The sequence below is a fragment of the Desulfobacter sp. genome (genome assembly GCA_028768525.1).
In the GTDB taxonomy this organism is placed as follows: Bacteria; Desulfobacterota; Desulfobacteria; order Desulfobacterales; family Desulfobacteraceae; genus Desulfobacter.
In genome coordinates this window covers 4,488,773-4,546,443 of the sequence record CP054837.1, presented here as the reverse complement: position 1 = coordinate 4,546,443, position 57,671 = coordinate 4,488,773, and the positions used below count along the sequence as shown (strand labels likewise).

At 51.9% G+C, this 57,671-nt stretch carries 49 protein-coding genes (2 of these 49 running past the window's edge); 20 read left to right on the top strand and 29 right to left on the bottom strand.

Going from position 1 to position 57,671, the window contains the following annotated elements:
- Positions 1 to 90, bottom strand: partial view of a SurA N-terminal domain-containing protein gene (locus HUN04_20015; GenBank protein WDP91870.1) — the start only. Its footprint begins 489 nt before the window's first position; the window shows 90 of its 579 coding nt (coding positions 1-90); the start codon lies at positions 88 to 90; its stop codon lies off the left edge, out of view.
- A 440-nt stretch (positions 91 to 530) separates the two neighbouring features.
- Between HUN04_20015 and HUN04_20010 the strand changes: the two genes are divergently transcribed.
- Positions 531 to 3,200 carry an MCP four helix bundle domain-containing protein gene (locus HUN04_20010; GenBank protein ID WDP91869.1) on the top strand — a complete coding sequence of 890 codons (2,670 nt, stop codon included), beginning with the start codon at positions 531 to 533 and terminating at the stop codon, positions 3,198 to 3,200.
- Positions 3,201 to 3,241: 41 nt separating this feature from the next.
- Positions 3,242 to 3,766, top strand: coding sequence for a cache domain-containing protein (locus tag HUN04_20005; GenBank protein WDP91868.1), 525 nt, complete (start codon positions 3,242 to 3,244; stop codon positions 3,764 to 3,766).
- Positions 3,767 to 3,897: 131 nt separating this feature from the next.
- On the opposite strand, the gene acs is transcribed toward HUN04_20005, so the two are convergent.
- The 4 genes from acs to HUN04_19985 all read right to left on the bottom strand — a co-directional run bounded on the left by acs (position 3,898) and on the right by HUN04_19985 (position 10,402).
- The gene (gene acs / locus HUN04_20000; protein WDP91867.1) at positions 3,898 to 5,862 is read right to left on the bottom strand and encodes an acetate--CoA ligase; all 1,965 of its coding nucleotides are present in this window, start codon (positions 5,860 to 5,862) and stop codon (positions 3,898 to 3,900) included.
- Positions 5,863 to 5,936: 74 nt separating this feature from the next.
- Entirely contained in the window at positions 5,937 to 7,217 is a 1,281-nt protein-coding gene (locus tag HUN04_19995; GenBank protein WDP91866.1) for an OFA family MFS transporter, read from the bottom strand.
- Between the two features lie 278 nt (positions 7,218 to 7,495).
- Positions 7,496 to 8,887, bottom strand: a complete 1,392-nt coding sequence (locus tag HUN04_19990; protein WDP91865.1) for a sigma-54-dependent Fis family transcriptional regulator — start codon at positions 8,885 to 8,887, stop codon at positions 7,496 to 7,498.
- Positions 8,888 to 8,926: 39 nt separating this feature from the next.
- Positions 8,927 to 10,402 (bottom strand): cache domain-containing protein, encoded by a 1,476-nt coding sequence (locus tag HUN04_19985; GenBank protein WDP93351.1) that lies wholly within the window; start codon positions 10,400 to 10,402, stop codon positions 8,927 to 8,929.
- Positions 10,403 to 10,612: 210 nt separating this feature from the next.
- Here HUN04_19985 and HUN04_19980 point away from each other — a divergent pair, with 210 nt between their 5' ends.
- Together HUN04_19980 and HUN04_19975 are read left to right on the top strand one after the other, a co-directional pair.
- Positions 10,613 to 11,152 (top strand): hypothetical protein, encoded by a 540-nt coding sequence (locus HUN04_19980; protein ID WDP91864.1) that lies wholly within the window; start codon positions 10,613 to 10,615, stop codon positions 11,150 to 11,152.
- 436 nt (positions 11,153 to 11,588) lie between these two features.
- On the top strand, positions 11,589 to 11,783 hold the full coding sequence (locus HUN04_19975; protein WDP91863.1) for a hypothetical protein: 195 nt from the start codon (positions 11,589 to 11,591) through the stop codon (positions 11,781 to 11,783).
- Between the two features lie 241 nt (positions 11,784 to 12,024).
- On the opposite strand, the gene HUN04_19970 is transcribed toward HUN04_19975, so the two are convergent.
- Both HUN04_19970 and HUN04_19965 read right to left on the bottom strand, forming a co-directional pair.
- Complete coding sequence (locus HUN04_19970) at positions 12,025 to 12,324, bottom strand: hypothetical protein (GenBank protein WDP91862.1); 300 nt, start codon at positions 12,322 to 12,324, stop codon at positions 12,025 to 12,027.
- Positions 12,325 to 12,359: 35 nt separating this feature from the next.
- Entirely contained in the window at positions 12,360 to 12,620 is a 261-nt protein-coding gene (locus tag HUN04_19965) for a hypothetical protein (protein ID WDP91861.1), read from the bottom strand.
- Positions 12,621 to 12,914: 294 nt separating this feature from the next.
- Here HUN04_19965 and HUN04_19960 point away from each other — a divergent pair, with 294 nt between their 5' ends.
- The 3 genes from HUN04_19960 (at position 12,915) to HUN04_19950 (ending at position 16,139) form a co-directional block, all read left to right on the top strand.
- Positions 12,915 to 13,370: a transcriptional regulator gene (locus tag HUN04_19960; GenBank protein WDP91860.1), complete on the top strand. Its 456-nt coding sequence runs from the start codon at positions 12,915 to 12,917 to the stop codon at positions 13,368 to 13,370.
- A gap of 78 nt (positions 13,371 to 13,448) precedes the next feature.
- Entirely contained in the window at positions 13,449 to 13,877 is a 429-nt protein-coding gene (locus HUN04_19955; GenBank protein WDP91859.1) for a MaoC family dehydratase, read from the top strand.
- Positions 13,878 to 13,892: 15 nt separating this feature from the next.
- The gene (locus tag HUN04_19950) at positions 13,893 to 16,139 is read left to right on the top strand and encodes a DUF3141 domain-containing protein (protein WDP91858.1); all 2,247 of its coding nucleotides are present in this window, start codon (positions 13,893 to 13,895) and stop codon (positions 16,137 to 16,139) included.
- Positions 16,140 to 16,212: 73 nt separating this feature from the next.
- Here HUN04_19950 and HUN04_19945 read toward each other — a convergent pair whose 3' ends face one another.
- From HUN04_19945 to HUN04_19930, 4 genes are read right to left on the bottom strand one after another with little or no spacing between them, the layout of a single operon-like run.
- Positions 16,213 to 17,259 (bottom strand): GAF domain-containing protein, encoded by a 1,047-nt coding sequence (locus HUN04_19945; protein ID WDP91857.1) that lies wholly within the window; start codon positions 17,257 to 17,259, stop codon positions 16,213 to 16,215.
- Between the two features lie 15 nt (positions 17,260 to 17,274).
- Positions 17,275 to 18,486: a class III poly(R)-hydroxyalkanoic acid synthase subunit PhaC gene (phaC, locus tag HUN04_19940; protein WDP91856.1), complete on the bottom strand. Its 1,212-nt coding sequence runs from the start codon at positions 18,484 to 18,486 to the stop codon at positions 17,275 to 17,277.
- A gap of 10 nt (positions 18,487 to 18,496) precedes the next feature.
- On the bottom strand, positions 18,497 to 19,420 hold the full coding sequence (locus HUN04_19935) for a hypothetical protein (GenBank protein ID WDP91855.1): 924 nt from the start codon (positions 19,418 to 19,420) through the stop codon (positions 18,497 to 18,499).
- A gap of 39 nt (positions 19,421 to 19,459) precedes the next feature.
- A complete protein-coding gene (locus tag HUN04_19930) occupies positions 19,460 to 19,666 on the bottom strand; it encodes a hypothetical protein (GenBank protein WDP91854.1) in 207 nt (68 codons plus the stop codon).
- Between the two features lie 433 nt (positions 19,667 to 20,099).
- Here HUN04_19930 and HUN04_19925 point away from each other — a divergent pair, with 433 nt between their 5' ends.
- From HUN04_19925 to HUN04_19900, 6 genes are all read left to right on the top strand, one after another.
- Positions 20,100 to 21,212: a PAS domain-containing protein gene (locus tag HUN04_19925; GenBank protein WDP91853.1), complete on the top strand. Its 1,113-nt coding sequence runs from the start codon at positions 20,100 to 20,102 to the stop codon at positions 21,210 to 21,212.
- Positions 21,209 to 21,886: a response regulator transcription factor gene (locus tag HUN04_19920; GenBank protein WDP91852.1), complete on the top strand. Its 678-nt coding sequence runs from the start codon at positions 21,209 to 21,211 to the stop codon at positions 21,884 to 21,886. Before HUN04_19925 ends, HUN04_19920 begins: the two co-directional genes overlap by 4 nt.
- Positions 21,887 to 22,018: 132 nt before the next feature.
- Positions 22,019 to 22,513, top strand: a complete 495-nt coding sequence (locus tag HUN04_19915) for a PilZ domain-containing protein (protein WDP91851.1) — start codon at positions 22,019 to 22,021, stop codon at positions 22,511 to 22,513.
- Between the two features lie 41 nt (positions 22,514 to 22,554).
- Positions 22,555 to 22,764, top strand: coding sequence for a hypothetical protein (locus HUN04_19910; protein ID WDP91850.1), 210 nt, complete (start codon positions 22,555 to 22,557; stop codon positions 22,762 to 22,764).
- Between the two features lie 272 nt (positions 22,765 to 23,036).
- Positions 23,037 to 24,884 carry a metal transporter gene (locus HUN04_19905; GenBank protein WDP91849.1) on the top strand — a complete coding sequence of 616 codons (1,848 nt, stop codon included), beginning with the start codon at positions 23,037 to 23,039 and terminating at the stop codon, positions 24,882 to 24,884.
- A gap of 346 nt (positions 24,885 to 25,230) precedes the next feature.
- Positions 25,231 to 26,910, top strand: a complete 1,680-nt coding sequence (locus HUN04_19900) for a cation:proton antiporter (protein ID WDP91848.1) — start codon at positions 25,231 to 25,233, stop codon at positions 26,908 to 26,910.
- A 50-nt stretch (positions 26,911 to 26,960) separates the two neighbouring features.
- Here the strand turns inward: HUN04_19900 and HUN04_19895 are convergent, their stop codons facing one another.
- The 8 genes from HUN04_19895 to yeiP all read right to left on the bottom strand — a co-directional run bounded on the left by HUN04_19895 (position 26,961) and on the right by yeiP (position 37,366).
- Positions 26,961 to 27,896, bottom strand: coding sequence for a methylenetetrahydrofolate reductase (locus tag HUN04_19895; protein ID WDP91847.1), 936 nt, complete (start codon positions 27,894 to 27,896; stop codon positions 26,961 to 26,963).
- Positions 27,897 to 27,909: 13 nt separating this feature from the next.
- Complete coding sequence (locus tag HUN04_19890; protein WDP91846.1) at positions 27,910 to 28,587, bottom strand: methylenetetrahydrofolate reductase C-terminal domain-containing protein; 678 nt, start codon at positions 28,585 to 28,587, stop codon at positions 27,910 to 27,912.
- 67 nt (positions 28,588 to 28,654) lie between these two features.
- Positions 28,655 to 29,098 carry a hydrogenase iron-sulfur subunit gene (locus tag HUN04_19885; protein ID WDP91845.1) on the bottom strand — a complete coding sequence of 148 codons (444 nt, stop codon included), beginning with the start codon at positions 29,096 to 29,098 and terminating at the stop codon, positions 28,655 to 28,657.
- A complete protein-coding gene (locus tag HUN04_19880; GenBank protein WDP91844.1) occupies positions 29,091 to 33,548 on the bottom strand; it encodes an FAD-dependent oxidoreductase in 4,458 nt (1,485 codons plus the stop codon). Before HUN04_19880 ends, HUN04_19885 begins: the two co-directional genes overlap by 8 nt.
- A 12-nt stretch (positions 33,549 to 33,560) precedes the next feature.
- A complete protein-coding gene (locus tag HUN04_19875; protein ID WDP91843.1) occupies positions 33,561 to 34,862 on the bottom strand; it encodes a (Fe-S)-binding protein in 1,302 nt (433 codons plus the stop codon).
- 169 nt (positions 34,863 to 35,031) lie between these two features.
- Complete coding sequence (locus HUN04_19870) at positions 35,032 to 35,910, bottom strand: methylenetetrahydrofolate reductase (protein WDP91842.1); 879 nt, start codon at positions 35,908 to 35,910, stop codon at positions 35,032 to 35,034.
- A gap of 14 nt (positions 35,911 to 35,924) precedes the next feature.
- Complete coding sequence (locus HUN04_19865; GenBank protein WDP91841.1) at positions 35,925 to 36,497, bottom strand: response regulator; 573 nt, start codon at positions 36,495 to 36,497, stop codon at positions 35,925 to 35,927.
- A gap of 302 nt (positions 36,498 to 36,799) precedes the next feature.
- The gene (gene yeiP, locus HUN04_19860; protein WDP91840.1) at positions 36,800 to 37,366 is read right to left on the bottom strand and encodes an elongation factor P-like protein YeiP; all 567 of its coding nucleotides are present in this window, start codon (positions 37,364 to 37,366) and stop codon (positions 36,800 to 36,802) included.
- A 661-nt stretch (positions 37,367 to 38,027) separates the two neighbouring features.
- Here yeiP and HUN04_19855 point away from each other — a divergent pair.
- The 3 genes from HUN04_19855 (at position 38,028) to HUN04_19845 (ending at position 42,979) form a co-directional block, all read left to right on the top strand.
- The gene (locus HUN04_19855; protein WDP91839.1) at positions 38,028 to 39,746 is read left to right on the top strand and encodes a tetratricopeptide repeat protein; all 1,719 of its coding nucleotides are present in this window, start codon (positions 38,028 to 38,030) and stop codon (positions 39,744 to 39,746) included.
- Positions 39,747 to 40,945: 1,199 nt separating this feature from the next.
- Positions 40,946 to 41,734 carry a hypothetical protein gene (locus HUN04_19850; GenBank protein ID WDP91838.1) on the top strand — a complete coding sequence of 263 codons (789 nt, stop codon included), beginning with the start codon at positions 40,946 to 40,948 and terminating at the stop codon, positions 41,732 to 41,734.
- 609 nt (positions 41,735 to 42,343) lie between these two features.
- A complete protein-coding gene (locus HUN04_19845; GenBank protein ID WDP91837.1) occupies positions 42,344 to 42,979 on the top strand; it encodes a hypothetical protein in 636 nt (211 codons plus the stop codon).
- A 355-nt stretch (positions 42,980 to 43,334) separates the two neighbouring features.
- Here HUN04_19845 and HUN04_19840 read toward each other — a convergent pair whose 3' ends face one another.
- A complete protein-coding gene (locus HUN04_19840) occupies positions 43,335 to 44,987 on the bottom strand; it encodes a long-chain fatty acid--CoA ligase (GenBank protein WDP91836.1) in 1,653 nt (550 codons plus the stop codon).
- A 607-nt stretch (positions 44,988 to 45,594) separates the two neighbouring features.
- On the opposite strand from HUN04_19840, the gene HUN04_19835 reads away from it, so the two are divergent.
- Positions 45,595 to 46,566, top strand: coding sequence for a radical SAM protein (locus tag HUN04_19835; GenBank protein ID WDP91835.1), 972 nt, complete (start codon positions 45,595 to 45,597; stop codon positions 46,564 to 46,566).
- On the opposite strand, the gene HUN04_19830 is transcribed toward HUN04_19835, so the two are convergent.
- Together HUN04_19830 and HUN04_19825 are read right to left on the bottom strand one after the other, a co-directional pair.
- Positions 46,542 to 47,225, bottom strand: a complete 684-nt coding sequence (locus tag HUN04_19830; GenBank protein WDP91834.1) for an L-2-amino-thiazoline-4-carboxylic acid hydrolase — start codon at positions 47,223 to 47,225, stop codon at positions 46,542 to 46,544. The two genes, HUN04_19835 and HUN04_19830, sit on opposite strands and share 25 nt — an antisense overlap.
- A 10-nt stretch (positions 47,226 to 47,235) precedes the next feature.
- A complete protein-coding gene (locus HUN04_19825; GenBank protein ID WDP91833.1) occupies positions 47,236 to 47,907 on the bottom strand; it encodes a flavodoxin family protein in 672 nt (223 codons plus the stop codon).
- Between the two features lie 203 nt (positions 47,908 to 48,110).
- Between HUN04_19825 and HUN04_19820 the strand changes: the two genes are divergently transcribed.
- The gene (locus HUN04_19820) at positions 48,111 to 48,251 is read left to right on the top strand and encodes a hypothetical protein (GenBank protein WDP91832.1); all 141 of its coding nucleotides are present in this window, start codon (positions 48,111 to 48,113) and stop codon (positions 48,249 to 48,251) included.
- Between the two features lie 3 nt (positions 48,252 to 48,254).
- Here the strand turns inward: HUN04_19820 and HUN04_19815 are convergent, their stop codons facing one another.
- Entirely contained in the window at positions 48,255 to 48,890 is a 636-nt protein-coding gene (locus HUN04_19815; protein WDP91831.1) for a flavodoxin family protein, read from the bottom strand.
- Between the two features lie 132 nt (positions 48,891 to 49,022).
- On the opposite strand from HUN04_19815, the gene HUN04_19810 reads away from it, so the two are divergent.
- A complete protein-coding gene (locus tag HUN04_19810; GenBank protein ID WDP91830.1) occupies positions 49,023 to 49,889 on the top strand; it encodes a LysR family transcriptional regulator in 867 nt (288 codons plus the stop codon).
- Between the two features lie 6 nt (positions 49,890 to 49,895).
- Here the strand turns inward: HUN04_19810 and HUN04_19805 are convergent, their stop codons facing one another.
- The 6 genes from HUN04_19805 to HUN04_19780 all read right to left on the bottom strand — a co-directional run bounded on the left by HUN04_19805 (position 49,896) and on the right by HUN04_19780 (position 57,307).
- Positions 49,896 to 52,103 carry a molybdopterin-dependent oxidoreductase gene (locus HUN04_19805; GenBank protein ID WDP91829.1) on the bottom strand — a complete coding sequence of 736 codons (2,208 nt, stop codon included), beginning with the start codon at positions 52,101 to 52,103 and terminating at the stop codon, positions 49,896 to 49,898.
- Positions 52,104 to 52,117: 14 nt separating this feature from the next.
- Positions 52,118 to 53,110, bottom strand: a complete 993-nt coding sequence (locus HUN04_19800) for a methyltransferase domain-containing protein (GenBank protein ID WDP91828.1) — start codon at positions 53,108 to 53,110, stop codon at positions 52,118 to 52,120.
- 71 nt (positions 53,111 to 53,181) lie between these two features.
- Positions 53,182 to 53,880 (bottom strand): 4Fe-4S binding protein, encoded by a 699-nt coding sequence (locus HUN04_19795; GenBank protein WDP91827.1) that lies wholly within the window; start codon positions 53,878 to 53,880, stop codon positions 53,182 to 53,184.
- A gap of 115 nt (positions 53,881 to 53,995) precedes the next feature.
- Positions 53,996 to 54,892 carry a helix-turn-helix domain-containing protein gene (locus HUN04_19790; GenBank protein WDP91826.1) on the bottom strand — a complete coding sequence of 299 codons (897 nt, stop codon included), beginning with the start codon at positions 54,890 to 54,892 and terminating at the stop codon, positions 53,996 to 53,998.
- A 92-nt stretch (positions 54,893 to 54,984) separates the two neighbouring features.
- Complete coding sequence (locus HUN04_19785; protein WDP91825.1) at positions 54,985 to 56,334, bottom strand: D-serine ammonia-lyase; 1,350 nt, start codon at positions 56,332 to 56,334, stop codon at positions 54,985 to 54,987.
- 100 nt (positions 56,335 to 56,434) lie between these two features.
- Complete coding sequence (locus HUN04_19780; GenBank protein ID WDP91824.1) at positions 56,435 to 57,307, bottom strand: tetratricopeptide repeat protein; 873 nt, start codon at positions 57,305 to 57,307, stop codon at positions 56,435 to 56,437.
- Positions 57,308 to 57,567: 260 nt separating this feature from the next.
- Between HUN04_19780 and HUN04_19775 the strand changes: the two genes are divergently transcribed.
- A protein-coding gene (locus HUN04_19775; GenBank protein WDP93350.1) for an outer membrane protein transport protein crosses the window boundary here: on the top strand, positions 57,568 to 57,671 show its start. Its footprint extends 1,138 nt past the window's final position; only the first 104 of its 1,242 coding nucleotides appear in the window; the start codon lies at positions 57,568 to 57,570; the stop codon falls past the right edge of the window.

Below are 57,671 nucleotides of genomic sequence, written 5' to 3'. Positions count from 1 at the left end.
TGTCCCGGGAGAACGATTGCAGGCAAAAAGTCCCGACAGGATCAGGATGATGCAAATCAAACGCCAGCCAAGATTGAAACCTTTCATCATATTTTCCCCATTACAATTTTGTTTTTGTCTGCCTGATTTTTAAAAATATCGCCAGCCTTGTGACGAAACTGGGAAATTAAGCATAGCCCCAGCAAAGGGAAAAATGCAATAAAAAACAAGGACTGCGAATCCGGCAATGATTTACCATTTGAGTTTTAAAATGTTTATTGGTATACTTGCCACCGTATTCATCATGGTCTGTTTCTTAATTTTCTCACTCAGATTCCGGTTCGCCCATTCCCAAAGATCCAAATCCGTTTATCCGTCCTGGGACGAACAATGACGAAATGCTCAACTGCCAGAGGCCATAAAACCATTTAAGGGATTCAGGGGAAGTTTTGTTTGCGGCCTGATCACATGCCCCAGACATGGCTCCGCCCCGGTCCGGCATTACCCGATCTTGAACGAGCTGTTTCAACGGTGCTGCATCCAAAGGAGGAATGATGCTTACTCGGTCCATCACCATCGGCAAAAAAATCGGCATTGGATTCTTTTCCCTGATCATTATTATCACGGTCCTCGGCAGCATGGGCATATGGTGGATGAGTACCACCCGGAAGGCGTCCGAAATCCTGGTCCGGGAATTTGTTCCGGAAATGGCAATCGCATCGGATATCAGGGGGGGAGCCAACAGCCTGATGTATCATATGAGGGGCTTTGTTTTCACGGAGGACCCGGCATATTTTGAATCGTCCCTAAAGGCTTTGGAATTGCTGGACTCAAGTATCCTAAAGGGCGGCCAGCTGATGGAGACCGCTGAAAATCTAACCACCCTAAAGGCCGAGCTTGCCAGAATCGGCCACTCAAAAACAGAATATAAAAAAGCCATGATTTCCATTAAGAAAACCATTTCAGACCTGGCCCGGGAACGAGGCATCCTGGAGAAAAACGCCGGAACCTATATGCAGAATTCCAATGACTTCCTGGAAAGCCAGACCCGGGCATTTAACCGGGATCTGGATGAACGCAGGAAAAAAGTCACCCTGGTCACGGACATGGTCAACCTGGGAAACAGGGTCCATACCCTCTGCTTTAACGCCCAGCTGTCCAATAATATGAAAGAAATGGAATCGGCGGGAAATCTGCTCAAAACCCTGGACGGCCTGGCCCTCCCCCTGCGTGCAATTACCCGCCATCCCGACGACATCAAGCGCATCGATGAAACCCAAAACGCCGCCAAAGAATACCTTCAGGCCATCACGGGATATATGGAAACCAATATGGCGCTGGCAGCGGCGGAACGCAGACTCAAGGCAAATGCCAGGGCCTATATGGGCAACTGCACCCTACTCCTGAAAAGCCGGCGCATGGGCGCAAACGGCGACGGCACCCAGGATACCTCCAAAAAACAAATCACCCAGGTCGCGCAGCTCATGGCATTGGGCAACAACGTACAGGTCATGACCTACAAGGCCATGGCCGACAAAAACACAAACCGGATGCAGGCCGCCGTTAAAAAATTCAAAAACTTTGAAAAAAACCTAGTCAAACTCAAAGAGCTCACCCACACCCAATATGACCTGGACCGAATCATGGAAACCCTGACGGCCGGGAACAATTACATCAAAACCATGGATGCATACCTCGGGGCCTTCCGCAGGCTGGACGACCACCGGCGGGTCATGAAAAATGCGGCAGACCGTTATACGGACCAGTGCCGGGAGTTTCTGGACAGCCAGCAGGAAAGCCTGGCCCGGGATATGCGCAGAAGCCATAAGAAAACCACATTGATGAATCAGATCGCAGCCCTGGGCAAAGAGACCCGGATCCGCTCGTTCAAATCCCAGGCATTGAACCATCCGCCCATCATGAAAGAGGGGCTCTCCCTTTTTGAAAAAATAGACCAGGCATTTGATGATCTGTCGAAGCTGACAAAAGACAAGGCAGACATCTCCCGGCTGGGAGAGATACAAAAGGCCGGGTTGGCCTACCGTGAAAGCCTGTCCCGGTTTCTCAATGACTGGAATTTGCTCCGGCAGCTTGACCGGGACAGGGAAACCCTGGGCCGGAAGGTGATTGCAACTACCAGATCCCTGCAGGAAAATGCCGGGCAAAGCACCCACCGCATTGCCAACGATGCGGCCTCACAATTATCCAGGGCATCGGTGATGATGATGGCCGGCCTGGGAGTTGCCCTGGGCCTGGGGCTTGTTCTTTCCTTTTTCATCTCACGAAACATCATGGGCGGGATGCGGACTGTGGCCGGAGACATGGACCAGGGCGCCGTCCAGGTGGCGTCGGCCTCGGAGCAGATATCCAGCGCCGGCCAGACCATGGCCCATGGGTCGGCCCGCCAGGCCACCGCAATTGAAACCGTATCCGCCACCATGGATAAGATGTCCGACATGACCCGCCGGAATGCCGACCATTCAAGCCAGGCCGACCGACTGATGAAAGATGCCGGTGCCATTGTGGGGTCGGCCGGATCGGCCATGGACGAATTGACCCGGTCCATGGCCCGGATTTCAGAAGCCAGCAGTGACACGGGAAATATTATTTCCACCATTGACGAAATCGCCTTCCAAACCAATCTCCTTGCATTGAATGCCGCCGTGGAAGCCGCCCGGGCCGGCGAAGCGGGCGCGGGGTTTTCCGTGGTGGCAGAAGAGGTCAGGAATCTTGCCATGCGGGCCACGGAAGCGGCAAAAACCACAGCAGACCTCATTCAGGGCACAATAAAGCGGGTGGAACAGGGGAACGGTCTGGTGGAGAAAACCAATGCCGCATTTGCCCAGGTGGCCGAAAGTACCGGCAGGGCAGGCAAACTGGTGGGTGAAATATCGACGGCCTCTTCGGAACAATCTGCGGGCATTGAGCAGATCAACCTCAGCATCGGAGAAATGTCCGGGGTGGTACAGCAGATGGCGGCCAATGCAGAAGAAATGGCCTCGGCCTCGGAGGAACTCAACGCCCAGGCAGAACAGATGAAATCCGGGGTAAAAGACCTGATGCGGATGGTCGGCGCCCGGGGAAACGGGGGACCTGGGGCTGTCCAAAGGCTTGCCGGGCCTCAGAGCCGCGCCATTACGGACAGGCCGCCATCCCCGGATGCCTCCTCCCCGCCGTCCGGAAGCATCGGATGGGAAATATGCGACGGGCAACAGCCTTAATCCCTATAAAACAGTACAACCCAACTCCAAAGGAGGAAACCATGATTAAAAAAACGCTGTTAACTGCGGCCGTCATCTGGCTTGCCGTCCTGCCCCTAACAGGATCCGCCGAAGACCTAACGGCCCAATTGTGTAAAGAAAAAGTCATTGCCGCAGCCAACCTGCTTGGCAAAGAGGGCCGGCAGGCCTTTGACAAAATCAAAGATCCCAAAGGGGACTTCAGGTTTGCCGGCGGCTCCGGCTATGTTTGGATACACAGCCTGGACGGGATCATGCTCATGCACCCCATTTCACCCTCTTTGGACGGAAAGGGCCTGTACAACCTCCAGGATAAAAACGGAGTGTACTTTTTCATGGCCTTCAATGAAATGGTGGAAGAAAACGGGGCCGGGTGGGTCCCCTATTCCTGGCCCAAACCCGGTAAAAAAGCGCCCTCCCCCAAGGTATCCTATGTCAAGCTGGCAGAACACGGAGACGAACAATTCGTGGTGGGGGCGGGGATGTATGACGTTACCCCGGCAGCCATCAAGTCCATGTTTCCCGATGATCCGATATACGAACAATAACCGGACCGAACCGGCCGGTCAGCGGTAACCGCCGGCAGGCAAAAAGGCCGGAAGAAATTATCTTCCGGCCTTTAAAGGTCAGGCCTTAGTATGGATCCAATCATGCCGCGGCCTTGAGGAAAAGGGTCGTTTTATTTGGTGAGTTCCTTGTGGCTGCCGATAATATTGTCCACCACCGAGGGATCGGCCAGGGTGGAGATATCGCCCAGCTGGTCGAATTCATTGGTGGCAATTTTCCGCAGAATCCGGCGCATGATCTTGCCCGACCGGGTCTTGGGCAGGGCCGGAGCGAAATTAATGATATCCGGGGTGGCAATGGGTCCGATCTCCTTGCGCACATGCTGTTTCAGCTCGGCCATGAGTTCATCCGAAGGTGCGGAACTGACATTCAGGGTGACAAAGGCGTAAATCCCCTGCCCCTTGATGTCATGGGGAAAACCGATGACAGCGGCCTCGGCCACTTCTCCGTGGCTGACCAGGGCGGACTCCACTTCCGCGGTGCCCATGCGGTGGCCGGAAACGTTGATGACGTCGTCCACCCGCCCTGTAATCCAGAAGTAGCCGTCTTCATCCCTGCGGCAGCCGTCGCCGGCAAAATAGTAGCCGTCGAACATCTGAAAATAAACCTTTTCAAACCGCTCGTGATTATTGTACACGGTCCGCATCTGGCCGGGCCAGGGCTCTTTCAGGGCCAGGATGCCGTCGCAGGCTCCTTGAAGTTCCCTGCCCTCCTCGTTAAGGAGCACCGGGTTCACCGAAAAGAAGGGAAGTGTGGCAGACCCCGGTTTCTGGTCGATGGCGTAGGGAATTGGCGAAATCATGATGCCGCCGGTTTCCGTCTGCCACCAGGTGTCCACGATGGGGCATTTTTCTTTGCCCACATGCTTGTGGTACCAGCGCCAGGCTTCGGGGTTGATGGGCTCGCCCACGGTCCCCAGGAGACGCAAGGAAGAAAGATCGTATTTTTCCACCCATTCCTCGCCCTGGGCCATCAGTGCCCGGATAGCTGTGGGAGCGGTGTAGAATTGGTTGACCTTCCATTTGTCCACCGTGGCCCAGAACCTGCCCGGATCCGGATAAGTGGGCACCCCTTCGAACATCAGTGAGGTTGCCCCCTGGGAAAGGGGCCCGTAGACAATATAGGAATGGCCGGTCACCCAGCCGATATCCGCTGTACACCAGTAAATGTCGCCGTCATGGTAATCAAAAATATACTTGAAGGTGGTGCCGGTGTAGACCATGTACCCGCCCACGTTGTGCTGGACGCCCTTGGGCGTTCCGGTGGAGCCGGAGGTGTAGAGGATGAACAGGGGATCTTCGGCATCCATCCATTCCACGGGGCAGTCCGGTTTCTGGGCATTTGCCGCCTCATGCCACCACAGATCCCTGTCCGGATACATTTCAATCTCAGAATTGGTCCTGCGCACCACAAAACAGGTTTCAACACGGTGACCCTTATCTTCGCACATGGCCAGGGCCGCATCGGCATTGCCCTTCAGGGGAACTGCCTTGGCCCCTCGCATGACCCCGTCGGTGGTGACCAGAACCTTGCAGAAGGAATCCAGAATCCGGTTGGCCAAGGCCTCGGCGGAAAAACCGCCGAAAACAATGGAATGGATGGCCCCGATCCGGGCGCAGGCCAACATGGTCACGGCCAGTTCCGGGATCATGGGCATGTAAATGGCCACCCGGTCCCCCTTGCCCACCCCCCTTTCCTTCAGGGCATTGGCAAAACAGCAGACCTTTTCATGGAGCTGTTTATAGGTGATCTCCAGATCCTCGCCCACGTTGTTTCCTTCCCAGATCAGGGCGGTCTGGTCGCCCCGGGTGTCCAGGTGGCGGTCCAGGCAGTTATAGGTGATATTGGTTTTGGCGTTTTCAAACCATTTAATGGAGACCGGGCCCTTGGAAAGGCTGTAATTAAAATCCCTGACCTTGTCCCACTTCTTTTCCCAATAGAATTCTTCGGCGATTCTGCCCCAGAAGCCTTCGGGATCGTCAATGGACTCCCGGTACATGGCCTTGTATTCCTCCATGGTTTTAATCCAGGCATTTTCACGGAACTGATCGGGTGCATGGAACTTGAATTCACTCATAAGGGTCTCCTTTCTGGTATTATCAATTGTGATTCATTCAATTTCAGTCGTGACACTCCTGTATTCAATTTCAATTATCTGATTTTTTCAGAGACAGGGACGCCGATAAGGGTTTTCTCGTCTTCCACAGCCGGGGCCGGTGCCTTGGTAACCAGGGCCAGGACAGCCCCTGCCAGAAGCAGGCACGCCGCTAAAATGTATGCCATTCTCGGACTGTTGGTATAGGCCACGATCATCTGGGACACCCGGGGGAAAATAAAACCGCCCACGCCCCAGGCGGAGAAGACCAGGCCGTAGTTGACGCCAAAGTTCTTAAGGCCGAAATAATCTTTGGTGGCCGAGGGAAATAGGGAGAGGTTGCTCCCGTAGTTAAACCCGATGAAGGTGGCTGCCAGCACAAGAAGGACGACCTGGCCGGGGGTAATGAAAAGCAGGGAAAAGATCACTAAGGCCTGGAAAACAAGCATGATAAACAAGGTGTTGGTCCGCCCGATTTTGTCGGACAAGATGCCCGCCACCACACGGCCGGACGCGTTGCCCACGGCCATGAGGGCAACCACCAACCAAGCCAGGGAGCCCATCCCCGCTTTTGCCATACCTGCCACGCCGCCAATGATCATCAGCCCTGCGCCGGAAGCCACGCAAAACATAATCCAGAGTTTATAAAAAGAGGGGGTTTTCATCATTTCGCCCGGGGAAAAATCGATGCCGGCAGGTGCCGCTGCCGAGGCCGCAGACGGCTGGGCATCGGGGTGGACATATCCCTCGGGAGGATTGACCAGAAACTGGGCCAGAACGGAAACCACCAAAAGGAAGGCCACACCGAAAATCATCATGGCCTGGCTCAGGCCGAATCTGCCGATCAGGTAGGTGCCCAGGGGGGCAATATAGACTGAGGCCAGACCGAACCCGGCCACCACGATGCCGGCGATCATGCCGGTTTTGGCCGGTGGAAACCATTTGATTGCCGGCGGCGTGGCCGAGGCATAGCCGAACCCCAGCCCCAGTCCCATGAGGATGCCGAAGCCGATGATCCAGATAACCCATGATGTGGAGAAGGCAATGAGAATCAGTCCGGAACCGGTGAGAAGGCCGCCGAGGACCGCTGTAACCCGGGGACTGGTCCTGTCCTGAACCCGTCCGGCGAATATCATGGCAAAGGCGAAGACCAGGCAACAGACCGCATAGGGATCGTTCAGTGAGGCAAGGCTCCAGTTGAATACCCCGTCGCCGGCCTCAATGGATTCCTTGATGGCCATCTTGAAAATACTCCAGGTGTAAAGAATTCCCAGGGCCAGATTGATTCCCAGCCCGGCAAAAGTGACCCGCCAACCGAGGTTTTTGATTTCTTTCATCTGCCTTCTCCTTTAAAATTTGGTTGCCTGCCTGATTCCCATGAAACAAATGATTCCCATTCAGCAACTATAATAGCAATCAGCGTGCCGGCAGGCTGAAATTCATTCAACCTATTGATTTAAAAGAGAATACACCCAAACAAATAAATATTACAGCCCACCCTGTTTACAACAAAAGTTGTGGAGATGTGAATCTTCCCGAAGGAATGCTGGGAAAAACTAAGGACAAAGAAAAATCTACAAAAAAAGTTGTGGATACAAAAAAAGTTGTAGGGAATCTACTGGTTTTGGCGGAGTTTCTGGAGGCGTTTGGACAGGGCCTGCTGTGAAATTCCCAGAATTTTGGCCGCAGCGGCCTGTTTGCCCCCTGTCTGGGCCATGGCCTTTTCCACCAACTCGGCGGAGGCCTGCTTCAGGGTGGGAAGAGGCAGATCGTCCTGGTCCACGCCCTCCCGGGCTTCCTGACCGGCGGCGGCGACCAGCCCCTTGAACAGGTCTGCGGTGATGGCACCGCTTTCATGCCGGGAGAGGGCATCATGGACCATGGACTTCAATTCCCTGATATTACCCTTAAAGGGATAGGTTTCCATGGTTTCGATGAGGGTCTTGGGGATGTCCGGAATGGGCTTGTCCAGGTCATCGGCGGCCTGGCAGACAAACCGGTCCAAAAGCAGGGGAAGATCCACCAGCCGCTCCCGCAGGGGCGGTATGGTCAGGGTGTGGGTGGAAAGACGGTAGATGAGGTCTTTCCTGAACTTTCCCTCTTTTTCCAGGGCCCAGAGGTCCTGGTTGGTTGAGGCCAGGATACGGGCGTCTGAATGGCGGGTCCGGTCCGATCCCAGCTGCCTGTAATCCCCTTCCTGGAGCAGGCGAAGGAGTTTGACCTGGGAGGTGAGGGCCAGATCCCCGATTTCGTCCAAAAGCAGGGTGCCGCCGGCGGCCTGCTCAATGAGGCCGGGCCGGGCCTTGTCCGCTCCGGTAAAAGCGCCGGGCACATGTCCGAAAAGGGTGTCGGAAAAGACATTGTCGTCCAGCCCCGCCACATTGACCCGGACCATCTGTCCTTTGCGCCCGCTTAAGGTGTGGATGCACTGCCCGATAAGTTCTTTGCCCACCCCGGTTTCCCCGAAAATCATCACGGGCTGGGACGAGGGTGCCACCGCTTCCACATAATGAAAAATGGAGTGCATCTGCCTGTCCTGGGTGATAATCTGACCAAAGGCCCTGGGATTCTTAATCTGGGCGAAAAGATCCTGGTGGAGAGGTTTTTGCGCCGGTTCACCGGCTTCATCCCAGGCCAGGGCCTGCTTGACCACACGAACCAGTTTCTCTTCTTCCACGGGCTTGATGATATAATCCATGGCCCCGATTTTCATGCACCTTACCGCCGTGTCCACCTCAATGGTGCCGGTGAGAACGATGACCGGAATCCGGGGCCAGGTCTTGCGGATGATTTTTAGCAGCCGTCCCCCGTTGATATGGGGCATATTCAGGTCCAGCAGAATAAGGGAGGGAATCTGCCGCTCCATGTGCCGGATCACATCCCTGGAATCGGCAATGGTAATGATATTGTCCAGGCCTGCCATACGCAGGGTGGTATCCACGGCCATGAGTATCTCAGGCTCGTCATCCACGATTAAAATGGGTCGCTCCGGTTTGGGATTATCCATTCAGCATTCTCACCTCCAGGGAATTAAGGTCTATATAAATTATTTCTCCGCACAGGGCAAGAGCATCCTTGCCGTCAGCCCCCTTCCCGGCTCGGATTCAAATTCGAGTATCCCCCCGTGATCGTTGACGATCTTCTCTGAAATGGACAGGCCCAGGCCCGTGCCGCCCTCATCCCGGCGGGTAGTGAAAAAAGGATCCTTCATCTTTTTCAGGTCCGCTCCGGCTACCCCTGGACCGGTGTCCCTGACCTCAACGGCCACAAAGGTGGCGTCCTTATTTATCCGGGTGGAAACCGTAATGGACTGCCCGGCATGCTCCAGGGCCTGGCCCGCATTGACCAGAAGATTGATGACCACCTGCTGGAGCTTCTGGAAATCCCCGAAAACCTTGGGCAGTTCGTCTCCATAGCGGACCTGGAGGTTGGGAGTTATTTTTTTGATCACCGTATGGGTGAGGTCCACGGACTTTGCCACCACCTGGTTGATGTCGATTGCCTCTTTTTCACGGCCGTCCGAGGGCCTTGAGAAATCCTTGAGTTCGGAAATAATCCCCTTGATCCGGCCGGCACCGTCCTGGATGGCCGTGAGCATCATATCCATGCGCCGGCGCAGGTCCGGGTATCCCATATTGCAGACCCTGGCCCCGGGTTCCCCGGCATAGTGCGCATCCAACACCGGGATAAATGCATGGAATGCCTTTTTAAGGTTCGGTGCATTGAGCATGATGGCGGTGGCCGGATTGTTTATCTCATGGGCCACCCCGGCCACGAGGATGCCCAGGGAGGTCATTTTATCGGCCTGGATGAGCTGCTTTTCCCTCAGTCTGGACTGGGCCATGGCCGCCAGCCGCGCCCGCTGCTCCATGGCCCCGGCCCAGATGATGTAGGCGGAGAGCAGCACCACCGCCCCCATGATCATCAGGCAGGTCAGGGTCAGTTTCCGGGTCACCGCTGCGATCTCGGCCCGGACATCCTCCACGTAAATCCCCGTGCCGATCACCCACCCCCAGGGCTCGAACCCTTTTACATAGGAAATCTTGGGCACGATTTTCTCCGAATCCCCCTGCCACTGCCAGAGGTAATCCACGAATCCGGCCCCGGAGGCATGGACGGTTTTCACCATTTCGGAAAAGAGCTTTTTTCCGGCAGGGTCGGCAAACGCCCCCACATTCTTCCCCACCAGGTCCGGCCGGTAGGGATGCATGACCATCACAGGGGTGCAGTCGTTTATCCAGAAATAATCCTTTCGGTCAGGCCCGTACCGCAGGTGGCCCAGATGGGCAATGGCCGCCTGCCGGGCTTCGGCCTGGCTCATCTGTCCATCCTCTGCCAGGCCATGGTAATAGGCCAGGCTAGACCAGGCGCTTTCGGTGAGGTGGAGGATCCCCTCCCGTTTCCCGTCCATCATATACTGCTCAAGCATGGGAATGATGATCAGAAAAATCGCCAGGATAAACAGCACAATGGTCAATGCCGCCGGCACAATGATCCTCACCGGCAGGGCACGCATGGACATGGACTGGGCATCGGATTGTGAACCGGACCGGGGCACGGGTGACCTCCTTAATGGGTTTGATACCCGTGTTGAATAACCGGAATTAAAACAGGCTGTCAAGCCTTGTCCCGGGATATTCTCCTTGCAATCAGACCAAGAATAGGATGTATATATCAAAACTAAGGAAAACGGTGGCCTTACATCGGCTCAATCATCAGGAGGCAAAAGAAAATGATACAATTCATCCAAGTGGTTCCGCTCACCCTCTTTCTGATACTTGCCGGAGAAATTGATACCGCCGTTCCCTTAAACTGGCAGATCCCCTTCTTTGCCGGCGGCCTGGCCGGGGCAGCGGCCATCGGCCTCATCCTTTACAATAAATCTGGGTTTGACCGGATCTTCCTGGGCATTAACAGCTATTTGATCACCGGTGCCCTGGCCTTTGCCACCGGCCAATACTGGCTGAACAATTTTTATGGGAGGCTTGGAGCCTCGGGCATGCTGCTTTGGGTGCTGGCCATCGGCATTATCACCATGGTGGTCAGCCCCGGCGGTTTCATCGGCAGTGCCTCCGCAGATGAGCGGCGGATAAAAAAATATTCTTTCCTCCTGCTGCTCATCGCCCTTTGCGCCTTCTGCCTCTCCTATGGATTTCAGGGCCACAGACTCCTGTCCGAAATCCTGCCCTTCGGCGGCCTGCTCATTGCCCAGAACCTTTTTAAATCAAAACTCACCGTCCTGGACAGAAGCGGGAATCCGGGCGGAGAATAATTCCAGGTCCGGTATCTGCCGGTTCGCTTTAAACAATTTGTCACAATTTTGCACATTTTCCCCATATTATTCTATTCAGGGGCGGCGTATATCATTGGCTGAGAACCTTCCCGGCCCCCCATGCCGCACCATCCTGCATACCAAATTGCGGCACGGGCGGCCGCCCTGCCGCAGCACTCCTCTCCGCCATCTGCCCTGGATAAGGGCGGATGGCAGCCCTTCCCGCCCAAGCGACGGAAATCCGACAGTGTGGGAAATCTTTCCGGCAATTTATTACTATTTTGTGTATCTTTTTCCTATAAATATGAGCATTTTTCACCAAACCCGTTCGAAAAGGCCCATTTCATTGGCCGGACAAGGCGGTTCAAATTCTGGCATAAGGATTGCATTACCTTATTTTAACAAAAACAGAATAATTGCAGGGAGATAGAATACCATGAAGAAAAAAGACTTTGATGCCAAAAAGACCTTCGGCCTCAGCGTTCTTCTGAAATTGACCAGGAAAAGCGTTGAAGGAATAGAAATATCAGAATCCAACGGACGCTACACCTCCAACATGGGAACCGAAGAACTGGTCAGAGCGGTGACCCGGACCATGGAAGCTCATAATATCAGGCTCAGGTTAGAGTAGGAATAGCATTTTCGTAATAAATTCTGGTTAAGAAATTACAAAAACGTAAAAGACGAATCATTCTAAAACCCGGTAATTCGGGCATACGCCTTACTCCCCATCCGAGGGGCCCAGTCGATTGATGGATCTGAAGCCGCCATGGAGGTGAAGAGGACAGCTGGATACCCTCAGAACGTTGGGACGATATCTTACCGGAAATAATAAAGGGGGCAGATCTTTGAGATCCGCCCCCTTCCTGTTTCTATTTCTTTGCGGTTGTTTTTGCTGCAGTAGCCGCTGTCTTGGTATCTTCGTAAAATGAATTGAGCTTGTCAAAACTGCTGTCCACATAGGTCTTGAAATTATCACGGTTCTGTTTCACAAAATCAATCCAATCGTTGCACAGTTTTCTGCTGCTTTCAGGGATGAGGGTGTTGGCTTCCACGGCCTTGTTCATCATTGAAAATCCCTGGTCCTGGATCACGGTCATCATGGTAAAGGAATTGTCTATAAAGGTCTTCTGGTAATCGGCGACCTGATCAAACATCTTTGCATTATACATTATTTTTCTCCTTATTATCTATGGGGTTAAACTGCCTATTTCTGGTCAAAAAGGCTTTCAATCCTTTCGTAACCTTCGTCCACCGACTTTTTAAACTCATCCCGGGCTTTTCTGGTGTACTCCAGGGTTTCATCCAATTGCTTTTTGCTCTCTTCGGTGACCATGGGGAACTGCCCCATGAAGGTCTTGATCATGGTTTCGGTCTGATCCTGAACAACTGCCAGGGCATTAAAACTATTGTCAAAAACTGTTTTCTGAAAACTGATCATCTGTTTTGCCATTGTTGATGGTTCCATAGCGGGCCTCCTTAAATTTTCGTATTTATTTTACCTGGTACAGTCCGATGCGAATTCGTTGCTTTTTGTTTAAAATATAAAGGACGAAAACCATTTGTCAAGGGGAAAATTGTGCACCGCACAAAAAAGCATTATTAAGATATCATTAGGCGGATTTCAAGCATCTTTATTTATAAAATCAAATAAATAGATCGATATGAAGAACAACGCTATTATAGCTTGACAGCCATTATGTTGCAATGTAACATATCACTCAGACAATCCTCCCACTAAAATGAAGAAGAAGGAGATTCAGTGGCTGATACCATTATTATTAAAAAATATCCAAACAGGCGGCTGTATAATACCAAAGAGAGCAGCTATATCACGGTCGAAGATGTTTCTTCGCTGATCAAAAAGGGGTTTCGCATCCAGGTGATTGATGTGACCACTGAAGACGATATAACGGCAATGGTGCTGACCCAGATTATAATGAACAAAGCCAAGGAAGACAACGCCATTTTGCCGGTTTCCCTGCTCCATCTGGTCATCCAGTACGGTGAAAGCCATCTCCATGAATTTTTTGAAAAATACCTTGAAACAGCCATTGAAAACTACCTCAAAATAAGAAAACAGATGGATGACCAGGTCAACGCATACATGGAAATGCGAATGGATCTTTCCAATATGGCAGAGCAGACCCTGAAAACCATGGACCCCATGAATTTTTTCCCCAATCCCCTCAAAATGGACAAAGACGAGGACCGCTGACCCGCACCGCAGATACCCGAAACCGCCATGGCCTGATGCATGCAGCAAACAACAAAAAAGCAGAAGGAATACAAAACCATGATCGGAAAAACAATCGACCAGCTGAGCATAGGTGACAGGGATTCTTTCACCAAAACCGTCTCGGAGACCGACATCTACCTTTATGCCGGCCTGACTGGAGATCTGAATCCCGCCCATATCAATGAGGAATATGCAAAACAAACCTTTTTCAAGGGAAGGATTGCCCACGGTCTTTTTATCAGCGGCCTGATCTCCACCGTGATCGGTATGAAACTGCCGGGACCGGGCAGCATTTACCGGGATCAGCAGGTCAGTTTTTTAGCCCCGGTCCGCATGGGTGATACCATTACGGCCAGTGTAGAAATCAAGGTAATAGAAAAGGAGAAAAATAAAATAACCCTTGAAACCCAGTGTTTCAACCAGGAAGGAACCATGGTGATTGACGGCAGTGCCGTAATCCACCCGCCACGCCCGCCTAAAAGTTAAAAAAAAGGAAAAAACATGTTAGCCTTTGCCCAAAATGCATTTTCGCCGGTGTCGTCCATGTTCAGGGACGGGTACGATTACACCGTGGATGCCTGCCAGAGATCCGTATTGTTCGGAGACATCATCAGGAAAAGAGGGAACAACTATCTCCACCACATTAAAATGGGAAAGCCGCCGATCCTGGCATTTAACTACGAGGTCATTATTGACGGCAGAACCCTTGAGCGGCCGGTAAATCACAAACTCATCCGTATCATTGACAGGCGTTCCCCCGAGTCCGACGATTCAGGGGGTTACGGCGTCGAAAAACGGCAGACCGGGCCGGAACTGGCAAAGGAAAAGGTTGAAAAAATCAGCCGCCCCATCGTCATCATGGACCCCAGGGCCGGCCACGGCCCGGGCATCGGTGGATCAAAAATGGATTCCCAGGTCGGCATTGCCCTGAGTGCCGGCCATCCGGTATATTTCATTGTTTTCCTGCCCTATCCGGAGTCCGGGCAGACCATTGCCGATGTCCAGCGCGCCCATATCCGTTTCCTTGAGGAAGTTGCCCGGCGCCACCCCGGTGCATTTGAGCCGGCCATCATCGGAAACTGCCAGGCCGGGTGGGCCGCCATGCTCATTGCCGCAGACCGCCCCGATGTCACCGGCCCCCTGGTGCTCAACGGTTCCCCCCTCTCCTATTGGAGCGGGGTGGTGGGGGCCAATCCCATGCGGTACAGGGGCGGGCTTTTCGGGGGCAGCTGGCTGGCCTCCATGTGCAGCGACCTGGGCAACGGCATTTTTGACGGGGCCCACCTGGTTGCCGGATTCGAGGAGCTCAACGCCGCCAACACCTTCTGGAGCAAACAGTACAATGTATACGCCAATGTGGATACCGAAGAGAAACGCTTCCTCGACTTTGAACGGTGGTGGGGCGGTTTCTTCTTCATGACCGGGGATGAAATCCGGTTCATCGTCAACAACCTGTTCATGGGGGACAAGCTGGACAAGGGATATCTCCAGCTCCACGAGAACACCTATATCCATTTGAAAAACCTCAAAGACCCCATCCTGGTCTTTGCCTCAAAAGGGGATAATATCACCCCGCCCCAGCAGGCCCTGAACTGGATCGCCAAGGTATACAAAAACACCGAGGAGATAAAGAACCGAGGCCAGGTCATCGTATACCTCATCCATGAAAGCATCGGCCATCTGGGTATTTTTGTATCCAGCAAAATCAACCGGAAAGAGCACAGGGAAATCATCGGCTGCGTCAACGCCCTGGATTTTCTGGCCCCGGGCCTCTATGAGATGGTGCTCAGGGAGCCCTCATCAAAACCCTGGCTGGATGATATCCGGGTTGATTTTGTTCCCAGAAAGATCCGGGACATACTGGACATGGACGACGGCACCGAGGATGAACAAGCCTTTCTGCCGGTGGCTTCCATATCCAAATTCAACGACAATCTCTACCAGGAGTTCGTCAGCCCCTGGGTCCGTTTATTTAATAACGACCTCACCGCAGAATTGATACGGCAGTCCCACCCCCTGCGGGTTCAGCGGTATGCATTTTCCGATTTAAACCCCTTTATGTCGCCCTTGAGAGGATTGGCGGAAACGGTGAAAACCTACCGGAAACCGGTGAAAGAAAATAATATTTTTCTGAAAACCGAAAAACTGGTCTCGGGCCTCATGGTGGATGCCTTGAATTTTTACCAGTCGTCCAGGGACCTGTTCAGCGAAACCCTGTTTTTCGCCCTTTATGACAACCCCTGGGTAAACGATCTTTTCATCCATGAGGGGGACAAGTCCCGTCCCGGGGACGGGGATATCGAAGGGCTTGCCCCCCCGCAGCCCCCGCTTTTCAAAGAACTTGAAAAACAACTCTGGCACAAAGCCATGGCCACCGGCGGGTTTGAGGAGGCCGTCATCCGTATCATGCTGGCCGTCAGCCATGCCGACAATATGATGAATATGATGGAATATGATGCGGCCAAACAAAGCCTGAAAACAGATAAACGGCTCAAAGCCCTGAAAGCGGGACAGTTAAAAGCCCTGATCAAAGAGCAGGCCGCCCTCCTGGAAAAAGACAGGAACCTGGCCCTGGCCACCCTGCCCGATCTGATTCCCGAAGAAACGGACCGGGAAGCGGCGCTTATCATTGCAGGCAGTATTGCCGATATAAACGGGATCAAAAAGTTTAAAAAAACCCAGATGCTCAAACGACTGGAGGGTATCCTGCTGCCTGACCGGAAATCCGGATTTACCTATAGTTCCTGATCCAGCAGTCCGTATTAAAAAAGGCGGCATGGGAGCGTTCCCATGCCGCCTTTAGTTTGATCAGGAACGGAACCTAAAACCAGGCCCGGTGGCTCCAGATATCCTCTTCCAGGTTGGCCTTTTCCTCCTTCAGGGCCAGGTACATGGAGGCGTTCTGAATGGCCAGTCCTCCCTGGTGGGCCAGGGCTTCCATCATCACCAGGACATCCGAGGGGAACCGGGTGAATTCGGCGCTGTAAAACCGCATGACACCGATGATCTTTTCCCTGGCCATGACCGGAGTGACAATCATGGACTTAATCCCCTCCTTGTGGATCTCCTTTTTAAAGGTGATCCTATCGTCGGTGTCCGTATCGCCCACGATGACGGTTTCCCCTTTCAGGGCCCGGGTGGTGGTTTCCGTATTGATGGTCCGTTTCCTCTCTATGAATTCATCGCTCAGTCCGTGGCTGGCCATCAGCGTCAGGGTATCGGTATCCTCATCCAGAAGACGGATATCCACCCCTTTCATCTCAAAGGTTTCACAGATATGCTTGGTCAGGTTCTCCATGATCACCTTGATGTCCAGGCTCGAATTGATGTCCGAGGCCAGTTCAAGGAAAAGCATGGAATTTTTCCTCAACCGGTTTATGAGTGCATTCATACGGATGGCAAGGCCGCTCTGATCCGCAAGCACACATAAAAAATCAATCTGCCGTTTGGTAAATTTGCGCTGGACCGCAGTGTACAGGGAGAGCACCCCCCGGGTCTCATCAGCCACCCTCACCGGCACCGTCAGGATGGAGGCAATGCCTTCGGCCTTTTTCGCCTCATGGTTTTCAAGATGCGGGTCAGTGGTGGCATCTTCAAAATAAAGGAACCCCTTTTCTTCCAGCGCTCCGACAATCTCATTGGTCTTCATGGGATTGGCATGGAGATAGTCCCCTGACAACCCGGTCTGGGCTTTATGGATAAAAAACTCGCTGCCCGGGGATTTCAGAAAAAGGCAGGCCGCCTTTCCGTCCATGACATCAACGGCCGTATCCACCACCAGCTTAAGCAATTCATTTTGGGTTCTGGCGCTGTTGAATGCCTTGTGCAGTTCACAGATGATATCAAAATAACTTTGTCCCTTGGCCATTCTTTTTTCTCCTAATTATACTGCACGATTCCTTCTGTTAGGTTCCATATCCGAAGGTGCTGCTGCAGCCAAGGATTTTTTTGCCTTTTTGAATTTTGGCCCGGCGCTTTTTCTGCCGGATTTCGCTTGGGTGTCCCCGGTGGCAGGGCCGCCGTCCCGCTCCTTGAGCCAGGTTGCAATCTTGGGCGCAAATGCGTCCTGGCATTTGCTGCTGACGTAAATGCCGATGTGGCCGGTGTTGAGGCAGACATCCTCGGTATCCCGGCTGCCCACGTGCCGGGTGAGCTGGTCGCAGGCCTCGGGGGGCACCAGGTGGTCAAACTTCCCGTAGAAATTGATCACCGGCATGGTGATTTTCTTAAGGTCAACCCGTTTCCCGCCCACCTCCAGCCGGCTTTGAATCAATTTATTCTGCTGGTAGCATTCCTTGATAAACTCCCTGAACACTTCACCGGGGAGGTCCGGGCTGTCAAAAATCCATTTTTCCATCCGAATGAAATTTTCAACAAAATTTTTATTATCCATGTGCTCGGCAAAGCCCACATACTTGTCTATCATCAGCCGGGCCGGATTGAGCAGCAGAAACCCCAGATTCATGATATCGCCTGAGAGGTTGCCATAGGTGTCCACCACCGCATCCACATCCACGGATTTCATCCAGATATGCAGCAGCCCTTTGTCTGTATTAAAATTGGTGGGCGTCACTGTGGTGACCAGGTTTTTTATCTTCTCCGGATAAAGGGCCGAATACATGACGGAAAAGGAACCGCCCATGCAGATCCCCATGAGATTAATCTTATCGACCTTGTGTTTTTCCCGGATGAAATCCACGACATTGTTCATATATCCGTTGATATGATCGTCAAAGCCCTGGAACCGATCTTTCCGCTTGGGATACCCCCAGTCAATCATGTACAGGTCAATGCCCTCGTCCAGGAACCGCTCCACCACGCTTCGGCCCGGCTGGAGATCCAGCATGGTTTCCCTGTTGATCAGGGCATAGACCACCAGCAGCGGGGTCTTGTAGCCCGACGGTTTTCTGGCCATGTAATGCTTCAATTTAACCCGGTCTTCCTGGTAGACCACCTCATAGGGGGTTTGCGACAACGCTGTTTCAAGGGTATCCAACAACACTTCGGAGGCTTTGCGGGCCCGGGTGCGGGCTTTTCTCACCCCCTGGGCCATATTGGACATGAGCAGGTCAACCGGGACTTTAAATTGATTCATTTTTCCTCCTCTAACAGCATCCCTGGTCGGCTGACACAAGCGATTTAAGTTCCCGGTTCTCCCGTTCTAGTTTGGTCACCCTCTTTTTCAATTCGTACAAATCCCGGGCCAGTTCGTCCATTTCAGATTCCTTTGCCACGGGAAACCCCTGGAGCATATCTTCGAGAACGGCATTCTTTGCCCTTGAGAACTCACTTAATGCCCCCAAGGTTTTTGCCAGGGTCTGGACATATTCAGGGGTTTGAAACAGGGTCATAAAATGCCCTTCAAGCATTTTGATCCACATCTGGTAATAGACCTGGGAATCCTCCGGCAGTTCCCCTTTCTCCGCCATGTCAGCGATATCCTTCTGCATCATGGCGGCGGCCTGCTGAAACGGCAGAGAGAGCAGCCGCAGGAATTCGGCATGATCCGCCTGAAACAAATTGAACTTGTCCGCCATGGCATTGATCCGTTCCTGGTATTCCCGGGTCAGGCCAAGCTGGGGAATTTGGAAAAATTTCTGGAACTCTTTTTTATAGATATCCGTCCAGATGTGAAAACCGGACTCATCCATATGCTTGAACTTATAGGAATCCACGGACTCACCGAAACTGGCCGCACTTTTGCCCATTTTCTGCTGAAGTTCGGACAGACTGTCCATGACGGCCTGGGCAAAGTGGGCGCATATCTCCGGCAGGGTTTCCGTCCCTTTGATAAAGGAGGCCATGGACTCCGGCGTGGTCATGGCAGAGGCAATGGTCTGCCAGTTCTTGAACGCAGCAGCCATGGCCTCCATGGGCCCGGACTCTCCGGCATCGTTACCGCCATCCCCGGCAGTGCCGGGAAAGGCGGACCAGGTTTTGGACATGACTTCCATGGCATCATTCATGGAAGCGGTCCAGGTCATCATCAATGATTCGATCCCAAACGGATCGTTAATTTTACCTTCCATACCGCTCCTGATCGATAGCGTTGGCCTGCATATCTGTTTTTAGGTTAAATCCCTGGACTGTTTAAGATCGCCGAAAAGGGGACAGATGGTAATGGAACCTTCTATAGTGCTCCCCTCTTTTAAGCTTTCATTCAGGTCCCAGCTCCTGATGGTGGCGTTCTGTGCCGCCTCCCTGGAATCGGCACCAATCACTTTGAACATGAGCAACCCGTAATCCTGGCTTTCCATGGTCGTATAATGAATCATTTTACACACTCCTTGACTTCTGAATAACATTGGGCAGGGATGGCACCGGTTGAGGTTATTTTTAAAACACCCCGGGTGCATTTTGAAAAACCCTACCTGGTAATGGTTTTCAAACTATTTGTCTGAAGTTAGTAAACGGTTTAATTGTAAGCAGGGTCACTTCATCTGGTGTTGAGAGCACGACCCTTGGCGAGATAATTATTTTTATAAGGCATTCTTCTATTAATTTCAAGTGCTTTTCGTATCTTCCCCACCTAACACATTATACATCAACCTAAAAAGTTTTAAGCCTGCCTGGAATTAAACGATTCAATCGGATGCACTAAAAAAACCTTGAAAGCGATGCAATAAAAACAATCTTGTGATACACTTCGATGCAAATGCGATAGTTGCCATGGAGTTAACCTTATCAGCTTTCGGATGACTTTTCGCCATGAAAAATGATGAAGAGAAAAAATCGTCGTACAACGAACTCGAAGACAAAGTCCGCCACCTTGAACAATTAATTCGCAGGGAACGGTCATGGAACAACACCCTGATAGATACCATTTCAAGTCCCATCTTTTACAAAGACCGCCGGGGACTGTATCGGGGGTGTAACAAGGCCTTTGAAGAGTTCATCGGCAGGCCGAGGTCCGAGATTATCGGCAAAACCGTCTATGATCTCGGCCCAAGGGAACTGGCAGACACCTATGCCGCCAAAGACAGGGAACTCTTTGAATCCCCTGGAAAACAGCGGTATGAATTCAAGGTGAAAACGGCGGGGGGCGAATGCAAAGACGTTATATTTGATAAGGCCACCCTCTGCGATTCCAGGGGCGAGGTCACAGGGCTTGTGGGGGTGATTTCAGATATCACCGAACAGAAAAACTCACAAAAAATCATCCAGAACCTGTCCCAGATGCTGATCCAGGCCCAGGAGCGGGAACGGTATATGATTTCATGCGAACTCCATGATTCCATTGCCCAGAACCTGTCCATACTCAAGCTCAGCTGCACCCGAATGTTTAAGAATATGGCGGAGTTGACCCCCGGCATTCAATGCCATATAGAGGATGCTTACAGGCTCATTGACCAAACCATCCAATCGGTCCGGGGGCTGGCCCAGGACCTGCGGCCTTCCAGCCTGGACCTGCTGGGACTGGTACACTCCGTTGAAGTGTTCTGCGAAGAATTTTCAGAGAAGCACGACATCTTTGTGGATTTCCAGACCGCCGGCATGAACGGCATGGCACTGGCCGACGATGTGGAAATCAATCTTTACCGCATCGTCCAGGAGGGGTTGAACAATATCCGCAAGCATGCCCGGGCAACAGAGGCCGTGGTCCGGCTCATCGGCGCCCGTCCCCATATCATCCTTCATATAGAGGACAACGGCAGGGGATTTGATGTAAAGGAACGGGAGCGGGAAACTGTCAAGGAAAAACGAATGGGCATCTGGAGTATGCAGGCAAGGGCCCGGCTGATTCAGGGACGTATGGCCGTTACATCCCGTTTAAATGGCGGCACTAAAATCACAGTCAAGCTGGAGCGCAAAAAGCAATGAACCGGAAAAAAAAAATCCTGATTATTGACGACCACCCCCTTTTCAGGGAGGGAATCAAGTCCATGATCCAAAATGACGGCCGGTATGAAGTGGTCGCAGAGGCCGGAACGGCCAGACAGGGATTGAACATCGCCAAAACAACGGATATTGACCTGGCCGTGGTGGATATCTCCCTGCCGGATCAGAACGGATTTGAGTTGATTAAAGCCATATCCGAGCATTCTGCCGGGCTCCGGATTATTGTGGTCAGCATGCATTCCCAGGTGGATTATATCGTAAAAGCATTCCAGGCGGGTGCCCTGGGATATCTGACAAAAGAGTCGGCATCGGACAGGCTCATGGGGGGAATAGAAACCACTTTGAAAGGCGAATATTTCATGGATTCCTCCGTATCCCAGCAGGTCATCCATAAACTGGCAAGGCCTGCGAAAAAAAAGCCGGCCGCCATCCTGCAGGGATATGATGCCCTGACCTCCAGGGAACAGGAGGTCATGGGCCTGGTGGCCAATGGCATGTCCTCCAAAAAAATTGCAAAACAACTATATATCAGCCCGAAAACAGTGGAAAACCACCGTTCCAATATCATGCGGAAACTCCAGCTCAAAAATGTCATCGACCTGGCCCGGTATGCGACAAAACTGGGACTGGTCGATGTGGAGCTGTGGAAAAAATAATTTTTTCGCCGGGAATTTTTCCCGGCCGGGAGAATTTCCCGGCGAAAAATGAGATTTCCCGCCTATTTACATCACAAAAAACTTTATATAGAACAAAAAATGAGTCACCACCCTTTGTCAGAGGTATCCAAAATGAAAAGAAACAGACGGATTCAACCCAGAGAAACCATGAAAATTCCCATCCTTTATACCCGGGAATACGAAAATATCTACCACCAGGCCCGAACCTGCGATATCAGCGTCGGGGGACTGTCTTTTGAGGCAGATCAAAAATTTTTAAACGGGGATTGCTTCCTGATTAAACCCATGGCCGGGGTGCCCGGTTTTGAGCCTGCCCACCGGGAAACCCCATGGGCCGCCCAGGTTCAATGGTGCAGTAAAAACAGGGAGAATGACGGTTACAAAGTGGGCATCAGGCGCATGGAAACCACAGACCTGCCAAAAGAAAAAAAGCAGGTTTTGCCCGAACTTCAGTGTGAATTATGCGGCACCCGGACGATTGCGGATGCTGTGGATATTCAATACGGGTCGACCCTTTGCCCCGACTGCTTCACAGAGTGTTATCAATGTGCCGGAGAGAAGCTGAAAGACACCATCAGCCGGTTCATGTCCGGCAATGTCATTTGATACCCAACCAGAAATTCGCAGCGATAAGGAGTTAAGGTCAAATGGTTTATTACACCAAGATAGACAACCAGGATTACGGATTATTGATTTTTAAAGTCATTGGTGCACACTCCCAGAAAGAGGCCGACAAACTTACAGCCGAAAACTGGGGTGAAACATTGATACAGGGCAGGACATTGGAGGGCCCGCCGACCATCTGCCCGCTTTTTGAAAATCTGGAAGACGCAAAATACAATGTCACAAAGATGTAAATTCAATGATTCAATGCAACATACTCTTTAAATAGTCAGGCGTCTAACCGGGACAACACAAACATCTAACACACTGATTTCTTAAATCATTAATTCAAATCATCCAAGCGACAAACTTGTCAACCATAAAATTGTGCGATGCACAATTTTATGGTTGACAAGCATTTCCTCTTTTATATAATTTGACCATACAACATAAAAAAAGAAGGGCAAAGGTTACGAAACCATCTGCCCCGGTTCCATTTATAAAAACCATAATTGAGGATCAATCCATGGAAAACCTGTTCAGAGAAATCCAAGAAAATCACGTTTTCTTTTTAAACCAGATGAATACGGCCCAAGATTTATTTTCAGGATTCACAAAATATAATAACGAATTTCTCATTCCCTACCTTATCGCCTCCCAATACTTCAGCAAAGCCGAGTGGTACAAAATAAACCAAGAGTATACAGGGGATGGATTCAATGGAAATCAATGGGAGGACTATCTATCACTTTTTGAACTGAATATGAATCTGATGAGCCGCTCATTTGAAAGCAGCTTGCAGGCCATAAATGACGTAACAAAGGCTGAGTTTAATAATTTCATCAAAGCATTGTATAATTGTTTTTCGCCGGACAAGGGAGAGACCCTGGCCGATTTCTTTAAACGGCAGGTAGAAATGATCAACGGCGTCAGCCAGTCCCTTCCCCAGTCCGTCAAGGATATTGAATCGGAATTCGGGTTTCACTTTGAACGGCAGAAAAAGCCTTTATTTGATGAAACGGACCGGTTTCTCCTGTACAGGGTGTTGCCCAGTGATCCCGGTGTCGCAGTGGATAAAAAGGCAAAACCCCTGCTCATTCTCCCGCCCTATGTCCTGGGATGCAATATCCTAAGCTTCCTGCCGGCAGACAAGAAAAGCTATGCCCACAGTTTTGCCAACCAGGGGATCCCCACCTATATCCGCGTGATGAAAGATATCAGCACCACACCGGCTTTCCAGACCATGACCATGGAAGACGATGCAAAGGATACCCGGTACTTTTGCGAAAAGATCATGAAGGCACACGGCAAAAAAGTCACCCTGAACGGATACTGCCAGGGCGGATATACTGCTGTCTGCAATATCCTTTCCGATGAACTGGACGACTGCGTGGATGCCCTGATCACCTGCGTGGCCCCCATGGACGGCACCCGAAGCAGGGGGCTGGGTGCCTTTCTCAAAAATCTTCCCCAGCGGTTCAACGATCTGCTCTACGGCACCAAAACGCTTCCAAACGGAAATGAGGTGGCCGACGGACAGCTCATGGCCTGGGTGTACAAGCTTAAAAGCATTGAAGACCAGACCCCGGTGGTGGCCTTTTTAAGGGATATGCTCATGGTGGACCAGATGAGAAAAAAAACCAGCACCATCAGCAAGACCGCCGCAGCCATCAATTACTGGCTCCAGAAAGAACGGTCGGACATCCCCCTGCCCATTACCCAGATGAGCTTTGCCTCGTACAATATCCCCGTCACCCAAGACGGCACCCTGCCCGTAAAGATTTTCGGAAAAACCCTGAATTTCAGAGGCATCGCAAAAAAGAAGATCCCCTGGCTCCTCTGCTACGGCGAAAATGACGATCTGGTAGAAAAAGAAGTGGCCCTGGCACCCCTCGACTATATTGAGGTGGAAACCGCCCCCTTCCCCAAGGGGCATATTGCCATTGCCACCTCATGGTCCCATCCGGAATCGCCCTTTGCCCTGCATACCCGATTCGGACCCAATAAAGAATACCGGGGGCCGGTCCGGTTCCAGATGGACCTGAACGAAGCAATGGATAAAGCCGAGGAGGAAGCCGCTGAAGCTGCCAAGGTCCTCAAGGCTGCTGAGGCTGAAAAGAAAGAGGCTGAAAAAGCAGAAGCGATAAAGGCGGAACAGAAAAAGAAAAGCCAAAGCCCCAAAAAAGCACCGGCAGCCAAAAAAGGCGCGCCGGAGAAAATGGAGGCCGGAACCCAGAAAAAAACGCCAAAACCGGTTCAGACTCCAAAGAAAACAGCAGTGGCTAAAAAAGGGGCGGGGCCCAAAAAAACGGCGGCTAAAAAAGCGACTGCCGCCAAGAAAGCCACAGGAAAGGCCTCGGGGAAAAAGGCGTGATCGTTGCTGCCCTGGATTATTCAACATCACCCAGGCCATATGTACAAATTTTTATAGCCTAGACCCAACCATATTCTCATCGAACCCGGATTTTGTTTCATCCTCTGATCCCGGGCACCTGATTGGTGATTTTTTATTAAATATGCCGATATTGACCGGCTGATGAAACCGGTGATACATATGGCACAGAGAGATTATGTATCAACGGCTGCCCCTGGTATCAAAAAGCCTTATTGCGGGTTTGGGGTTGCCGGGAAATTTAAAACCGATGAATGAAGCAAACAATTAATATCGGTCAAAGGAGAATACACCCTTGGATCTTTGGCACGGCTTAATGGAAATTGTAATGCTGCTTGGCACGGCTTTTTTTATGGGAAGCCTGGCACAGCGGCTCCGGCAGAGCCCTATTCTTGGCTATATTCTTGCGGGTGTCGTGGTGGGCCCGGTGATCGACAATGGGCCCATGGTGGAGGAAATGGCGGAGATCGGCGTGTCCCTGCTCTTGTTTTCCATTGGACTGGAATTTTCATTCGGCCAGCTCAAGCGTATGGGCAAAACCGCATTCGTGGGCGGTGCATGCCAGGTGGGCGGCACCCTTGGCCTTGTCAGCCTGGTCATGGTCCCCTTCTTCCCGTTGCCGACGGCATTGGCTCTGGGCGCCCTGGTGGCATTAAGTTCAACCACAATTGTATTGCGGGTGCTGGTTGACAGGGTTGAAATGGAATCGGTTCACGGAAGGAGCAGCCTGGGGATTCTCCTGTTCCAGGATATGGCCATCGTTCCTCTGGTGTTGATGATCGGCCTTTTGTCCCCCACGGGAAGCGGCACCGACATGGGAATGCATATCATCAAATTACTGGCTGCGGTGGCCGGGCTGGTGCTGGTGCTGTATCTGCTTCTCTACCACCTGATTCCCCGGCTGCTGTCCTCTTCACAGCTCTTTGCCAATAGGGAATTGACCGTCCTCTTTGCGGCATCCACCGGGCTGGGGGCCACATGGGCCGCCCATTGGATCGGCATCTCTCCGGCGTTGGGGGCCTTTGTGGCCGGGATGCTTCTGGGTGAATCTCCCTTTGCCGCCCAGGTCAGGGGGGATATCGGCTCCCTGCGGACCCTGATGGTCACCCTGTTTTTCGCCTCGGTGGGCATGGTGGTCAAACCCGTCTGGTTCGTGGGCCATCTTCATTTCATTCTGCCCCTGGCCCTATTGATCTTTGCGCTAAAAGCCGGAATCATCTTCGGGGTTGCCCGATTCCTGGGCCTGACCCGGCGCCATGCCATGGCCACCGGGATTTGCCTGGGCCAGGTGGGTGAATTCTCCTTTGTATTAACGGCAGCCGCCCGGGACGGCGCATTGATCAATGATCCCACAATGGACCTCATCATTTCCATTACCATTGTTTTAATGCTGGCAACGCCTTATATGGTGGCCATGGCCATTCCCCTGAGCGACCGGCTCCTGGCCCTGTTTTCCGGCCCGGGCCATAAACACCGGCCGCCGGAAAATGACCAGACCATGGCCCCCGGGTGCCGGATCATTGTGGTGGGACTTGGGCCTGCCGGCCGCCAGGTGATTCATACCTTGAAAGAAAACGAATTTGAGCCGGTGCTCATTGACGTCAATCCCCGAAGCCGGGAGTTTGCCTCACAGGAGGGGCTTGAACTCCATCTGGGTGATGCCGCCAATGAGGAAATCCTCCACCATGCGGGCATAACCAGAGCCGGCATGGGCGTCATAACCGTGCCTGACTCTAAAATCGCTGTGGAGATTATCCGGACAGTCCGACTGCTGGCACCGGACATGCCTCTGGTGGTCAGGAACCGCTACAGTCTGCACAAACAGGATCTTGTTGATGCAGGGGCCACTGTTATTGTGGATGAGGAAGTCCTGATGGGGGAAACCATCAGCCGCAGGGTCATCGACTGTATTGAAGATGAAAACTGCATGCTGTTGGCCTGCCGAATGTCCGGAAAAAAAATCTCCGATATCCACCCCCCACCGGGTCAGGAAGACATCCCCCAATGATCCTGACCCGATCCCCCCTCGGACATCAGCCTGATGATTAACAGATTCGATCAATCGAAGACCGGCCGGGGAAGCACCCCTGCCCGCTCGGCAATTTCAGGCACCCGGTGTTCCCATTCGATGGCCATCATATGGACCCCGGCCACCCCGTCCATCTCCTTGAATTCCGCCACCTGTTCCAGGGCGAATTTAATCCCCTCCTCGGCCTGGTCCCGTTTGTCCACCCCCTTGAGGCGCTTGATCAGGGAATCAGGGATGTCCATGCCGGGAACGAATTTTTTCATGAAATTGGCCATGCCCGCATTCTTCATGGGGGTGACCCCGGCCAGGATATAACATTTTTCGTGGAGCCCCATATCCACCACCTTTTTCATGAAGTCCCGGAACTTATCCATATTGAAGATGCACTGGGTCTGGATGAAATCGGCCCCGGCCTCGATCTTGTTGGCCAGGCGGTAGGGCCGGAACTCGTAGGGGTCGGCAAAGGGATTGCAGGCCGCCCCCACAAAGATCTTCGGGGGCACGTCAATATCCTCACCGTTGAGGAACTTGCCCTCGTCCCGCATTTTTTTTACCAGGCCGATGAGTTGCATGGAATCGATATCATGGACATTCTTGGCCTCGGGATGGTTGCCGAAGGTCTGGTGGTCGCCTGACAGGCAGAGCATATTCCGCACCCCCAGAGCAGAAGCCCCCAGGATATCGGCCATGATGGCCAGGCGGTTCCGGTCCCGGCAGACCATCTGGAAGTTGGGCTCCATGCCCTCCTCGATGAGAAGCGTTGAGGCGGCCCAGGAGGCCATGCGGACCACGGCGGTCTGATTGTCCGTGAGATTGACACAGTCCACCTTGCCTTTGAGGTACTGAAATTTCTCCTTTAAATGCGCCACATTGGCGCCCTTGGGTGGGCCGCACTCCCCGGTGAAAGCGAAATGACCGGCCTTAAGCACTTTCTCAAGATTGCTGCCTGATTTGTATTCTGTCATTTTATCCACCTCCCTATATATTGCCCTGGAGCAGTTCTTCACGAATGCTTCTACGCGGCCCGCCGTCCCTGGCGGTTTTCCAGTTTTTCAACGGTTTCACCCCGATAAGGTCTTCCAGCTGGCCGGCCGCCATCTTCTTTCTGACGATGGTGTCCCAGATGCATTCGGTGTCCTTGTTCACCTCGCAGACCCCGTTGGACGATCCGCCGCAGGGGCCGTGGAGCAGGCTTTTGGCACACCGGGCAATGGGGCAGAGCCCCCCGAAGTTATGGATGGCGCAGGCGCCGCAGCCGGCGCAGCGCTCCTCCCATACCCCGTGCTGGACGGCCCCGCCGAAAAAGGTGGTATTCACGGCAGGATAAAACCGCTGTTCCTTATACATTTCCGATAAAAACTGGGGGCCGACCCCGCAGGCCATGGAGACCACGGCATCGTAATCGTTCACCTCCTCCCCCAGCTGGGCCACATACTCCCTGTCGCATTGGCGCTCCAGTACATGCTCGGCCACCTCCAGGGGATTGCCCGCCTTTTTCCTGGCGATTTTCATGGTGGCGGCCAGGATTTCCACCTCCTTAACACCGCCCGCATTGCAGACGGTCACACAGCCTTTGCAGCCCACCACAAGGATTTTGCTGCAGTCTGCCACCATGCCCAGTATCTCGTCTATGGGTTTTCGATCAGCAACTATCATAACTCACCTTTCCTTATTTTATCCGGGCCGGCCTGCCCAATTGGCGAAAACCGGCCCTTGTTAGCGATCAGGCTGCGGAATTTGCTGTCCTGGGTTCTGCTGCAATGGGAGAGGGCCCCAGCGCCTGTATTTTTTCCGCCATTTCATTGGCAATCTCAGCGAACCGCGCCCCCTGGGCCGAGGAGAGGTTGTACATCTCCACCCGCTCGGGTTCAATGCCGATGGTTTCCAGGGTCTTTTTCACATAGGCCACCTTCCTTTTGGCCTTGAGGTTGCCCTCCCTGAAATGGCACTCCCCTTCCAGGCAGCCCGCCACATAAACCCCGTCGGCCCCGTCTTCCACAGCGTTGAGCAGGTGGATGATATCCACCCGGCCCGTGCACGGCACCTGGATAATCTTAATATCCGCAGGATAGGAAAGCCTCATGGAACCTGCCAGGTCCCCTGCTGCATAAGCTCAGTACTGGCAGCAGAAGGCAATGATCCTGGGGCTGAATTCCCGGCTACTCATATTGCACCTCCCTTGTTCCCGGCGCCGCGTTGTCAAACAGGGCATCGGTTTTGGCAATGATCTGCTGATCGGTGAAATGGTTCAGGGTGATGGCCTTGCCCGGGCATTCCGCGACACAGGCCCCGCAGCCGTGGCATTCGGAAGGCTCGATAATGGCATAGCCGTCCGCGTGGATGCGGGGAATGGAATAGGGGCAGGTCCGCACACAGGTGAGGCAGACCGCACACTTTTCCGGGGTCACTTCAGCCACCACGCCCCCCACCTTGAGGGAATCCCGGGAGAGGATGGTCATGGCCCGGGCCACGGACGCCCGGGCCTGGGCAATGCTCTCTTCAAGGGGCTTGGGATAGTGGGCCAGGCCCGCCACAAAAAGCCCGTCCGAGGCAAAATCCACCGGCCGCAGCTTGGCATGGGCCTCCACCAGAAACCCTTCCGCATTGGTGGGAATCTTGAATTTTTCAAACAGGGCCTTATTGTCACCGGGGGTGATGCCGGAGGCCAGCACCACCAGATCCGGATTGATGAGCACCTCCATCTGGAGGACATGGTCCATGGCAGTAAAGACCAGGTTGCCTTCGGCATCCAGGGAGAGGCCGGGCATCTTTTCCAAATCGTAGCGGATAAAGAGCACACCCAGCTGCCGGGCCTTTTGGTAAAGGTCTTCCCGGAATCCGTAGGACCGGATATCCCGGTAGACCACATAGACCCGTTTCCTCTTGTCCATCTCCTTGAGGGCGATGGCAGATTTGAGGCTGTGGGTACAGCAGACCTTGGAGCAATAGGGATTTTCCTCATTCCGTGAGCCCACGCATTGGATAAAGATAATTTTCTTTGCCGCCTCAATCCGCGGGTCCTTCTCCCTAAAGGCCTCATCCATGTCCAGGTGGGTGAGCACGTCGGGGTGCTCGCCGTACATGTACTCATCGGGCTTGTGCTCCATGCCGCCGGTGGCGATGATGGCCGCCCCGTGCTCAATGGAAACCTCGCCGCTGCCACTGGCGACGGTGGTGACAAAATTCCCCATGGAACCGGTGGTGGCAGTCACCTCGGATGCCATATGGACGGTGATCTGTTCAAAGGATTTCACCGATGCCACCAGGTGATCCAGGTAGACCCGCACCGGCTCCCCCTTCCAGGTGGTGTTCAAATGGTTGGCGATGCCCCCGAGCACCGGTGCCTTTTCCACCAGGTGGACATCCACCCCCTGGGCGGCCGCGCCGACGGCGGCCTCCATTCCGGAAACCCCGCCCCCGATGATGAGCACCGCCTTTTTAATGGGCAAATCCACCTGGTGGAGGGGTTGCACAAAGGCGGCCTTGGCCACGGCCATGCGCACCAGGTCCTTGGCCTTCTGGGTGGCCTTTTCCGGCTGGTTCATATGGACCCAGGTATTCTGGTCCCGGATATTGGCCATCTCAAAGAGGTACTTGTTCAGACCGGCGTCCCGGATGGTTTCCTGGAAAAGGGGCTCGTGGGTCCGGGGGGAGCAGGATGCCACCACCACCCGGTTGATATCCTGGCTCCGTATCACATCCTTCATATGGTCCTGGGCGTCCTGGGAACAGGTGAATAAATTATCCTCCACATGGACCACATAGGGAAGGGTCCGGGCGTAATCCCTTACCGCCGGCACGTCGGCCACCCCGCCGATATTGATCCCGCAATTGCAGACAAAGACCCCGATCCGGGGCGCCATGCCGGTGAAATCCCGTTCCGGCGGCAGTTCCCGTGTCCGTGTCCGGGACCACCTGGCATCTTTCATGTTCATCACCGCCGTGGCCGCCGCAGCCGAGGCCTCCATCACGGAGCCCGGGATATCCTTGGGCTCCTGGAAGGTGCCGCAGACGTAAATGCCTTTCCGGCTGGTGGTCACCGGCGTGAGATTCCTAGTGTCTGCAAACCCGTGGCCATTGAGTTCAATGCCCATCTTCTCCGCCAGATCCTTTGCATCCTTTGTCGGTGCCAGACCGATGGAGAGGACCACCATGTCGAATATCTCCTCTACGGAATTGCCCGCTTCGGAGGAATATACCAGACGGTATTTGTCCCCGGGCTCCGGGAACACCGAATGGATGCGGGATCTGACAAACCGCACCCCGTTGTCGTCCTGGGCCCTGATATTATACTTGTCAAACTCCTTGCCGTGGGTCCGCATGTCCATGAAGAATATGGCGCAGTCCAGGTCGTAATCGGCATGCTCCTTGGCGATCACCGCCTGCTTGTTGGCATACATGCAGCAGACCCCTGAGCAATAGGAATGGTCCCCCTTATTGATGTCCCTGGAGCCCACACACTGGAGCCAGGCAATTTTCCTGGGTGCGGCATGGTCCGAGGGCCGCACCAGATGGCCGGCATAGGGACCGGAGGCCGAAAGGACCCGCTCAAACTCCAGGGAGGTCATGATATTGGGGCTGTGGCCGTAGCAATAGGTCACCAGTTTCTCCGGCTCAAAAGGGGAGAACCCCGGCGCCAGGATAATGGCCCCCACGTTGATTTCGTGGGTTTTCCCCAGCATGTTGTGGTCCACGGCATGGGCCAGGCAGGCATCCACGCACTGCATGCATTCCGAGCAGTACCCGCAGTTGATGCACCGGCCGGCCTCCTTTTGCCCCTGCTCAACAGAGTAGCCCAGTTCCACCTCCTTAAAATTCCCGGCCCGCTCCGCTGGGGGCAGTTCAGGCATTTGATACCGGGGTTCAGCGGGCCATTTTTCATCCACCGGCCGGTACTCGGGCTCTTCGGCCACCGGCAGTTCCCTGCCCGCCTCCATGTCTTCGCCTTTGAGATACCGGGTAATGGACTCGGCCGCTTCCATGCCGGCGGCAATGGCGGATATGGCCACCCCCGGCCCGGTCTGGAAATCCCCCCCGGCAAAGACCCCGGGCTTATCCGTTTCCAGGGTCAGGGAATTGACCTCGGCCGTATCCCACCTGGAGATTTTAATATCCGCCAGATCCTCCAGGGCCGATATATCCGGCCGCTGGCCGATGGCCGGGATAAGCTGATCAATCTCAATGTCGTACTCGGACCCGGGCAGGGGCACCGGCCGCCGCCGCCCCGAGGGATCACGCTCTCCCAATTCCATTTTTATGAGCCGGAGGCCGGCCACCCTGCCCTCCTTTTCAATGACCATCTGGGGTGCGGTGAGGTATGCAACCTCAACCCCTTCCGCCTCGGCCGCGGATATCTCCTCCTCCCAGGCCGGCATCTCTTTCCGGGTCCGCCGGTAAAGGATGGTCACCTCTTTTGCGCCCAGACGGACCGCGGAGCGCGCCACATCAATGGCCACGTTGCCCCCGCCGATGATGGCCACCTTTTTACCGACCTGGGTGGTGCCGGTGAGATTGAGTTCCCGCAAAAACGCCACCCCCTGGCAAACCCCGTCTAAATCTTCGCCGGGAATGCTTAACCGGATGCCCTTATGGGCCCCCAGCCCCAGGAAGACCGCATCAAACCCGTCGGCCAGCAGGCTGTCCACGGTAAACGCCTGCCCCAGGCGACGGTCACAATGTATCTCCACCCCCAGATTGGTGATGACCTCGATATCCCTGTCCAGGACCTCAGGGGGCAGCCGGTGGTCGGGAATCCCCACCCTGAGCATGCCGCCGGGCCTGGGCAGGGCCTCAAAAATGACGGCGTCCACGCCCCGGCGGACCAGGTGATAGGCCGCAGACAGCCCGGCCGGGCCGGACCCGATCACGGCCACCTTTTTATGGATCTTTTCCGCGCAGGGAATCTCGACCTCTCTCGGATCAAAATTATCCGCCGCCAGCCGCTTCAGATCCCGGATGGCCACGGGCTCATCCACCTCACACCTGCGGCAGGCATCCTCACATTCATGGGGACAGATCCGCCCCAGGACGCCCGGCAGGGGCAGCTGTTCCATGATGATATCCAGGGCCTCCTTGAATTTGCCCGTCTTCACCATCTGGACATAGCCCTGGACATTGAGCCCGGCCGGACAGGTGAGCCGGCAGGGCGCCTTATCCCTTTTCTCAATGGAATAGGCCGAAGGCATGGCCTGGGGATAGAGCTTGAAGGCCGCCTTTCTGCCACTTAAATTTTCGTCGAACCGGGAAGGCAGTTCCACCGGGCAGGCCCCGGCGCACTCCCCGCAGGCCGTGCACTTATCCGTATCGATAAACCGGGGGTTTTCCCGGACGTTCACCGTAAAATTTCCCTCTTCCCCCTCCACGGACTGAATCTCAGCCATGGTGATCAGCTCAATGTTCAGATGGCGCCCCGCCTCCACCAGCTTGGGCGAAATAATACACATGGAACAATCATTGGTGGGAAAGGTTTTGTCCAGCTGGGCCATGGTCCCGCCGATGGCCGTATTTTTGTCCAGCAGGTAGACCAGGTATCCCGAATCCGCCAGATCCAGGGATGCCTGGATACCGGCAATGCCGGCACCCACTACCATTACCGACCCGTTACCTTTGTTTTCCATTGCATCCCTCCTTTAGGTTTGTGTCCGGGGCAGCATGACCTCTGCCAGGTCCGGCCCCAGATAGGCCCGTTCCGATTCCGCAAGACACCCCATGGCAAGGCAGATGATGGTCCAGAGATGAACCACATGGTAATTGCCGCCGTAATGATGGCCGATGTCCTCAATCTGGCCATGGCAGTTGTGGCAGGGGGCGATCACGTAATTGGCGCCCGTGGCTGCTATCTGGTTGAACTTGATCCTGCCGTAGGCCCGTCGCTGGTCCGGGAATCCTGCCTGGAGCGCACCGCCCCCGCCCCCGCAACAGAAGTTATTGATGCGGTTGGGAACGGTATCGATGAAGTTCTCTTCGCCCACAACGGTTTTCACCACGAACCGCAAATCGTCAACGATCTTGTTGGACCCTGTTTTCCTGGCGATATTGCAGGGATCCTGGACGGTAAATTTAACGCCAAGGTCCCTGTTCCAGTCGGAATTAACCTTGAGTTTTCCCTCCCGGATCCACTGGGCGTAAAGCTCGATGATGGTGACCAGCTCAAACTTGTGGGGAATATTGTATTTTCGCAACCCTTCCAGGATTGCATAGTATGAATGGCCTCACTCGGTGTTGACCACCAGGGGGCTTTTGAGGTTATTGTCCACATGTAGGACAAATTCCTCGATAATATATCGCCAGCCTTCGTCGTCGGCCAGGAACATGCAGTAATTTTCCCCGGCCCACATCACCGAGGGATAGGTCCAGTCGGCCCCCACCTTGTAGAGCACCTTCCAAAGCGGCCCCATCTCCTCGGGCTCGGTGACCGGCTCCCTGGAATTCTGGTTCAGAACCATATGGGCCCCCACCCGGTCCACGGTGACCTCAAGGTCTTCGAACCCCTCGTGTTCCTCCCGGATCTCCTCGGCCACATCCAGAACCGTGAATTCAAAATCCTCCTTGGCCGCACCCATGGCGGAACCGGTTCTGATATGCTGGTCGCAGGAGCCCAGGATGCCCCTGGGCCTTTTTTCCCGTGGAATTTTAGAACGGATATTGTAGATGAGTTTTGGGATGTTGATGTTCATGGGGCAGGCCAGCTGGCAGCGTCCGCACATGGAGCAGACCCATTTCCAGTCGGATTTGAGAATTTCATCATCCATCCCGAAGTTGAGCATGCGGATCAGTTTTCTTGGATCCATCCCAAACTGCTCCGATGCCGGACACCCGCCCGTGCAGGTGCCGCAGGTCAGACAGAGATCGAAATTGGCGTCCGGTATCTTATCCAGGACCTCCTCTTTGAGCTCGACATCCAGCCTGTCGATTTTGATTGCTTCGACCATTTGCGCTCTCCTTTATGGTCTTCCGGGCAATTGTCTTTTGGCCGCAGCCGTTGCTGCCAAAGCCGTACAGATTCTTCATCGTCGCCTTATCCGCTGTTGCCTGTATCCGTGTCTGAGTTGAAATCATTGGTTCGCCGCATCCAAAATGGTTAATTTTCCGGTAAAACCATTACCTTAATTTTGCCGCATTAAGATACTGGGCCAGCTTGTCCTCTCCGCCGATGGTAATGATGTGAACCCCCTGACAGATGTCCTTCAGGCTGTTGACCGTATCTGAAAACAGTTCAATACTGGCCTTCTCCTTATCAGGGGCCTTGAGCAGTTTCTGGATCACCCACTCGGGCACCAGCCCGGATTTAAAATGGCGGTTGAGAAATTTTCCCATGCCGGCGGTCCTCAGGATCATGACCTCGGCGATGACGGGTATCCGGAAAGGGGTCACCTGCTTCATAAATTTTTCAAACTGGTCTAAATCAAATATGGGCGTGGTGAGGAAATAACCGGTGCCCACATTGATCATATCCTCCATCTCCTCCATCCCCCGCTTGGGCATATTACGTCCCCAGGGCGTTTCAACACCGGACCCCAGGGTGAAATCCATTTTGGCATCCAGTTCGTTGCCCTCAATGGAGGTTCCCTGTTTCAGGTGGTCCAGCACGGATCCCAATTTTCCCGAATCCACATGGAAGAACATATCCTCCTGGAGGGTGCTGCCGGAAATCCGGTAGTCCTCGGTAAAAACCAGCAGGTTGTCCACCCCGGTTTCATAGGCCAGGGTCAGATCCTTCTGGAGCTGATACCGGTTTTTATCCCGGGTGGTGGTCTGATAAATGGCGTTAAACCGGTTCTGCTTCAGGAGTTCGCAGGTTTTGATGCTGTCGCCCACCACCCCTTCAAGTTCTGTGTCCTGGACAGAGACCCCGTCCACACGACCCCTGACCTTGTTCAGACTCTCCACCAGGGCTTCGGGTTCTTCATCACCCAGAGGCGCCTGGATCTCAGAGGTCACCACAAATCTCTTTTTTTCCAAAGATTCTTTTAAATTCATGATCTGCCTCCTTTTTATTTTAATCCAAGCAGTTTAGCCACTTCGTCTTTAAGCTGGGGAAGCGGCAGGGGTTTGGAAAAGCAGACATCGGCCCCGTTCTCCTTCATCCTGGCGAATTTTTCGTCGTCCAGGTAAGCAGAAAGAACGATAATCTTTGTATCCCTTGTCTTTTCGTTGGATTTAATCTTTTTGCAAACCTCGTATCCCTTGATGTCCGGCATCATGATATCCAGAATCATCAGGTCCGGATTGAAGTGATTGACCTGGAGGCCGGCCTCGAATCCGTCGGAGGCGGAAATCACCTCGTAGTCGTATTCATCCTCCTCCAGGGCCTGGACAATGGACTCCACAATGATGAGGTCGTCGTCCACCACCAGTATTTTCTTCCTGGCGGAATCGTCCTTTTCGTCGGGAATGGGTATGCCCTGCTTTCGCATGAAGGCCTCCAGGTCCTCCCGCTGGATGCGGCGGTGCCCCCCCACTGTTTTATAGGCCTTGATATGGCCGGCCTCCACCCAATTGATGATGGTTTTCGACGAAACATTGCAGTACTTGCTTGCCGTAAATACAGTCAAGGTGTCTTCCATAATGCCTCCTTTTTTATGCATGTATGGGATTTCAATTTTTATAGTTATTATATTTTTTCTCCATTGTCAATCACTTATAATAAATGAAATATCTATAATAACTATAGATATTGACAAAAAAACAACTGAATCCCCCGGCAGACACAGGTTACGAAGAATATAAAATTCGTAAAAAAAAGACGATTTTTTATTTAAGGGGCGAAATCAGGCGAGGTACCGAGGCCCTGAACAGGTACCCCGGAAATGCTGCGGCCTTCCGGCATCACCGCCGTAAAAAAGGCCGCAGGGAGACAGAGGGCCCATCAGGCCCGGGACATGAACTTTCTGGTTTCAGTGTTAACCTTGACCATTTCGCCGGTTTCCAGGTATTCGGGCACCTGGATCTCCACCCCGTTGGAGAGGGTGGCGGGTTTGGTCCTGGCCGTGGCGCTGGCCCCCTTGATGGCCGGGGCGGTTTGTGTGATCTCGAACACCAGGGCCGCCGGGATTTCAATGGCCACCATGTTCTCCTCGATGATCAGGCCGACAAGGTCCTCCATCCCGTCGGTGAGCCAGACCAGTTCATCTTCAATGGCATCGGCCGCCACCATATACTGGCCATACTCCACGCTGTCCATGAATACGTGAAAATCCCCGTCCGGGTAAAGATACTGCACCGGCTTCCGCTGGAGGTCAACCTCTTCAAGCAGGTCATTCCCCTTATAGCTTTCCTCGTATTTCTGTTTGGTTTTGATATTGCTGAACCTGACTTTGTACAGGGTCACCGCGCCCCGGGCGGAGGGGGTTCTCACATCAATATGTTTTACCAGGTAGGCGTCGTTGTTGATCTCCACCACCTGCCCTTTTTTCAAATCACATGCTCTCGGCATTGTCTCAAGCCTCCTGAGTTAAATTTTCAAACCGCCCTTTGATACCATTGGCGGGAAAAAAAAGAAAGGGATTGCCGGGCCGGAAGTGCGCAGGGTTAACACATTTGAGAATCGAAATAAAAGAAGGGACAGGAGCACCTAAGCACCGGCCTTGAACGGGGAATAATCTTGATTCTTAACCGGTGGCTCAGAATATGGCCACATTCGATATATTGGGTTTAGAAGTCAGAAGAAAAAGTGGCAGATAATACCATTATTGCGGGGTTTTGTTTTACTTCATTTCTATAGAACAATTGTTTTTATATGTTGTTTTGTGTAATGTGAACTAACACGCTTAAAGATATCTTTAGAATAATTGTACATTGGGCGATATACCCTAATAAAATATTTGGCCGCTGGCCGTTTAAATTCGCATTCTTATTTATTGTGCTTTTCCCTAATGGAAACGATTCTATTAATTTGTTTTAAAAACTCTTGATCAAATCTCATAGTTATTTCACCTTTGTACATCTATCGAGTATTCATGATTGGCTATACGGAACTGCTCGCCAAATTATTCAGACGGGGCCGGGACACCTCATTAGCAGTCGGAATAAATATAAATAGTAGTTACAAACCTTATTGAAAAATTCTTAAAATTTTTGGTGGAGGAGGAATCACTTTGAATAAAGAAGACGCCATTAAAATCATTCGAGATAAATATTTGAGAGAATCATTAACAGTTACCATTGTTAAAGAGAGAATTCTTTTTTTTAAAAATCTGCTTAAATTAAGTAAAGACAATGGTCTTGCTAAGTATGAATATTGGAGTAAAGGGTACCTTGCATTGCTAAAAGAGGACCATTTAAAAGCAGAAGAATTATTTAAAAAGAGTATAAAAATTGATAAAAATTTTGCTTTTGCCTGGAATGGCCTTGGGAATAGCTACAGCAATCAAGAAAAATATGAAGACGCCATCAAAGCTTATAAAACAAGCTTAGAAATTGATGCGAACTTTTCATTTCCCTGGAATGGCCTTGGTGGAGTTTACGAAAGTCAGAGGCAATATGAACAGGCCATCAAATCCTATAAAAAATGCATTGAAATAGATAACGAATATGCGATCCCTTGGATGAATTTAGGGAATACGTATCTTGGCTTAATGAAAACAGAGGAAGCTATCGGAGCTTATAAAAAAAGTTTAGAAATTGATGATAAACTGGCCTTTGCTTGGACTGCCATTGGAAATATTTATAGTCAAAAACAAAAATATGAGAAAGCAATCAAAGCTTATAAAAAAAGTAAAAAAATTGATAATGAATTTTCACCCACTTGGATAGGCCTTGGAAATACGTATGCCAGACAAGAGAACTATGAGGAAGCCATCAAAGCATATGAAAAAGCCATGAAATTTGGCACAGAATCCCCTGCTATATGGAATGGCCTTGGAAATATTTATAATCGGCAAAAAAAATATAATGAAGCTATCGAAGCTTATAGTAAAGCCTTAACCCTATTTGAGTCAGAAAAGAGAGAGTACTGGATATCTTATTGCTTAAAAAAAATTAAAGCAGCGAAAGAAAAAATTCAATCGCAAAAGAAAATAGAAACTGGTTCAGATCGAACGTCAAAAATAATATATGAAACACAAAAACAAAAAATTGAAGCGAAATCAAACCAAAATAAAGATATTTTTCTAAAATTTGTTGATGAGAATCCAACATTCGAAAAGAATCCCGACAATTATTTTGAAGTATTGCGTAGGTGGAATTCCTATACACCAATCATCGCTGACAATTATCACATAAGCAAAGGCGGAGGATACTTCCTCAAGATTAATGGGATGGGAATTGTCGTAGATCCCGGTTTCAATTTCATTGACAATTTTAAAGGCCGAAAACACTTTTTCAAGGAGATTGATGCAGTTTTTATATCCCATGCGCATAATGATCACACATCAGACCTGGAATCAATTCTTACTCTTCTTCATAAATATAACAATAAAATCAAGGGAAATGCTGAAGTTCAAAAAGAAAACACAATTTGGGATAATTGGGCGCGTGCAAAAGGAATTCGATATGAGGATGTTAAGGAAGTTGATGTTAAAAAAGAGTTTTTAAAATCTAATCGAAGAAAAGTTATTCACCTATCATTACTGTCCAAAATAAATTGCAATCCGAATTTTTTGTCATCAAAAACCCTTTTAATCACGCATCAGGTTTGCATTTCAAAAAACAGGTCCCAATTTTCGTTTCCTATATTTTCAGAACCTTTTAAAAGGCAATTCCATCTGTACTGGCGGTGGGGTCGTCGGCACGGTCTCAAACGGTTTATCGAGCCATTTCCAAAGATCCCTGTAGCTGAACAGGTTCCATCTCAAAAAAGCGATCAAGTTGGATAAAGACCAACCAAATTTTGATTTGAGTTGTAGAAATTTGATCAGCAGCATGGCAATTAATGCTGTCCAAATCTGTGTGTACAAGGCATTCTCACTCGTTCCGACAAAGGTCTTGATTCTCAGATTCTGTTTTATGGCCTTGAAAAACAATTCGATTTGCCAGCGATCCTTATAGATAGACGAGATGGTGGTTGCTCCGAATTTATAATGATTTGTCAGCAAAATGATTTCCCGCTGGTTATCCGCATCCCAAACAACGATTCTCCGCAATATGAATGGACATGCTTTCCGGGCATTGTGGCCGGTAAACTTGATCATTTCATCTGAGAGAATGTTTCTCCGAAGAGGTAGCTCACGCTCTGATAACACCTCATAAGCTGCATTGGTTTTCAGCCTGGTCACAAAAAATACATCTTGTGCTGTCCAGGAAGCAAACAGGCTGTAATCGTTATATCCACGGTCCATTGTGATAATTGATCCTGGTGCGAGCGGGAATCTTTTGGCATATTTGGATTCGTGATTCTTGCCATTTGATATGTAAGCATAGGAAGGCAGGTAGCCATCATGATCCAGTAGCAGATGAAGTTTAACGGCACCTTTCGTACGACGGAATTCTGCCCAGGGGAAAAGACTGAGACACAAGGATATTGTTGTGCTGTCCAAAGAAAGCAGTTTGTTTTTGAACCTGAATTTGTGACCACCAGGTGAATGTTTGCGACAAAATTCAAAGGTATCATAGAAAAGATCTTGAAACAGCTGCCATGAGCGGTTCTTATTAGCATAAGACAACGTTGATTTACTTGGCGCCGAGGATACACCGAGGTGGCGCAGTTTCCCCATGCAGCAGGCAAGGCCCCCACTGATTTCCCTCAGGCTCTTTGCCTGGGCAACTTGACAGAAAAGCATAGCAACAAAATGGTCCCAGCTTTTGAACCCCTTGGAATATCGTTCTGTTTTGTTCTTCGCTACCAGATTCATAAATTTATTACGGTTAAAAAAGGCTACCAATTGACTGAACAGACTCGCATGACGTACCATCATTTCGGAATTCTCCTTGTTTGGGATTCTCAGGTTATTGTTTGGTCGCAACAACCATAATCTCGCAAGGAGAATTCCTACAATATTTTTTTACCTAAATTCCGTTTTTGGACAACAGTGTTCACCTATATATTACAAAAAGCACATATAAAAAATATATTGGCATGCTTGAACTTCATTCAGACCGGAATTATCAGCTTCATACTATTGATAAAGACTGGAACGCTGAAATAAACGGTATTAGAATAAAAGCGATTCCTGCAAAACACGATGACTTAATCTCTGATAGAGACTCTATCGGATTCATGTTTTCTGCAAATGATTTTTGCGTGATCTATACTGGGGATACCGGTTGGGATGACAAAATCGAATTAGAATACAATAAAATTATAGGAAATAAAGGGAAATTCAAAGACCTTTATCGAAATAAAAAGTATAAATTGCTGGTTGCCCACTTAGGCGGATTTAAGGGATATGAAGCGAATCATAAAAATGACGACTATGACGGTCCAGTGTTTTATAAACATCATTTGGGGCGCCTTGGGTTAATTAAAATAAATGAGGTACTTAAACCTGATGTGTGTTTTATTTCAGAGTTTGGTGAAGAATTGAAAGGCCAACGTGTGAGATTGGCTAAAATATATGATGATGCTTTTGAAAACACCACCTTTCTTCCTGCTGATATTGGCCTAACAATGGATTTAGAAAATGGAAAAATAAAAGCATTAACAAAGGTCGATCTGGATGAAATGGGTTTTGATGAAGGTTATATAGAGCCTGAAAAAATACATACAAGGCCACTCAGGAAAGATTTTTCGTTAAATTATTTTGATAAAAACAAAGTAAATGAAGCTGATATGATTGAATACCTCAACTATCAATATGAAAAAAGTATCCGAAGGACAACCGCTGGTGTATTAACCCAAGGGAAAAAAGCGAATAAAAATTTCTGAAACGAACAATGCTTTTCTGAAAAAAACGAAAAAATACAGAGCCCAACCAAAGCTCATGGATTTTGTAGTTCGGCTTAAAAAAATCAAGGTAAAAATTCCTGAGACACAAATGGTAGTACATAGGAAATAGCTGTAGTGTAGTGAGCCTTTTGTCTATGATTAAACGCTTTCTTAGAAATTCCCTCGACCACTACATATTGGGGTAAGGCGACATCTAATACTGGATAAAATTGCTTTTCTAAGAATCAACAAAAATTCTTGTTTTTCATCTTTCGAAAAAGAGAATTAAACAGGGCATATTCTTGATTTTAGGCCACAAGATTGAATCATGGCCGTATAACATATATTATGGCTGGTACTTGGGAGAAAAAACGAAAACTAATACTATGACTTATCCGATTTTTAGCTATTGGTTCATTCTTTTGAGATACAATTTTTTATTTACAAGCTATTTAGATTTGTTTAAAATTCAATACGTTTTTTCAAATTCCTAAAAGATTTGTCATCAATCAATCCTTGAATCTGGCTACCTACAGATTTCAACATTCTCAAAACAACCTACTTTTAGGAGACCCTTTTTAATATTAAGCACTATAAAAACAGTGAGCTATGGAATTATACCTATTTAAATACCTTTTGGAGATTGAAGGTGGTGCCCTTGTAGAGTGGCTTACATTTATTGTTTTATGGATCACTTTAGTTGTTTTGGGAATCTACACGAAATTTACGTATAATCTTCAGAACGAAGCAAAAGATCAAAACAAATTATCATTAGATCAAATTCAAGAATTAATTTCTCAAAGGCGTTTATCAATTATGCCTGCCCTTATCCACAATATTGAACTTGATGATGATCCTTATAAAGTAGCTCATAACATCACCCTTAAAAATATTGGAAATGGAAATGCTGCCAATATACAGATTAGTAAAATTGACGATCCTTCACCGAATAAAAAAGGTTATTTTGTTTTCAAAAACATTTTGTGCTTAGAAGTGGGACAGGAAGTCAAACTTGAGTTCGATTACATTGAGAATGTGAATGGCCGAACCAAAAAAGCTATGGCATTTGATTCCAGATGTAGTTTGGAGAGCTTAGATTTTAGCAAAATGGCTTCCTATGATGTTTTTTTTAAGTTTCAAGACATTGAAGGAAATCGGCTGCAACAGTCAAACACTGTGGTTGAAGGAAAAAACCAAATTGGTTCAGTGAAACAAACCACATCAGAGGAAGTCACACAACCCTGAAAGTGAGAGCTTTTTGTCTATTAAAGCTTAGTTTTTGGATTTTATGCCCACCCACAATATATTGGTGTTGGGCCTTCCTCTTTAAGAGTACATTTACTACCGGATAAAAATAATTTTCTGAGAATCAACAAATTTCGTGCCTTCCATATTAAAAGCGTTTTGATGAAACCCGTTATAAAGCATGAATTGGCTCAAATGGTCCGCAAGGTTCTGGATGGGGTAAAAAATAAAAGGGCAGGGCCGGTATTACCCTGCACTGCCCTGGGTATATTGCATTACGACTCGGATAAGACCGTGTTTTGGACTTCCCTGCAGCAACCGCCCTGTAACTCAACCCATGACCCGATTTAAGGTTTTACAGATTTCGAAGCTCCTTGCGCAGAATTTTGCCCACAGCACTTTTGGGCAATTCATCGATAAACGAGATCAGTCTCGGTACCTTGTAGGCCGCCAACTTTTCCCTGCAGAACACCGTGACCTCATCCTCGGTCAGGGTTTCTCCCGGTTTGACCACGACAAACGACTTGACAGTCTCCCCCCTGTATTCATCAGGTACACCTATGGTGGCGGCTTCCAGAATCTTGGGATGCGTAAAAAGAAGATCGTCTATTTCATTGGGATAGACATTGTATCCGCTGGCCACGATCATATCTTTTTTCCTGTCAACGATGGAGAGAAATCCATCTTCATCCATAACACCGATGTCACCGGTATGGAGCCAGCCGTCAACCATGGTATTTTCGGTTTCATCGGGCCTTTTGTGGTAGCCGGCCATGACCTGGGGGCCTTTAAAACAGATTTCTCCAGGCTCACCAACGGGAACACTTTGGGTGGCAGTATCCAGATCCACCAGTTTTAGATCGGTATTGGGCAGGGGAACACCTATTGTCCCTGGTTTATTCAATCCTTTCCAGGGAGAGGCTGTGGCCATGGGCGTCATTTCGGTCAGGCCGTATACATTGACCATGCTGCCGCCGGTAAGATCTTTCAGGCGCTGAATCACATCGGTGGGAAGGGGGGCTGCCCCGGCGATAAACCCCTTAATGAAACTCAGATCCATTTTTAAGAACGCGTCCTCGGCCAGCAGTCCCACATAAATGGTCGGCACACCCGGCACCAGGGTCGGTTTTGATTTTTTCAATATGTCGATGATTACGGCGGGTTCGGGGCGGGGTACCAGGACATCTGTCCAGCCGCTCATTATGCACATATTCTGAACACCGGTAAAACCGGCTGAATGAAAAAATGGAAAAACAGCCAATTCTCTTTCCTCGCCGTCCTTGAGATCGTGGAACCAGTTCCTCAATTGCTGGGTGTTGTAACTCATGTTCCGGTGGGTGATCAGGGCACCTTTGCTGACCCCGGTGGTACCGCCTGTGTAAAGGTGGGTTCCCACGGAATCAAGCTCGGCTTTATTCTCCATGGGGGCATTGCTGCCGGTCCGGATCAGATCTGTGAATTCAAAGGTGTCTGTACGCGACGCTATTTTTTTGTACATATCTTTTTTAACCAGGGGAAAAAGCTGCTTTTTGGGAAAGGGCAGATAGCTGTTGATGTGGCAGACCACAACTTTTTCCACAGGCGTGGTCTGCATGAGATTCAGGGCCCGGGCGTGGAGCAGGTCCAGGGTGATCAGCAATTTGCAATCCGACAGGTTCAATTGATGATCCAGTTCCCGCTCCGTATAAAGCGGATTGTTCATGGACGTAACCGCACCGATTCGCCAAGCCGCGTAGTTGGCGATAACGATTTGGGGAATATTGGGCAAAAGCATCCCCACGGTATCCCCTTTTTGTATCCCAAGATCCGTCAGTGCCCGGGCAAAGGCGTTGACCAGCTGATCTAAGCGGGTATAGCTTATTTTTTTCCCAAAGTAGTCCAGGGCGGCGTGTTCGGGAAAACGCTCCACGCTTCGGGAAAGGAACTCCGGCATGGTCAGATCAATGAAATCAAGCTCTGCAGGAATACCGGCCGGATACTGTTTGTGCCAGGAACGCTCAAGACCCATGAAACACCTCCTGTATTAAGAATTTAGGAAACAGACAGGTTCCGTTATATCTAAAATTAACAGGATAAACAGTCAAGTAGAAAATGAACAATGTTCATATTTTAAATTTATATTATGTAATTTTGCCAGGAATATTTACTAAATTGTTGCAAGATTATACTTTTATCGGGAATGAAATTTTTACCGTATAAAGTTGATTTGCATCCGGAGCGCAAGGGGAAGGGTATTGCCCACCAGATCATTATCCCGATGAGGGGAAACCCGCCTCGACAGTCCCCCGGATTAAAAATATTTTCCCCTGTGGCAGCAGTGTGCCCCCCTGGGTTGCAAATATGCACCCATTTACCGGACTCCCGACGGAAGCCGGCCCAATCAGTTATCGGTCTCCTTTCCGGCCGCCCAACAAGATGCCGCGCCGCTTTCCGCCTGTACCAGGGAGGGGGGGGGGACCCGCCGGGTTAGGGCAAAACAGCGGTTAAAGCCAGACGGGATACCGTTTTGCCCCCCTCTGGTATGGACTTTGCTTTTTTTTCAGCAATAGGGACAAAGAATTGAAACTGCCCGGCTGGACACGGCCGGATACGACAATATTAAAGGAACCGGAACAATGACACAATCCGCCTTCCGTAAACCGGATCAGAAACTGATCTTCGGCCCGGTACCCTCCAGGCGGCTGGGCAGAAGCGTGGGGATCAACAATATCCCCCCGAAAGTATGCACCTATTCCTGCGTCTACTGCCAGCTGGGCAAATCCGCCCCGGCGCCCCCCCAGCGCCGGGCCTTTTACGATCCGGACATGATCCTGGAGCAGACCCGGGCGAAACTTGCCCATGCCCGGGCCAGCGGGGAGCCCGTTGATTACCTCACCATTGTCTCCGACGGGGAGCCCACGCTGGATAAAAACCTGGGCCGGCTCATCGGCTGCCTCCGCCCCCTGGGAATAAAGATTGCGGTGATCACCAACGCCAGCCTGCTCAGCCTGCCGGATGTCCGGGAAAATCTGGGACAGGCAGACTGGGTGTCGGTCAAGGTGGATGCCCTGGATGAAAAAATATGGCGGAGAACAGACCGCCCCCACCCCACCATCAGGTTCACGGATATTCTGGAGGGGATCACCCTGTTCTCAAAAACCTTCCGGGGCACCCTTGTCACGGAAACCATGCTGGTGGAAGGCATAAACCACAAAAAGGCCGGCCTGGAAGCAACCGCCGATTTCATCAAAAACCTTGACCCTTGCCTCTCCTATCTGGGCATTCCCACCCGGCCGCCGGCCCTCAAAAGCGTCCGGCCCCCGGAAGAATCCGAAATAAACAAGGCCTGGCAGATATTTACCGGCCGCGGACTGGAAACCGAATACCTCATCGGGTATGAAGGCAACCAGTTTGCCTACACCGGTGACGTTGAGACGGATATCCTCAGCATCACCGCCGTCCATCCCATGCGGGAGGAGGCGGTCAGGGCATATCTTAAAAAGGCAGACGGCGCATTTACCTGTATCGAACAACTGGTAATGGACGGGAAACTCCTGGTCTCAGAGTATGGGGGGGAACGGTTTTACCTTCGGCCGCTGGCAAGGTGAGCAGACAATTCACCGGCGGCCTGTTTTCCAAATTGTTTTTCAAATCTGCGGCGCACAACTTCCATGACGGCGTCGCCATCTTTTGTTTCCCTTTCCAGCACGCAAGAGAAGGTCCGGTACACATCGGCACAATGAAAGGCCCATGATTTTAAGGCATTCTTTTGGGTTGCGGACCTTAATAAAAGGTACTTCACCTTATCCATCACCCCCAGCTGCCAGTCCCCATAGTTGAAGATGCAGCAATCTGCGCCCTCGCCCATGCGCTGTGCCACCTCAAATTCAAGGGAGGGGTTGAATCCTTTGAGTATGGCCGGATCAATATATCTGCAATAATGCCGCCCCGCCGCCTGCATATGATTCTTTTGCCAGATCCCGTGCCAGAAGCATTTCTCGGCGCGAAGGCAAAAAAAGGGCGTTCCCCGGACGACCTTAAACCGGTTGCCCGTATCATCCCAGTTGATTTCACCATACAGGAGGAAGCCGAGGGCATCATTCTTCCGGCAGTCTTTTGCCGCCGCTTGCGCCATCCGGCGGCCCCGCCCCTCTCCGTACCGGCATACGGCTTTGGCCACCACGGACTCGCCCGTTTCCCCCAGATGGTTCAGGATCTCCTCGATGAAAAAGCCCAGCAGCATGGCATGGTGTTCCGGTGTCATCATCGTGCTCCCTCTATTCAGGGTTTCCGGGCGCCATCTTTTTCTGCCCGGTAATCAGTTCCGCCAGTTCCATCCCCCGGGACAGCAGAGCCCTGGCGGATTTTAATCCGGCTGCATCCTCATTTACCCCGAGGCGGACATCCGGGTCAAACTCTCCCTGCCCGTGACGGCTGCTGAGGGCCGAAGCCCCCATGGGACTGACGGAGGCGTGGGCGGTGGCCGGTATCATTTCCAGGGTGAAAAAGGCGTATAGATGGGAAAGGTGGGTGGTCTCCATCCCCCCGTGGCGCATCCAGGACACCCCGGCACTGATACCGATTTTATTCCGCAGCCTGCCCCCGGCAATATTGCCGAAGATAAATACCCGGAGCCGGTCGATGAAGGTGGCCATCATCCCGGAGGTCCGCATGAAATAAACAGGGCTGGCCAGCACAATGATATCTGCCCCTTCCAATTTTTCAAACACGGCCTGGGCGTCGTCTTTCAGGGCGCAATACCTCCCCGGTTTCTGTTTAGACAGGCAAAAGTTGCAGTGAATGCAATGCTTGATATCAAGTGCCCCGAGATCAACGGTTTCCGTCTCCAGCCCGCGTTCTGCGGCATCCGCCATCATGGTTGACAAAAAACTGGCGGTATTCCCTTTTTTCACGGGGCTGGCAGAAAGCCCGACAATCTTGTACGGCATGGAGATCTCCTTAAGGATTCATCGGTTCATTGCATTGGTCAGGCAACCGGTATTTGTATACAAATTATTTTTCAAAAAAGCGAATCAATTCAACACGTTTTTTCTATTATTGGGTATTGACGTTCCCCCCAGGGGAAAAGCCATGGTTTTCCGCCTGAGAACAGGTGAGCACCGGCGAGATACAATACCAAGAGGGACCGACCATGCCCCGAATAGAAAGCGGCCACAGCATGCCCATCGGCCGGGCCCCGGCCTGCACCGAAATTACCAAGGCCCACCCGGATCTGCACATTAATCTCCGCCGGCGCATGCTGGATTCCCGGCATGATGGATTGGATTCATGACCGCTAGCGGATAAAATTGGTCAGTGTTTTTGCAACGGGTTCAGGGGCGGGAATCTGCCCCTGCCCGTATTCCATGAGTTTCATGAGCCAGGCCATGTTCCTGCCCAGCACTTCCATGATCTGCTTGCCTTCGCCGTCCTGCTCCATTTCACCCGGGTTCATGCCGTGGGCCACATTCCAGTAGTTTGAAGAAGGCATGATCATTTCGGAATAGTTGATATAATGATTCAAAGTATCCACCGTGGGCAGACCGCCGGACCGCCGGACGGCAGCCACAGCAGCACCGACCTTGTGCCGGAACAGCCCGCCGTTGACCGATGCCACAAAAAAGGCCCGGTCAAGAAAAGACTTCATGGTGCCGGCAACCCCTGAAAAATGGACCGGGGATCCGATGAGAATCCCGTCGGCGTCTATTATTTTCTGGATCCATTCATTTACCGGATCATCTGTGAGGGTGCAGGCCCTATCCTGGTTTTTTGCGCACCCGTAGCAGGCCAGGCAGCCCCGGACCTTTTCCTTGCCCACATGAATCATCTCCGTTTCGATCCCCGCCTTTTCCAGTTCAGCGAAAACCGTTTGCAAACAACCGGCGGTATTTCCTTTTTTCCTGGGACTGCCATTAAATCCGACAACTTTCATATTACATCTCCTTTTTTAATTAACTGGGGAGCCCTTCCCCTCCAATACGTTTACGTGGATGATGAAGGTATTATAAGCCCGCCTATCAATAACGCAAATTAATAGTTGTCATGATATGCATGATAGATTATCATGTATCCCATGATTAATCTCGAGATAGACATGCTGCGCTGTTTTATGGAAGTCGCCAAAACAGGCAGCTTCACCTTGGCGGGAAAAAATATCGGCCTGACCCAGTCCGGGGTCAGTGTGAAAATACGGCGCCTGGAAGAGCGGCTGAACACCAAATTTTTCAACCGGACCAGTAAACATTTTTCACTCACCCTTGAGGGAGAACTTCTATTGGAGCAGGCGGAACGGATACTGTCCGTCCATGATGAAGCGGTGAGCCGGCTGACGACGCCCAAGGCCTCGGGGAACCTTAAGGTGGGACTGATCGATTATTTTTTACCCGAACGGCTTCCCGCCATTCTCGGTAAATTCAGGAAACAATATCCCAATATCCATCTTGAGGTGCGCACGGATATGGGGATTCACCTGATCCCCCTTTTTGAAAAAGGGGAACTGGACCTGGTGGTCACCGGGAAAGATGCATACCAGGGAGACTGCCGTACCCTGACCCGGGAGCCGCTGGTCTGGGTGGTGGGCAGGGATACCGATACGGCGCTGCTCCAGGAACCGGTGAACCTCGTACTCCTGCCGGCCCCCTGCAGTTTCAGGGGGCTGGCCACAGGGAGCCTTGAAAAAATCAACCGGAAATGGGAGGTGATGTTCACCGGCAGCTCCATTGCAAATATCCAGGCCGCGGTCCAGGCGGGAATGGGATTATCGATTCTGCCCCAGGGCGCACTGAAAGAGGGGCTGAAAAAAGCGCCGGCGCAGCTGAACCTGCCGGAACTGCCCATGTATGCCATCGCATTGATCACAGATGAAACGCAGCCCAACGATGCCAGGGACGTGTTTATCAGCTATCTGGAAGCCGAGATCAACACCATCTGACCCGCCCTAGCCCACACAGCCCAGGCTGGGGTCCTGGACCACGATGGTCCGGCGCCGCCGTTTCTTTTTAACCTGGCACATCAGGGTTTTGTATACAGGGAACCCGGAAATGGGGTCAAATTGTTCAAGGTCGGTTAAAACATTGACATTGGCCTTTTTCCAGGAGTCTGTCCCCTGGGGCCCGCCCCCGCCGACAGGGGCATAGACAAATCCCTCCATGATGCTTTCGGTGATGCCGGCCCGCATCTCCACAAATCCCCTGGCGGTTTTCACCACCACCGGGTCCCCGTTTTCAATGTTCCTGTCCGAGGCGTCCTTGGGATTCATCTGGACCATGGGATGGGGATATTTCTCAATGAAGGCCGGTACGGCCCTCAGGCAGGATTTCATGTCCGGCTTAAAGGGGCCCGTACCCAGGATCAGGGGGAACCGGTTGACCATCCCGGGCTGGCTGACCGGGGTTTCAAAAGACTCCTCGTACTTGGGCAGGCCCTCGTATCCCAACTCCTCTAAAATGGTGGACTTGATCTCAAATTTGCCCGAGGGCGTTTCAAAGCCGGGCCGGCCGTCTTGTCGAAGCAGCCCGGTTTCCCATTTCCGGTAGGCCGTGGGCTCGGCGGGCTTTCTGACCGTCAGCCGAGGCGACTGTTCCAGGTCTGCCCGGGTAATGCCCGTGCCCTTCAGCACCCGGTCCAGAAGCTCCGTTTCCGTGGCCGGGAACCTGTCCCCGTACCCCAGTTTCCGGGCCAGTTCAGTGAGAATGGTAAAGCAGGGTTTGCTGTCGCCCACCGGCTCGATCATTTTCTCCCTCAACCGGACGGCGTTGCCGTAAAAGCAGTAGGAGGACTGCTCAAAGGCAGTGGTGGCCGGCAGGACAATATCGGCCCAGGCGGCATCCCGGGTCAGCTGCAGGTCAATGGACACCATAAAATCCAAGGCGTCAAAGGCCTTCTGCCATAACACCGGATCCGGCCAGGAGGTGAGGATGGAGGCCCCCATGACAAAGAGTCCACGGATCTTATAGGGGTTCCCCTCCAGGATGGCCCGGGGCAGACGGTTGGCATGGGGCTCTCCCCCGCAGAAATGGGCATAGAGCGGGAAATGGCCGGCACCGATGGATTTGTCCCAGCCCGGGCTTGCAATCTGGTGGTCCCGGTTCAGCCGGATCTGGTTTTCGGGCCGGACAAAGCAGCGGCCTCCCTCCACATCCATCTGCCCGGCCAGGGCCCAGAGCACCTGCACGGCCCGGATGTTCTGCACCCCGGACTTGGTGTATTCAAGCCCGGTATACATGATATAGCTTGCCCCTTCTGCATCGGCAATTTCCTCGGCCAGCTCCTGGATCAGGGAGGGGGACAGCCCGGTGAGGGCCGACACCCGCTCGGGAGTGAATTCTTTGACATAGTCGGCAAATTCCTCATATCCCAGGGCCCAGTCCTCCACAAAGGCCTGGTCCACCCATCCGTCCCGGATCAGGATATGGGAGAGTCCCAGGGCCAGGGCCCCGTCACTGCCCGGCCGGATGGGCACCCAGAGGCTGTCCGGCAGTTTGGCCGAGGCGGTCTGCCTGGGGTCAATCACAATGATCCGGGCGCCTTCCCGGGATGCCCGGACGATGCGGCCGAACATTTCCGGCGGGGTGGAGGTGGAGGGATCCGTTCCCCAGACGATGATGAGATCCGAATTGTCCACATCGGAAAACATGTCCGTATGCAGGCAGCCCATGGTGAGCTTTGGCGCCAGCACCCCCAGGGAAGTGTAGCAGGGAGCGCCCACACCGAAGGTATTGGGCGAACCGTAGGGGAAGAGGATGCTGGAGGCCAGGTATATCTCTGATCCGCCCAGCTGGAAGGCATCTTTAAATGCCCGCTCATAGGTGCCGGTGCCCGCGTAAAAGCCCAGGGCCTCGGGGCCGTGGGCCGCCTTGATCCCATCCATTTTCCGGGCAATGATATCAAAGGCCTCCTCCCAGGAGACCGGCTCGAAATCAAGCTTTCCCTTGGGGCCTTTCCGCTTCAGGGGCTGTTTAATCCGGCTGTCCGAATAAATAATCTGCCTGGCCTTGGCGGCCATGGGACAGAGCGCATTTCCCATGGGAGCCTCTGGATCCGGAGTCAGCCTGTCTATTTTTCCCTGGCCGTCAAAATGAACCGTCACACCGCAGCCGGGGCTGTGAAAACATAATCCGCAAATTCCCTGCTTCTGCTTTTCCACAACATCCTTCCTATTTATTTGTGTTCGTTTCTGTTATCAGCCGTTCTATCGGCCATGACAAACTGGGAGGTAATGTGTTCCCACAAATTCCTTGTTTTTCTGATTTTCCACAGCACCTGCCCGGTTTCCCGGATGCTGAATCCGGGGGAAAACACCCCGGTCCCCTCTTCAAGAAGACGGCAGATATTGTCCATGCCGAACCCTTTGAATGGGCCTTCATTTCGACCGCCGAGCCAGAGATCCGGGCGGTTCACTGTTTCATCCCAGGAAAAGGGATCCGAAAACAAAAACCCGGCCTCCGCCTTGTCCAGCACCCGATTGGCCTCACCCAGGTGTACTGCCGGATCCGGCACCTTTTCCAGGATGTTTACCGAACTTGCCGTGGCAAACCGGTGGGACCGGAAGGGCAATGCCATGGCATCGGCCACGATGAACTCGGCATCTTTGAATTTAAATTCCGGATCCAGGCCCCCGGACCGCTCCTCGGTGATCTGCCCCTCCATGACCAGATCAAAGGTCAGCCGCTCCCGGGCGGCCAGCCTCCGTGCAGCCCGGATAAAAGGCAGGGAGGTATCCACCCCGACGGCCCGGTCATGGGTCTTGGTCATCTCAAAGGTCAGCCGTCCCACAGAGCAGCCGATATCCAGGGCCCATCCCGCCCGTGGTGTAAACGCGGCAGCCCATTTCTTATAGGCGTCAGTGGCATCCGGCCCGTTGAAAAACTCTGAATAATGGCTCCACAGATAGGAGGAAAGCATGGAAAACGATCCGTATCCGGCTGTCTCGCGGGTGACGGGCAGTGTTTCTTCCGGCACCACCACGGCAATGCCGTCATGGATGCCATATCCTTTGCCGCATTGGGGACAGTCCAACCGCCCCTCAATGATTTCAGTATCTGTTTCCCTGATGATATCCGGGATGAGTACGATTTCGTTATCCTGGCTTTGAGATTGATTTTTTTTCAGACATTCAGGACATATCAGCTCTTCGATCAGCCATTTTTTCATATCTGCTCCTTTGCATGAAATCCTTATCTTCTACTGTTATATCATCTTCATATAAGGATCGGATTTGAATATCAGATGGTAAGCGAAAGCGCAATGGCCTCCTGGGGGCAGACCTGGAAGCAGCTGCCGCATTCGTCGCACCTGGCACCCTCTATGCGGTATGGTTCGCCGGGGACGATGGCTTTAAAGGTACAGGCCTCAAAACATTCTCCGCAGGCAATACACGCGTCCGGATTGATGCGGGCGCCGGCAGGATTGACTGTCTCGCCGCCAAAGGCGAATCTTGTCCGCAGCAGCTTGTGGTCCCGGTGTTCCGTCTCAAAGTCAAAGTCGAAAATTTCCCCTTTTCCCCGATGGATACAAAAAAAACGAATGGCGGGATAACGGGCCGCATCCTCAAGAAAATACTGATGGATGCCGTCGCCGGCCGCCGCTTTTTTTTCCACCTCTTCACGGGGGATTTCCCGTGCCTGGCCCGTAATCCTCAGGGTAAATCCCGGTGCAAAGGAAGGCTGGCCCACGGCATTTTTCCCGGTTTTACGGCTTGAGGGGTAAATCCCGCAAAGGGACAGGTCGGGATTGTCCTTCAGCTGGCGGTAAAAGGGTTTTACATTCATGGTCAGAAAATAAATACCCTGGTCGTCACTGCCGCAGATACTGATGATGCGGCTGTGCATGACGGGCCGCTCCGATTCTTTCTGGTCCAGCGTTGTCATTGTCACCGAACCGATTTTGGCCAATGCCTCTTGAATCTCTTTGTTTAACTTCATTTTTTTACCTCTTAATCTGGGGAACACAATTTGGACACCAGAATACAGCCTGCCACAACGATTTTATAGGTGCATCTGTGGCAAAGAATGGTAAATATCGAATCAGATGGATATTTTAAAATGCCGGCGATTGCATCAGCACTCTTCTGAACTGGGCCGGGGACTTACGGGTATGCTTTCTGAAATATTTTACAAAATTGGTGGGTTCGTCAAATCCCATAAGATATGCCAGCTCCTTGACGGAAATATCGGATACGGCCAGCTGCCGCTTGATTTCCAGAATGATAAACCCGTCGATAAAGGATTTGGCCGTACTGCCGGTCACGGCCTTGGCAATTTTATTGAGATGATTATAAGAGATATTCATCATATCCGCATAGGCCTGCGCATTCCGCGTTTCAGCAAATTTATCTGCCAGCAGGGATTTGAATTCACCAAACCTGGCCACCCATTCCGAATTCTTTTCCCCTGGGGCCAATTCCCGTTTAATCCGCTCCGCCTTGAGCAGCAGGAGTTTAAGCAGGGTCCTGAGCATCTCCTCCTTGGCAAAGGATTCGGCAAGCATATACTCGTTATGGATCTCATTGATAATGGGGCCGAAAACAGAATCAGGGGTGTCCCGCGGCGGTATTACCGGCGGATAAAGATGGTAGTTGAACAATCTGGAAAAGGGGAGAATATCCGAATGGATCATGTTTTTGGCCAGAAAATCTTCGGTAAAGAGAATGAGAAATCCGGCCGCTTCCAGGTTCACCTCAAAGGCATGGACCTGTCCTGGAGAGACAAAAAGAAGGCTGCCGGGGGAAAATTCATAGGGCTTGAAATCAATATAATGCCTGCCTTCTCCCTTGGTGATATATAAGAGCTGATAAAATTCCAGACGGTGGGGCCGGTCCACGGGAAAGTCCGGTTTGATCTTTCTTGAAAAAAAGTGTTCAAAGGGAAGCACCTCAAACTCAAACCGGTCTTTTTTCGGCTTATGAAAGGCAACCTGGGGGATATCATCCATCATGGATGATTATGTAGCATACCCGGTGAGACTTTGACAAATCCGCGACAGAACCGCTCAGCCAAGAACCCACATCTGTTCCGATGGGTTGGGGTTCACCGGGCCTGGCTTTTGCCCTTTAAATAATAGGCGTCCATTATTTCTCTGGGCACCATGGCGCCCCCGGTTCCCCAGGCGATGTGGACGGCCCGGTCCGGGTGATTTGCGCATCCGCTCCCTTCCAGGCAGTCCGGTGTTCGAAGGACATGTGCCATTCCGGAAAGCCCGGCCAGGGCCGACGGCTCCATGAATATCTTTTCATTATCGGCCATGAGGGCAAGCTGGCGAAAAAGGGTGGCATCGGATACGGTATAAAATCCGTCGATGAGATCTTTCATCCGTTTTGCGGAGAATCCCGAAGGCCGCCCGCAGGCAAGGCCGTCGGCATCGGTGACATTGTCCAGACCGAAATCCTGAACACAGACCCCGTCGAGCATCCCCGTGTACACCCCCAGGAACATGGCCGGCGACCGGGTGGGTTCGGCAAATATGCAGTGGACATGTTCTCCGAATACCAGTTTCAGGCCGAAGGAGATACCGCCGGGGGCACCGCCCACCCCGCAGGGCAGATAGACAAAAAGCGGGTGGTCCTTATCCGGTTTGACCCCAAGGTCCGCCAACTGGGACTTAAGGCGCAGGGCCGCCACGGCATATCCCATGAACAGATCCTTTGAATTCTCATCATCCACAAAGTGGCATAGAGGATCTGCCGCCGCCTGTTTCCGGCCCTGGGCCACGGCCTTGCCGTAGTCTCCGTCGTATTCGATGACCTCAACGCCTTTGGCCCTTAAACGGTCCTTTTTCCAGGCTTTGGCATCGGCCGACATATGAACCGTGACCCGGAATCCCAGTTGGGCGCCCATGATACCGATGGACAGGCCCAGGTTTCCGGTTGAGCCCACGGCAATGGAATACCGGCCGAAAAATTCCTTAAACCGCTTGTCATCCAGGCCGGCGTAATTGTCGCCAGGGGAAAGCAGTCCGTTTTCAACGGCCAGGGACTCGGCATGCTTCAGGACTTCATAGATGCCTCCCCTGGCCTTCACCGAACCGGATATGGGCAGATCATTGTCACACTTGAGCATCAGCCTGCCGGCAAGGGGCAGCCCCAGGTATCTGGAAAGGGCGTCCTGCATGTCCGGAATACATATAAGGGGGGACTCAATGATCCCCTTTCGTTCCGCAGTATCCGGGAACACCCGTGAAATATAGGGGGCAAAACGGTCCAGGCGGTCTGCCGCATCCTGGACATCTTCCTGGCCGATATCCAGACCGGCCAGGGTGGCGGCCACCGCCCGGGGATGTCTGTTGAACCAGAAGGTTTCCTCACTGCCCATGAGCTGCGCCAGAACCGGATGGGATTCAAGCCATTGTTCCAGTGTTCTGCCGGCTATTAATTTTGACATATCATAGACTCCGCATATTGAATTCTGCCGCTTGGGCATAGTTTATTTTTTTAATTCCCGCCAGCTGAACGCCTGGCAGATGCAACCGGTACGGGCCTGTTCATTCAGGCCGGTAAGGCCGCCCCTGTTCATACAAATTCAGCCTCCTGGAATGCTCCGCCATGCCGGCCTGTCCCCCCCTTGCCCTGGCAATGGCCAGTTTCTGGGCGTCTGCGGCTTTCCGGTACATCCCTGATTCGGCATAGGCCGCTGCCAGGGTGGCCGGAAAAAGCGGATCGGCCGGGGTGGTATTTTCGAGTTTCAGGGCTTTTTGTGCCAGTTCAACCGCTTTTTTTCCATTGCGGAAATCCGGGTTTGGGCAGGCGGCATAGACCCAGGCCATGGCCTGGTAGGCATAGGGATTTTTAGAATCAATATTAACGGCCGTCTCAAAATCAGCCAATGCCAGATTATAGTTGCCAGCTGCAAAATAGGTATTCCCCCGGCGGATATGGGCGGTTTTATTTCCCGGTCTCAGCCAGACGGCATGATCCATGTCGGATATGGCCCGGTCGAAGTTGTTCAATGCCCTGAAAGCCAGTGCCCTCTGTATATAACCGTTGGGATCTTTTGGCATGAGCTCCGTGTACCGGGTCAGGTCCTGGACAGCCTTTTGGTATTTCCCCATTTGATGATAGAGGGTGCCCCGCCCCAGCCGGGCCCCTGGATTGTCCGGAATCAGGTAGAGGGATTCGGAATAGCGGTCAATGGCTTCGCCGTTTTTGGCTTGAGACCGCAAGAGTTCTGCCAATTGGTTGTTCACAATGATATAGTTTTCTTTTGAGAGTTCATTGGACCTCAGGGCGCTTCTAAACAATATTTCTGCCTTTTTCCTGTCTCCCGCCTTCAATGCCTTTACTGCGGCATTGGCCGCATCAACCCCGGAGGCGAAACATGGAGGGGACACCATTGAAACCCAGATAAAACAAAGCATTGCACATGCGATTATTCCCATTCTGCCCATAAAAAACCACCCTTGTGACCCAAAAATACAGAGGTTAACTCCCTTTCCATGCCAATACCAAAAATTCAATCCTTTGAAAACGGTAAACCCAAAAATCCGGTGGACAAACAGGGAAATAACCGGTAAATAGCGGCTCCGTATTTTATATATGATTTGGATGGATCCGCATTGCTAAATGCCTCTCATGCGGGACTGGAGTTGAAGGAGACAAAATGAAAAAAATACTGGTAATGATGGCCCTTACGGCCGCTTTGTTAGGGGTACCCCAGGCGGTGCTGGCCGGCGGGGTGGATAACAAGCAGAATTTATCGGCCGCCTACGCCGGCGGCCCCAG

What these genes read in the sequence shown, in the direction of transcription:
- HUN04_20010 (WDP91869.1), top strand. Translation starts at nt 531, where the DNA reads ATGATGCTTACTCGGTCCATCACCATCGGCAAAAAAATCGGCATTGGA.
- HUN04_20005 (WDP91868.1), top strand. Translation starts at nt 3,242, where the DNA reads ATGATTAAAAAAACGCTGTTAACTGCGGCCGTCATCTGGCTTGCCGTC.
- acs (WDP91867.1), bottom strand. Translation starts at nt 5,862, where the DNA reads ATGAGTGAATTCAAGTTCCATGCACCCGATCAGTTCCGTGAAAATGCC.
- HUN04_19995 (WDP91866.1), bottom strand. Translation starts at nt 7,217, where the DNA reads ATGAAAGAAATCAAAAACCTCGGTTGGCGGGTCACTTTTGCCGGGCTG.
- HUN04_19990 (WDP91865.1), bottom strand. Translation starts at nt 8,887, where the DNA reads ATGGATAATCCCAAACCGGAGCGACCCATTTTAATCGTGGATGACGAG.
- HUN04_19985 (WDP93351.1), bottom strand. Translation starts at nt 10,402, where the DNA reads ATGTCCATGCGTGCCCTGCCGGTGAGGATCATTGTGCCGGCGGCATTG.
- HUN04_19980 (WDP91864.1), top strand. Translation starts at nt 10,613, where the DNA reads ATGATACAATTCATCCAAGTGGTTCCGCTCACCCTCTTTCTGATACTT.
- HUN04_19975 (WDP91863.1), top strand. Translation starts at nt 11,589, where the DNA reads ATGAAGAAAAAAGACTTTGATGCCAAAAAGACCTTCGGCCTCAGCGTT.
- HUN04_19970 (WDP91862.1), bottom strand. Translation starts at nt 12,324, where the DNA reads ATGTATAATGCAAAGATGTTTGATCAGGTCGCCGATTACCAGAAGACC.
- HUN04_19965 (WDP91861.1), bottom strand. Translation starts at nt 12,620, where the DNA reads ATGGAACCATCAACAATGGCAAAACAGATGATCAGTTTTCAGAAAACA.
- HUN04_19955 (WDP91859.1), top strand. Translation starts at nt 13,449, where the DNA reads ATGATCGGAAAAACAATCGACCAGCTGAGCATAGGTGACAGGGATTCT.
- HUN04_19950 (WDP91858.1), top strand. Translation starts at nt 13,893, where the DNA reads ATGTTAGCCTTTGCCCAAAATGCATTTTCGCCGGTGTCGTCCATGTTC.
- HUN04_19945 (WDP91857.1), bottom strand. Translation starts at nt 17,259, where the DNA reads ATGGCCAAGGGACAAAGTTATTTTGATATCATCTGTGAACTGCACAAG.
- phaC (WDP91856.1), bottom strand. Translation starts at nt 18,486, where the DNA reads ATGAATCAATTTAAAGTCCCGGTTGACCTGCTCATGTCCAATATGGCC.
- HUN04_19935 (WDP91855.1), bottom strand. Translation starts at nt 19,420, where the DNA reads ATGGAAGGTAAAATTAACGATCCGTTTGGGATCGAATCATTGATGATG.
- HUN04_19930 (WDP91854.1), bottom strand. Translation starts at nt 19,666, where the DNA reads ATGATTCATTATACGACCATGGAAAGCCAGGATTACGGGTTGCTCATG.
- HUN04_19925 (WDP91853.1), top strand. Translation starts at nt 20,100, where the DNA reads ATGAAAAATGATGAAGAGAAAAAATCGTCGTACAACGAACTCGAAGAC.
- HUN04_19920 (WDP91852.1), top strand. Translation starts at nt 21,209, where the DNA reads ATGAACCGGAAAAAAAAAATCCTGATTATTGACGACCACCCCCTTTTC.
- HUN04_19915 (WDP91851.1), top strand. Translation starts at nt 22,019, where the DNA reads ATGAAAAGAAACAGACGGATTCAACCCAGAGAAACCATGAAAATTCCC.
- HUN04_19910 (WDP91850.1), top strand. Translation starts at nt 22,555, where the DNA reads ATGGTTTATTACACCAAGATAGACAACCAGGATTACGGATTATTGATT.
- HUN04_19905 (WDP91849.1), top strand. Translation starts at nt 23,037, where the DNA reads ATGGAAAACCTGTTCAGAGAAATCCAAGAAAATCACGTTTTCTTTTTA.
- HUN04_19900 (WDP91848.1), top strand. Translation starts at nt 25,231, where the DNA reads ATGCTGCTTGGCACGGCTTTTTTTATGGGAAGCCTGGCACAGCGGCTC.
- HUN04_19895 (WDP91847.1), bottom strand. Translation starts at nt 27,896, where the DNA reads ATGACAGAATACAAATCAGGCAGCAATCTTGAGAAAGTGCTTAAGGCC.
- HUN04_19890 (WDP91846.1), bottom strand. Translation starts at nt 28,587, where the DNA reads ATGATAGTTGCTGATCGAAAACCCATAGACGAGATACTGGGCATGGTG.
- HUN04_19880 (WDP91844.1), bottom strand. Translation starts at nt 33,548, where the DNA reads ATGGAAAACAAAGGTAACGGGTCGGTAATGGTAGTGGGTGCCGGCATT.
- HUN04_19870 (WDP91842.1), bottom strand. Translation starts at nt 35,910, where the DNA reads ATGAATTTAAAAGAATCTTTGGAAAAAAAGAGATTTGTGGTGACCTCT.
- HUN04_19865 (WDP91841.1), bottom strand. Translation starts at nt 36,497, where the DNA reads ATGGAAGACACCTTGACTGTATTTACGGCAAGCAAGTACTGCAATGTT.
- yeiP (WDP91840.1), bottom strand. Translation starts at nt 37,366, where the DNA reads ATGCCGAGAGCATGTGATTTGAAAAAAGGGCAGGTGGTGGAGATCAAC.
- HUN04_19850 (WDP91838.1), top strand. Translation starts at nt 40,946, where the DNA reads ATGCTTGAACTTCATTCAGACCGGAATTATCAGCTTCATACTATTGAT.
- HUN04_19845 (WDP91837.1), top strand. Translation starts at nt 42,344, where the DNA reads ATGGAATTATACCTATTTAAATACCTTTTGGAGATTGAAGGTGGTGCC.
- HUN04_19840 (WDP91836.1), bottom strand. Translation starts at nt 44,987, where the DNA reads ATGGGTCTTGAGCGTTCCTGGCACAAACAGTATCCGGCCGGTATTCCT.
- HUN04_19835 (WDP91835.1), top strand. Translation starts at nt 45,595, where the DNA reads ATGACACAATCCGCCTTCCGTAAACCGGATCAGAAACTGATCTTCGGC.
- HUN04_19830 (WDP91834.1), bottom strand. Translation starts at nt 47,225, where the DNA reads ATGATGACACCGGAACACCATGCCATGCTGCTGGGCTTTTTCATCGAG.
- HUN04_19825 (WDP91833.1), bottom strand. Translation starts at nt 47,907, where the DNA reads ATGCCGTACAAGATTGTCGGGCTTTCTGCCAGCCCCGTGAAAAAAGGG.
- HUN04_19820 (WDP91832.1), top strand. Translation starts at nt 48,111, where the DNA reads ATGCCCCGAATAGAAAGCGGCCACAGCATGCCCATCGGCCGGGCCCCG.
- HUN04_19815 (WDP91831.1), bottom strand. Translation starts at nt 48,890, where the DNA reads ATGAAAGTTGTCGGATTTAATGGCAGTCCCAGGAAAAAAGGAAATACC.
- HUN04_19810 (WDP91830.1), top strand. Translation starts at nt 49,023, where the DNA reads ATGTATCCCATGATTAATCTCGAGATAGACATGCTGCGCTGTTTTATG.
- HUN04_19800 (WDP91828.1), bottom strand. Translation starts at nt 53,110, where the DNA reads ATGAAAAAATGGCTGATCGAAGAGCTGATATGTCCTGAATGTCTGAAA.
- HUN04_19795 (WDP91827.1), bottom strand. Translation starts at nt 53,880, where the DNA reads ATGAAGTTAAACAAAGAGATTCAAGAGGCATTGGCCAAAATCGGTTCG.
- HUN04_19790 (WDP91826.1), bottom strand. Translation starts at nt 54,892, where the DNA reads ATGATGGATGATATCCCCCAGGTTGCCTTTCATAAGCCGAAAAAAGAC.
- HUN04_19785 (WDP91825.1), bottom strand. Translation starts at nt 56,334, where the DNA reads ATGTCAAAATTAATAGCCGGCAGAACACTGGAACAATGGCTTGAATCC.
- HUN04_19780 (WDP91824.1), bottom strand. Translation starts at nt 57,307, where the DNA reads ATGCTTTGTTTTATCTGGGTTTCAATGGTGTCCCCTCCATGTTTCGCC.